The 57,671-nt window shown below is 74.0% G+C and carries 47 protein-coding genes and 1 riboswitch (2 of these 48 only partly in view); of the genes, 31 read left to right on the plus strand and 16 right to left on the minus strand.

Annotation, left to right across the window (positions count from 1 at the left end):
* Nucleotides 1–124, minus strand: partial view of a peptidoglycan DD-metalloendopeptidase family protein gene (locus BMW99_RS16755; protein WP_079176080.1) — the start only. 593 nt of this gene lie to the left of the window's left edge; the window shows 124 of its 717 coding nt (coding positions 1–124); its start codon is at nucleotides 122–124; the stop codon falls past the left edge of the window.
* A 266-nt stretch (nucleotides 125–390) separates the two neighbouring features.
* Between BMW99_RS16755 and rpsB the strand changes: the two genes are divergently transcribed.
* From rpsB to BMW99_RS16780, 5 genes are all read left to right on the plus strand, one after another.
* A complete protein-coding gene (gene rpsB / locus BMW99_RS16760; protein ID WP_069464945.1) occupies nucleotides 391–1,338 on the plus strand; it encodes a 30S ribosomal protein S2 in 948 nt (315 codons plus the stop codon).
* A gap of 95 nt (nucleotides 1,339–1,433) precedes the next feature.
* On the plus strand, nucleotides 1,434–2,270 hold the full coding sequence (tsf, locus tag BMW99_RS16765) for a translation elongation factor Ts (RefSeq protein WP_069464946.1): 837 nt from the start codon (nucleotides 1,434–1,436) through the stop codon (nucleotides 2,268–2,270).
* A gap of 159 nt (nucleotides 2,271–2,429) precedes the next feature.
* Nucleotides 2,430–3,212 carry a UMP kinase gene (gene pyrH, locus BMW99_RS16770; RefSeq protein WP_069464947.1) on the plus strand — a complete coding sequence of 261 codons (783 nt, stop codon included), beginning with the start codon at nucleotides 2,430–2,432 and terminating at the stop codon, nucleotides 3,210–3,212.
* Between the two features lie 103 nt (nucleotides 3,213–3,315).
* Nucleotides 3,316–3,873: a ribosome recycling factor gene (gene frr / locus BMW99_RS16775; protein ID WP_069464949.1), complete on the plus strand. Its 558-nt coding sequence runs from the start codon at nucleotides 3,316–3,318 to the stop codon at nucleotides 3,871–3,873.
* 180 nt (nucleotides 3,874–4,053) lie between these two features.
* On the plus strand, nucleotides 4,054–4,941 hold the full coding sequence (locus BMW99_RS16780; RefSeq protein WP_069464948.1) for a phosphatidate cytidylyltransferase: 888 nt from the start codon (nucleotides 4,054–4,056) through the stop codon (nucleotides 4,939–4,941).
* Between the two features lie 110 nt (nucleotides 4,942–5,051).
* On the opposite strand, the gene BMW99_RS16785 is transcribed toward BMW99_RS16780, so the two are convergent.
* A complete protein-coding gene (locus BMW99_RS16785) occupies nucleotides 5,052–6,197 on the minus strand; it encodes an RNA polymerase sigma factor (protein ID WP_075017048.1) in 1,146 nt (381 codons plus the stop codon).
* 8 nt (nucleotides 6,198–6,205) lie between these two features.
* A complete protein-coding gene (locus tag BMW99_RS16790) occupies nucleotides 6,206–6,613 on the minus strand; it encodes a YciI family protein (RefSeq protein WP_075017049.1) in 408 nt (135 codons plus the stop codon).
* 318 nt (nucleotides 6,614–6,931) lie between these two features.
* On the opposite strand from BMW99_RS16790, the gene rlmN reads away from it, so the two are divergent.
* The 5 genes from rlmN (at nucleotide 6,932) to BMW99_RS16815 (ending at nucleotide 12,715) form a co-directional block, all read left to right on the plus strand.
* Nucleotides 6,932–8,050: a 23S rRNA (adenine(2503)-C(2))-methyltransferase RlmN gene (gene rlmN, locus BMW99_RS16795; RefSeq protein ID WP_069466695.1), complete on the plus strand. Its 1,119-nt coding sequence runs from the start codon at nucleotides 6,932–6,934 to the stop codon at nucleotides 8,048–8,050.
* A gap of 102 nt (nucleotides 8,051–8,152) precedes the next feature.
* Nucleotides 8,153–8,275: riboswitch (TPP riboswitch) on the plus strand.
* Complete coding sequence (locus BMW99_RS16800; RefSeq protein ID WP_075017050.1) at nucleotides 8,265–9,374, plus strand: thiamine ABC transporter substrate-binding protein; 1,110 nt, start codon at nucleotides 8,265–8,267, stop codon at nucleotides 9,372–9,374. Its footprint overlaps the riboswitch before it by 11 nt.
* Nucleotides 9,353–11,146 (plus strand): ABC transporter permease, encoded by a 1,794-nt coding sequence (locus BMW99_RS16805; RefSeq protein WP_079176081.1) that lies wholly within the window; start codon nucleotides 9,353–9,355, stop codon nucleotides 11,144–11,146. The genes BMW99_RS16800 and BMW99_RS16805 overlap by 22 nt, the downstream gene beginning before the upstream one ends.
* The gene (locus tag BMW99_RS16810) at nucleotides 11,147–12,184 is read left to right on the plus strand and encodes an ABC transporter ATP-binding protein (RefSeq protein WP_176735728.1); all 1,038 of its coding nucleotides are present in this window, start codon (nucleotides 11,147–11,149) and stop codon (nucleotides 12,182–12,184) included. It begins immediately after the preceding gene.
* A 57-nt stretch (nucleotides 12,185–12,241) separates the two neighbouring features.
* Nucleotides 12,242–12,715 (plus strand): VOC family protein, encoded by a 474-nt coding sequence (locus BMW99_RS16815; RefSeq protein ID WP_069467205.1) that lies wholly within the window; start codon nucleotides 12,242–12,244, stop codon nucleotides 12,713–12,715.
* A gap of 55 nt (nucleotides 12,716–12,770) precedes the next feature.
* On the opposite strand, the gene BMW99_RS16820 is transcribed toward BMW99_RS16815, so the two are convergent.
* The 4 genes from BMW99_RS16820 to BMW99_RS16835 all read right to left on the minus strand — a co-directional run bounded on the left by BMW99_RS16820 (nucleotide 12,771) and on the right by BMW99_RS16835 (nucleotide 16,884).
* Entirely contained in the window at nucleotides 12,771–13,889 is a 1,119-nt protein-coding gene (locus BMW99_RS16820; protein WP_075017070.1) for an LOG family protein, read from the minus strand.
* Between the two features lie 294 nt (nucleotides 13,890–14,183).
* On the minus strand, nucleotides 14,184–15,299 hold the full coding sequence (locus tag BMW99_RS16825; protein WP_075017051.1) for a hypothetical protein: 1,116 nt from the start codon (nucleotides 15,297–15,299) through the stop codon (nucleotides 14,184–14,186).
* Nucleotides 15,300–15,471: 172 nt separating this feature from the next.
* Entirely contained in the window at nucleotides 15,472–16,200 is a 729-nt protein-coding gene (locus BMW99_RS16830; protein ID WP_069465996.1) for an ABC transporter ATP-binding protein, read from the minus strand.
* 243 nt (nucleotides 16,201–16,443) lie between these two features.
* Nucleotides 16,444–16,884 (minus strand): Lrp/AsnC family transcriptional regulator, encoded by a 441-nt coding sequence (locus BMW99_RS16835; RefSeq protein WP_107451688.1) that lies wholly within the window; start codon nucleotides 16,882–16,884, stop codon nucleotides 16,444–16,446.
* Between the two features lie 223 nt (nucleotides 16,885–17,107).
* Here BMW99_RS16835 and BMW99_RS16840 point away from each other — a divergent pair, with 223 nt between their 5' ends.
* The gene (locus BMW99_RS16840) at nucleotides 17,108–18,544 is read left to right on the plus strand and encodes a gamma-aminobutyraldehyde dehydrogenase (protein WP_069465994.1); all 1,437 of its coding nucleotides are present in this window, start codon (nucleotides 17,108–17,110) and stop codon (nucleotides 18,542–18,544) included.
* An 85-nt stretch (nucleotides 18,545–18,629) separates the two neighbouring features.
* Here BMW99_RS16840 and BMW99_RS16845 read toward each other — a convergent pair whose 3' ends face one another.
* The 4 genes from BMW99_RS16845 to BMW99_RS16860 all read right to left on the minus strand — a co-directional run bounded on the left by BMW99_RS16845 (nucleotide 18,630) and on the right by BMW99_RS16860 (nucleotide 24,358).
* Entirely contained in the window at nucleotides 18,630–19,319 is a 690-nt protein-coding gene (locus BMW99_RS16845; protein WP_069465993.1) for a glycerophosphodiester phosphodiesterase, read from the minus strand.
* A gap of 1 nt (nucleotide 19,320) precedes the next feature.
* On the minus strand, nucleotides 19,321–20,376 hold the full coding sequence (locus tag BMW99_RS16850) for an adenosine deaminase (RefSeq protein ID WP_069465992.1): 1,056 nt from the start codon (nucleotides 20,374–20,376) through the stop codon (nucleotides 19,321–19,323).
* Between the two features lie 251 nt (nucleotides 20,377–20,627).
* A complete protein-coding gene (locus BMW99_RS16855) occupies nucleotides 20,628–21,329 on the minus strand; it encodes a GNAT family N-acetyltransferase (protein WP_107451617.1) in 702 nt (233 codons plus the stop codon).
* Nucleotides 21,330–21,379: 50 nt separating this feature from the next.
* Nucleotides 21,380–24,358 carry an ATP-binding protein gene (locus BMW99_RS16860; protein WP_079176083.1) on the minus strand — a complete coding sequence of 993 codons (2,979 nt, stop codon included), beginning with the start codon at nucleotides 24,356–24,358 and terminating at the stop codon, nucleotides 21,380–21,382.
* A 259-nt stretch (nucleotides 24,359–24,617) separates the two neighbouring features.
* Here BMW99_RS16860 and BMW99_RS16865 point away from each other — a divergent pair, with 259 nt between their 5' ends.
* Nucleotides 24,618–25,067, plus strand: a complete 450-nt coding sequence (locus BMW99_RS16865) for a hypothetical protein (protein WP_069463249.1) — start codon at nucleotides 24,618–24,620, stop codon at nucleotides 25,065–25,067.
* A gap of 170 nt (nucleotides 25,068–25,237) precedes the next feature.
* Nucleotides 25,238–26,740, plus strand: coding sequence for a CoA-acylating methylmalonate-semialdehyde dehydrogenase (locus BMW99_RS16870; RefSeq protein WP_069463250.1), 1,503 nt, complete (start codon nucleotides 25,238–25,240; stop codon nucleotides 26,738–26,740).
* Between the two features lie 64 nt (nucleotides 26,741–26,804).
* Here the strand turns inward: BMW99_RS16870 and BMW99_RS42085 are convergent, their stop codons facing one another.
* Complete coding sequence (locus tag BMW99_RS42085; protein WP_107451543.1) at nucleotides 26,805–27,482, minus strand: phosphatase PAP2 family protein; 678 nt, start codon at nucleotides 27,480–27,482, stop codon at nucleotides 26,805–26,807.
* A 376-nt stretch (nucleotides 27,483–27,858) separates the two neighbouring features.
* Nucleotides 27,859–29,190, minus strand: a complete 1,332-nt coding sequence (gene gabT, locus BMW99_RS16880) for a 4-aminobutyrate--2-oxoglutarate transaminase (protein ID WP_075017053.1) — start codon at nucleotides 29,188–29,190, stop codon at nucleotides 27,859–27,861.
* 238 nt (nucleotides 29,191–29,428) lie between these two features.
* Here gabT and BMW99_RS16885 point away from each other — a divergent pair, with 238 nt between their 5' ends.
* The 10 genes from BMW99_RS16885 (at nucleotide 29,429) to BMW99_RS16930 (ending at nucleotide 44,477) form a co-directional block, all read left to right on the plus strand.
* Nucleotides 29,429–31,570 carry a type IV secretory system conjugative DNA transfer family protein gene (locus BMW99_RS16885; protein WP_075017054.1) on the plus strand — a complete coding sequence of 714 codons (2,142 nt, stop codon included), beginning with the start codon at nucleotides 29,429–29,431 and terminating at the stop codon, nucleotides 31,568–31,570.
* A gap of 80 nt (nucleotides 31,571–31,650) precedes the next feature.
* The gene (locus BMW99_RS16890; protein ID WP_075017055.1) at nucleotides 31,651–33,189 is read left to right on the plus strand and encodes a PucR family transcriptional regulator; all 1,539 of its coding nucleotides are present in this window, start codon (nucleotides 31,651–31,653) and stop codon (nucleotides 33,187–33,189) included.
* 132 nt (nucleotides 33,190–33,321) lie between these two features.
* On the plus strand, nucleotides 33,322–34,782 hold the full coding sequence (locus tag BMW99_RS16895; protein ID WP_069466810.1) for an aldehyde dehydrogenase family protein: 1,461 nt from the start codon (nucleotides 33,322–33,324) through the stop codon (nucleotides 34,780–34,782).
* A gap of 158 nt (nucleotides 34,783–34,940) precedes the next feature.
* Entirely contained in the window at nucleotides 34,941–36,863 is a 1,923-nt protein-coding gene (locus BMW99_RS16900) for an acyl-CoA dehydrogenase family protein (RefSeq protein WP_075017056.1), read from the plus strand.
* A gap of 253 nt (nucleotides 36,864–37,116) precedes the next feature.
* Nucleotides 37,117–38,361: a 1-deoxy-D-xylulose-5-phosphate reductoisomerase gene (gene dxr / locus BMW99_RS16905; RefSeq protein ID WP_069464325.1), complete on the plus strand. Its 1,245-nt coding sequence runs from the start codon at nucleotides 37,117–37,119 to the stop codon at nucleotides 38,359–38,361.
* Complete coding sequence (locus BMW99_RS16910; RefSeq protein WP_069464326.1) at nucleotides 38,358–39,674, plus strand: M50 family metallopeptidase; 1,317 nt, start codon at nucleotides 38,358–38,360, stop codon at nucleotides 39,672–39,674. The genes dxr and BMW99_RS16910 overlap by 4 nt, the downstream gene beginning before the upstream one ends.
* A 100-nt stretch (nucleotides 39,675–39,774) precedes the next feature.
* Entirely contained in the window at nucleotides 39,775–40,929 is a 1,155-nt protein-coding gene (ispG, locus tag BMW99_RS16915; RefSeq protein WP_069464327.1) for a flavodoxin-dependent (E)-4-hydroxy-3-methylbut-2-enyl-diphosphate synthase, read from the plus strand.
* 163 nt (nucleotides 40,930–41,092) lie between these two features.
* Nucleotides 41,093–41,938, plus strand: coding sequence for a GNAT family N-acetyltransferase (locus tag BMW99_RS16920; protein ID WP_069464328.1), 846 nt, complete (start codon nucleotides 41,093–41,095; stop codon nucleotides 41,936–41,938).
* Nucleotides 41,939–42,061: 123 nt separating this feature from the next.
* A complete protein-coding gene (locus BMW99_RS16925) occupies nucleotides 42,062–42,655 on the plus strand; it encodes a GNAT family N-acetyltransferase (protein WP_069462619.1) in 594 nt (197 codons plus the stop codon).
* A gap of 127 nt (nucleotides 42,656–42,782) precedes the next feature.
* Nucleotides 42,783–44,477, plus strand: coding sequence for a proline--tRNA ligase (locus BMW99_RS16930; protein ID WP_069462618.1), 1,695 nt, complete (start codon nucleotides 42,783–42,785; stop codon nucleotides 44,475–44,477).
* A gap of 66 nt (nucleotides 44,478–44,543) precedes the next feature.
* Here BMW99_RS16930 and BMW99_RS16935 read toward each other — a convergent pair whose 3' ends face one another.
* From BMW99_RS16935 to BMW99_RS16945, 3 genes are all read right to left on the minus strand, one after another.
* Nucleotides 44,544–45,488, minus strand: coding sequence for an aminoglycoside phosphotransferase family protein (locus BMW99_RS16935; RefSeq protein WP_075017057.1), 945 nt, complete (start codon nucleotides 45,486–45,488; stop codon nucleotides 44,544–44,546).
* A gap of 64 nt (nucleotides 45,489–45,552) precedes the next feature.
* The gene (locus tag BMW99_RS16940; protein ID WP_079176085.1) at nucleotides 45,553–46,062 is read right to left on the minus strand and encodes a ferritin-like domain-containing protein; all 510 of its coding nucleotides are present in this window, start codon (nucleotides 46,060–46,062) and stop codon (nucleotides 45,553–45,555) included.
* Nucleotides 46,063–46,070: 8 nt separating this feature from the next.
* The gene (locus BMW99_RS16945; protein ID WP_245791495.1) at nucleotides 46,071–46,646 is read right to left on the minus strand and encodes a hypothetical protein; all 576 of its coding nucleotides are present in this window, start codon (nucleotides 46,644–46,646) and stop codon (nucleotides 46,071–46,073) included.
* Nucleotides 46,647–46,780: 134 nt separating this feature from the next.
* Here BMW99_RS16945 and rimP point away from each other — a divergent pair, with 134 nt between their 5' ends.
* The 8 genes from rimP to BMW99_RS16985 form a co-directional block, all read left to right on the plus strand.
* Nucleotides 46,781–47,341, plus strand: coding sequence for a ribosome maturation factor RimP (rimP, locus tag BMW99_RS16950; RefSeq protein ID WP_069462725.1), 561 nt, complete (start codon nucleotides 46,781–46,783; stop codon nucleotides 47,339–47,341).
* A 2-nt stretch (nucleotides 47,342–47,343) separates the two neighbouring features.
* Complete coding sequence (nusA, locus tag BMW99_RS16955; protein WP_069462724.1) at nucleotides 47,344–48,330, plus strand: transcription termination factor NusA; 987 nt, start codon at nucleotides 47,344–47,346, stop codon at nucleotides 48,328–48,330.
* A gap of 91 nt (nucleotides 48,331–48,421) precedes the next feature.
* Nucleotides 48,422–48,700, plus strand: coding sequence for a YlxR family protein (locus BMW99_RS16960; protein ID WP_075017059.1), 279 nt, complete (start codon nucleotides 48,422–48,424; stop codon nucleotides 48,698–48,700).
* 160 nt (nucleotides 48,701–48,860) lie between these two features.
* Complete coding sequence (infB, locus tag BMW99_RS16965; protein ID WP_075017060.1) at nucleotides 48,861–51,959, plus strand: translation initiation factor IF-2; 3,099 nt, start codon at nucleotides 48,861–48,863, stop codon at nucleotides 51,957–51,959.
* A 95-nt stretch (nucleotides 51,960–52,054) separates the two neighbouring features.
* The gene (locus BMW99_RS16970) at nucleotides 52,055–52,348 is read left to right on the plus strand and encodes a DUF503 domain-containing protein (RefSeq protein ID WP_069464380.1); all 294 of its coding nucleotides are present in this window, start codon (nucleotides 52,055–52,057) and stop codon (nucleotides 52,346–52,348) included.
* A 130-nt stretch (nucleotides 52,349–52,478) separates the two neighbouring features.
* On the plus strand, nucleotides 52,479–53,024 hold the full coding sequence (rbfA, locus tag BMW99_RS16975; RefSeq protein WP_069464381.1) for a 30S ribosome-binding factor RbfA: 546 nt from the start codon (nucleotides 52,479–52,481) through the stop codon (nucleotides 53,022–53,024).
* Nucleotides 53,021–53,932 (plus strand): tRNA pseudouridine(55) synthase TruB, encoded by a 912-nt coding sequence (truB, locus tag BMW99_RS16980; RefSeq protein WP_069464382.1) that lies wholly within the window; start codon nucleotides 53,021–53,023, stop codon nucleotides 53,930–53,932. Before rbfA ends, truB begins: the two co-directional genes overlap by 4 nt.
* Before the next feature lie 467 nt (nucleotides 53,933–54,399).
* Nucleotides 54,400–57,671: the 5' portion of a trypsin-like peptidase domain-containing protein gene (locus BMW99_RS16985; RefSeq protein ID WP_245791496.1), read on the plus strand. Its footprint extends 805 nt past the window's final position; the window shows 3,272 of its 4,077 coding nt (coding positions 1–3,272); it begins with the start codon at nucleotides 54,400–54,402; its stop codon lies beyond the right edge, outside the window.

Genomic DNA, 57,671 nt, shown 5'->3' on the forward strand with positions numbered 1-57,671 from the left:
CGCCGAAGCCGCCCGCCGGGCCGGCTGCCAGCAGTACAGCCGCCAGCACCGTCGTCCACCACGTCGTCGACGTCGTCGTCCACGCCGCCGTCCCTGCCGTCGTCCCTGCCGTCGTCACGATCATGGCTCCACGATGGCCCACCGGACCCCGCCCGCGATGATCTTGGTCGGCGACCTGTGGAAAACCCGGTGGTCGCCTGTTGCTCCGCCGGTCCCGTACACTTTCTCTGGCGATCCGGGTCACCGGGTCGACTTCGCACGCCCCGCCACCTACCCCCGTACTGGGGCGGTGGCCGCGCTCCTCGGTCCCTTGCGGCACGGCGCGTCGGGGCGTCAGGCGCGGCCCCCGTCCGGAGGCCGCGGTAACCGAGCACCTCAAGGAGTACGGCCATGGCCGTCGTCACGATGCGGGAGCTGCTGGAGAGCGGCGTCCACTTCGGGCACCAGACCCGCCGCTGGAACCCGAAGATGAAGCGCTTCATCTTCACCGAGCGCAACGGCATCTACATCATCGACCTGCTCCAGTCGCTGTCGTACATCGACCGCGCCTACGAGTTCGTCAAGGAGACCGTCGCGCACGGCGGCTCCATCATGTTCGTCGGCACGAAGAAGCAGGCGCAGGAGGCCATCGCCGAGCAGGCGTCCCGCGTCGGCATGCCCTTCGTCAACCAGCGCTGGCTGGGCGGCATGCTCACCAACTTCTCGACCGTCTACAAGCGCCTGCAGCGCCTGAAGGAGCTCGAGGAGATCGACTTCGAGGACGTGGCCGCCTCCGGCCTCACCAAGAAGGAGCTCCTGGTCCTCTCCCGTGAGAAGGAGAAGCTGGAGAAGACCCTCGGCGGTATCCGCGAGATGCAGAAGGTGCCCAGCGCCGTCTGGATCGTGGACACCAAGAAGGAGCACATCGCCGTCGGTGAGGCGCGCAAGCTCCGCATCCCGGTCGTCGCGATCCTCGACACCAACTGCGACCCCGACGAGGTCGACTACAAGATCCCGGGCAACGACGACGCGATCCGTTCCGTCACCCTGCTCACCCGCGTGATCGCCGACGCCGTCGCCGAGGGCCTGATCGCCCGCTCCGGCGCCGCGCTCGGCGACAAGAAGGCCGAGGGTGCGGCCGAGCCGCTCGCCGAGTGGGAGCGTGACCTGCTCGAGGGCGAGAAGAAGGCGGACTCCACCGACGCGGCCGACGCCGCGACCCCGGCCGAGGCGCCCGCCGCCGACGCCCAGGAGACCGAGGCGCCCGCCGCCGAGGTCAAGGAGACCGAGGCGCCCGCCACCGAGGCCGCCGAGGGCGACGCCCCCGCCGCGGCCGAGGGCGACGCCCCGCAGGCCTGACGCCTTCAGCAGTTCCACGCGTGACGACGGCGGGGGCGCACGCCCCCGCCGTTCACCCGTAGATCCACCGACCATTCGGGAAGAGACTTAGACCCATGGCGAACTTCACCGCCGCCGACGTCAAGAAGCTCCGCGAGCTCACCGCCGCGGGCATGATGGACTGCAAGAACGCCCTCACCGAGGCCGAAGGCGACCTGGACAAGGCCGTCGAGATCCTCCGGGTCAAGGGCCAGAAGGGCGTCACCAAGCGCGAGGGCCGCTCGGCCTCCAACGGTGCCGTCGTCGCCCTCATCGCCGACGACAACGGCGAGGGCGTCCTGCTCGAGCTGAAGTGCGAGACGGACTTCGTCGCCAAGGGTGACAAGTTCGTGGCCGTCGCCGACACGATCGCCGCGCACGTCGCCGCGACCAAGCCGGCCGGCATCGAGGCGCTGCTCGCCTCCGAGATCAAGGACGGCCAGACCGTCCAGGCGTACGTCGACGAGGCGAACGCGACCCTCGGCGAGAAGATCGTCCTCGACCGCTTCGCCCAGTTCACCGACGGCTACGTGGCCGCCTACCTGCACCGCACCAGCCCGGACCTGCCCCCGCAGGTCGGCGTGCTGGTCGAGCTGGACAAGGCCGACGCGCAGACCGCCAAGGACGTCGCGCAGCACATCGCCGCGTTCGCCCCGACCTTCCTGACCCGCGACGAGATCCCCGCCGAGACGGTGGAGAACGAGCGCCGTGTCGCCGAGGCCACCGCCCGCGAGGAGGGCAAGCCCGAGGCCGCCCTGGCGCGGATCGTCGACGGCCGGGTCAACGGCTTCTACAAGGAGAACGTCGTCCTGGAGCAGGCGTTCGCCAAGGACGCGAAGAAGACCGTCCAGAAGGTGCTCGACGAGGCCGGCGTGACGCTCAAGCGCTTCGCGCGCTTCCGCGTCGGCGTCTGACGTCGTCGGAGCAGCGAAAGACCCGCGGCCCCGCTAGGGTCGTACGCGGCCGGCCGTCCGCCGGCCGGCCGCAGATGTGACGAGGAGGCCGTTGCCGTAGAGGGAACCCGAGAGGACCCGCGGCAATGGCCTCCTTTGTACGTGCACGAGGAGAACCCCATGGACGAAGGCGCCGACCACGTCGCCAAGGCTCAGGCGTCCGCTGCCCGCAGCGGCGTCGCCCCCCGCCGCTACCTGCTGAAGCTCTCCGGCGAGGCGTTCGCCGGGGGAGGAGGGCTCGGCGTCGACCCCGATGTCGTGCACGCGATCGCGCGCGAGATCGCCGCGGTCGTCAGGGACGGCTACGAGATCGCCCTCGTCATCGGCGGCGGCAACTTCTTCCGCGGCGCGGAACTGCAGCAGCGGGGCATGGACCGGGCCCGCTCCGACTACATGGGCATGCTCGGGACGGTCATGAACTGCCTGGCCCTCCAGGACTTCCTGGAGAAGGAGGGCATCGAGACCCGCGTGCAGACCGCCATCACGATGGGCCAGGTCGCCGAGCCCTACATCCCGCTGCGGGCCGTCCGGCACCTGGAGAAGGGCCGCGTGGTGATCTTCGGCGCCGGTATGGGCATGCCGTACTTCTCCACCGACACCACCGCCGCCCAGCGCGCCCTGGAGATCGACGCCGCGGCCATGCTCATGGGCAAGAACGGGGTCGACGGGGTCTACGACTCCGACCCCAAGCACAACCCGGACGCGGTCCGCTTCGACGCGCTGGAGTACAGCGAGGTCATCACCCGCGACCTGCGGGTCGCCGACCTCACCGCGATCACCCTGTGCCAGGACAACAAGCTGCCGATCCTGGTCTTCGAGCTGCTCGCCGAGGGGAACATCGCGCGGGCCGTGAAGGGTGAGAAGATCGGCACGCTGGTCAACGACCAGGGCACCCGGGCGTGATGACCCCCCGCCGTCATCCGCGCGGCAGGACCGCCGTCACAATGGCGTCTGCCGCACAAGCCGTCCACATCGACGTCCGCCTTCTGAAAACCAGGAGCACATGGTGATTGAAGAAACCCTCCTCGAGGCCGAGGAGAAGATGGAGAAGGCCGTGGCCGTCGCCAAGGACGACTTCGCGGCGATCCGAACCGGCCGTGCGCACCCGGCGATGTTCAACAAGATCGTGGCCGAGTACTACGGCGCGGTGACCCCGATCAACCAGCTCGCGTCGTTCGCGGTGCCCGAGCCCCGGATGGCGGTGATCACCCCCTTCGACTCCAGCGCCCTGCGCAACATCGAGGAGGCGATCCGCAACTCCGACCTCGGCGTCAACCCGAGCAACGACGGCCGTATCATCCGGGTGGTCTTCCCGCAGCTCACCGAGGAGCGCCGCCGCGAGTACATCAAGGTCGCCAAGGCCAAGGGCGAGGACGCGAAGATCTCCATCCGCGCCGTCCGCCGCAAGGCCAAGGAGACGCTCGACAAGCTCGTCAAGGACGGCGAGACCGGCGAGGACGAGGTGCGCCGCGCGGAGAAGGAGCTCGACGACACCACGACGAAGTACGTGGCGCAGATCGACGAGCTGCTCAAGCACAAGGAAGCGGAACTGCTGGAGGTCTGAGCCCCGGCAGTCCCGCGGCCCTGCCGCATCCGCACCCGCACGCACACTCCCCGGCCCGCACCACCTGACGACGACGCGAGGCGAAGCTCCGTGAACGACTCTTCCTGGGGCGCTTCGCCACGCGCCGCGCATGCGGCGGGTTCCGCCATGGAATCCGGGGCCAGCAGGAAGACTCCCACCATGCCGTCATCGCCGCCGCCGGCCGGGCCGCCGCCCGCCCAGGACCCGGCTCCGCAGCCCGCTCCGGTGAAGAAGTCCGCAGGGCGGAACCTGCGGGCGGCGATAGGGGTCGGCGTCGGGCTCGGCGCCGTCATCGTCGCGTCGCTGTTCATCGTCAAGGCGGTGTTCGTCGCCGTCGTGGTCGCCGCCGTGGTGACCGGGCTGTGGGAGCTGACCTCGCGCCTCGCCGAGCGCAAGGGCATCCGCGCGCCGCTGATCCCCCTCGCGGTGGGCGGCGCGGCGATGGTCGTCCTCGGCTACCTGCGCGGTGCGGACGGCGCGTGGATCGCCATGGCGCTGACCGCCCTCGCGGTGCTGGTCTGGCGGATGTCCGAGCCTCCGCAGAACTACCTGCGGGACGTCACCGCCGGGGTGTTCGCCGCGTTCTACGTGCCGTTCCTCGCCACCTTCGTGGTGATGATGCTGGCCGCGGACGACGGTCCCCGGCGCGTGCTGGTGTTCCTGCTGCTCACCGTCATCAGCGACACCGGCGCGTACGCGGTCGGCTGGCGGTTCGGCAGCCACAAGCTGGCCCCGCGGATCAGCCCCGGCAAGACCCGCGAGGGCCTGGCCGGCGCGATGTCCTTCGCGATGGTGGCCGGCGCGCTGCTCATGCAGTTCTTCATCGACGGCGGCCACTGGTGGCAGGGCCTGCTGCTGGGACTGGCCGCCGCCACGAGCGCGACCCTCGGCGACCTCGGCGAGTCCATGATCAAGCGGGATCTGGGCATCAAGGACATGGGCTCCCTGCTGCCGGGCCACGGCGGCATCATGGACCGCCTCGACAGCCTGCTGCCCACGGCGCCCGTCGTGTGGCTGCTGCTCGTCGCGTTCGTCGGCAAGGGCTGACGGCCGCAGCCGCGGGAACGGCCGCAGTTGCGGGGGCGGCCGGCACGGACGGGGCTGCCGGAGCCGCGGGAACAGCCGCAGTCGCCGGACCTCAGGGCCGCGGCGGTCCGTCAACCGCGGCGCAGGGTGTTGAGCCGCGCGGCCTGCCGGGTCAGGTGGTCGCGTTCGGCGAGGGTGGGCGCCTTCCGGGCCGCCTCGGCGTAGAGGCCGGCCGCCGTCGCCAGGTCGCCGTCCCGCTCGTGCAGATAGGCCGCCACGGCGGTGTGCCGGGGCAGCGAGTCGTGCAGCTCGGCGAGGGCAGCGAGGCCCGCCCGCGGCCCGTCGGCCTCGCCCACCGCGACCGCGCGGTTGAGCCGGACGACGGGGCTGTCGGTCAGGCGCGTCAGCTCGTCGTACCACTCCACGATCTGCACCCAGTCGGTCTCCGCGGCGGTGGGCGCGTCCGCGTGCAGCGCGGCCACGGCCGCCTGCGCCTGGAACTCGCCGAGCCGGTCGCGGGCCAGCGCCGCCTGCAGGACGGCGACGCCCTCGGCGATCGCCGCGGTGTCCCAGCGGGTGCGGTCCTGCTCGGCGAGCGGCACGAGACTGCCGTCCGGCGCGGTCCGCGACGCGCGGCGGGCGTGGTGCAGCAGCATCAGCGCGAGCAGCCCCGCCACCTCGGGGTGGTCGACGCCGGCCGCGAGCTGCCGGGTGAGACGGATGGCCTCCGCGGCCAGGTCGACGTCCCCCGAGTAGCCCTCGTTGAAGACCAGGTAGAGCACGCGCAGCACGGTCGCGACGTCGCCGGGCCGGTCCAGGCGCACGGCGGACACGGTGCGCTTGGCGCGGCTGATGCGCTGCGCCATCGTCGCCTCGGGCACGAGGTAGGCCCGGGCGATCTGGCGGGTGGTCAGGCCGCCGACCGCGCGCAGCGTCAGCGCCACCGCGGACGACGCGCTCAGCGACGGGTGCGCGCACAGGAAGTACAGCTGGAGCGTGTCGTCCACGCCGGCCGCGGGGCCCGGCGCCGGTTCCTCGTCGATCAGGTCCTCCCGGCGGCGCCGGGCGGCGTCCGCCCGGGTCGCGTCGAGGAACCGGCGCCACGCCACGGTGACCAGCCAGCCCTTCGGGTCGCGCGGCGGGTCGGCGGGCCACACGCGGACCGCCTCCACCAGCGCGTCCTGCACCGCGTCCTCGGCCGCCGCGAAGCCGGCTCCGCGGCGGACGAGGACGGCGATCACCTGGGGCGTGAGGCTCCGCAGCAGGGCCTCGTCCATGCCTGGGGTCACTCGGTGACGGTGGGGTGGTCGCCGAGGAACGGGCGCAGTTCCAGCCACTCGTGGATCGGCTTCCCGCCGGAGCCCGGCGCCGCCGACAGCTCTCCGGCCAGCTCGACCGCGCGCTCGTAGGTGTCGACGTCGATCACCATCCAGCCGGCGATCAGGTCCTTGGTCTCCGCGAACGGCCCGTCGGTGACCGGCGGTCGTCCCTCCCCGTCGTACCGGACGAACGTGCCCTCCGGCGAGAGCGCCTGGCCGTCGACGAACTCGCCGGTCTTCTCCAGCCGCTTCGCGAAGTCGTCCATGTACTGGATGTGGTCGGTGACCTCCTCCGGCGTCCACTGGTCCATCGGGACGTCGTTCACCGCGGCCGGCGCGCCACGGTAGTGCTTGAGCAGCAGGTACTTGGCCATCGTGGATCTCTCCTCGGTGTTCGCGCGGCCCCTTCCGGCCGCCTTCCTCCCAGGGACGGAGCCGTCCGCCGGTTCTCGACATCACCGCCCGGAATTCTTCCGCGAATCCCTCCCGGGAAGCAGCCCCGCCGCGCCCCCGGCCCGCCCCCGCCTCCCGCCACCCCCCGCCGACCGGCTCCCGGCGGCCCGCGCCACGCTGCCCCGACCGGCTCCCGGCGGCCCGCGCCACGCTGCCGATCGGCCCGCGTTCGGCCCCGGTTCGGCCGCGGATCGGGCCGGACGGGGTACGCGCGGCGATCTGAGACACTGGAAAACATCATGCCTGCACCCGGAGAACTGACCTTTGCCGTGCCGCGCGGAGCCAAGAAGCCGCCGCGGCACCTTGCCGACCTGTCGCCCGTGGAGCGCAGGGAGGCGGTGGCCGCGCTCGGGGAGAAGCCGTTCCGGGCGAAGCAGCTGTCGCAGCACTACTTCGCGCGGTACGCGGACGATCCCGCGGCGTGGACGGACATCCCGGCGGCGGCTCGCGGGCGGCTCGCGGAGGACCTGCTGCCCGAGCTGATGACGGTGGTGCGGCACGCGGCCTGCGACGGCGGGGACACCCGCAAGACGCTGTGGCGGCTGTTCGACGGCACGCTCGTGGAGTCGGTGCTGATGCGCTACCCGGACCGGGTGACGATGTGCATCTCGTCACAGGCCGGCTGCGGCATGAACTGCCCGTTCTGCGCGACCGGGCAGGCCGGCCTCGACCGCAACCTGTCGACCGCCGAGATCGTGCACCAGATCGTCGCCGGCATGCGCGCGCTGCGCGACGGCGAGATGCCGGGGGCCGCGGGGGAGGGGCCGGCCCGGCTGTCGAACATCGTGTTCATGGGCATGGGCGAGCCGCTCGCCAACTACAAGCGCGTCGTCGGCGCCATCCGCCGGCTCACCGATCCGGAGCCGGACGGCCTGGGCCTGTCCCAGCGCGGCATCACCGTCTCGACGGTGGGCCTGGTCCCGGCGATGTACCGGTTCGCCGACGAGGGCTTCAAGTGCCGCCTCGCGGTGTCCCTGCACGCCCCCGACGACGAGCTGCGGGACACCCTCGTCCCCGTCAACACCCGCTGGAAGGTCCGCGAGGTGCTCGACGCGGCCTGGTACTACGCGGAGAAGTCCGGCCGCCGCATCTCCGTCGAGTACGCGCTGATCCGCGACATCAACGACCAGGCATGGCGCGCCGACCGGCTGGGCAAGCTGCTGAAGAACCACCGGGTGCACGTCAACCTGATCCCGCTCAACCCCACGCCCGGCTCCAAGTGGACCGCGTCGCGGCCCGAGGACGAGCGGGCGTTCGTCGCGGCCCTGGAGGCGCACGGCGTCCCCGTGACCGTGCGGGACACCCGCGGCCAGGAGATCGACGGGGCCTGCGGGCAGCTCGCCGCGTCCGAGCGCTGAGCCGCCGGGCCGTCGGGCCGTCGGAGCACCTGACGGCACCGAGGCGAACACCGGGCAAAAGCGGCTGGTACGGTGCATGCGCACCGGACATCGGCACAAGTGAACATCCGACAGGGGAGCGCCTGAGACGGCGCTGAGAGTGCGGCTGGGAATCCGGTTCCCAGGCCGCAGACCCTCGAACCTGATCCGGGTCATACCGGCGTAGGGAGTCAGCATGAACAGCACCATCCACAGGCGTGCCCTGGGCGCGCTCGCCGTGGCCACGGCCTGCGCCGCCGCGCTCAGCGCGTGCGGCTCGTCGTCGGGCACCAAGGCCGCCGGCGGCGGTACGGCGTCCGGCGGCGGAAGCAGGACCGTCACGGTCGTCAGCCACGACTCCTTCGCCGCCTCCAAGAGCGTGCTCGCCGAGTTCACCAAGGAGACCGGCTACACCGTCAAGGTGCTGCGCGGCGGCGACGCAGGGGCGGCCGTCAACCAGGCGATCCTCACCAAGGACCACCCGCGCGGCGACGTCTTCTTCGGCGTCGACAACACCCTGCTCTCGCGCGCCCTCGACAACGGCCTGTTCGACCCCTACACCGCCAAGGGCCTCGACCAGGTGCCGTCCGACGTCCAGTTGGACGCCACCCAGCACCGGGCCACGCCCATCGACTCCGGCGACGTGTGCGTCAACTACGACCGGGCCTACTTCGCGGCGCACGGGATCGCGCCGCCGCAGACCTTCGCCGACCTGGTGAAGCCGCAGTACAAGAACTTGCTGGTGACCGAGAACGTCGCCACGTCCTCGCCGGGCCTGGCGTTCATGCTCGGCAGTGTCGCGACCTACGGCGACTCCGGCTGGCAGTCGTACTGGAAGCAGCTGAAGGCCAACGGCGTCGAGGTCGTCGACGGCTGGGAGCAGGCGTACAACGACCGCTTCTCCGGCTCCGCCGCGGGCAAGAAGGCCAAGGGCGACCGGCCGCTGGTGGTCTCCTACGCGTCCAGCCCGCCCGCCGAGGTGGTCGGCGTGACCCCGCCGCCCGCGCAGTCGCCCGTCGGCGTGGCCACCGGCACCTGCTTCCGCCAGATCGAGTTCGCCGGGCTGCTGCACGGCGCCAAGAACCCGGCGGGCGGCAAGGCGTTCATCGACTTCATGCTCAGCAAGGCGTTCCAGCAGGACATGCCGCTGCAGATGTACGTCGACCCGGTCGTCAAGGGCGCCGTCGAGCCCGCGGTGTTCGTGAAGTACGGCGCGAAGGTCGACCACCCGACGACGCTGCCGCCGGCCGAGATCGCGGCCAAGCGCGACGACTGGGTCAAGGCATGGACGTCGACCGTCCTGTAGTCCCGGCCGGCCCCGAAGGCCCCGAAGGCCCCGAAGGCCGCGACGGCTCCGACGGCTCCGCTCCCGCCCCCGCCTCCGTACGGGGACGGGGCGGGCGGGGCCGCGCCACGGGCGTGCGGCTCGCGCTGATGGCGCTGCCGCTCGCCTTCTTCGCGGTGTTCTTCGCCTACCCCGTCGGCGCGATCGTGGCCCGGGGGCTCCACCAGGGCGGCCGGTGGCGGTTCGGGGCGGTCGGCGACGTGCTCGGCGACCCGTCGATCCGCCACGTGCTGTGGTTCACCTGCTGGCAGGCGGCCGCGTCCACCGCGCTGACGCTGGCGGTGGGGCTGCCCGGGGCGTACGTCTTCGCCCGGCTGGAGTTCCCCGGCAAGCGGCTGCTGCGGGCGGTGGTCACCGTCCCGTTCGTGCTGCCCACCGTCGTCGCCGGTTCCGCGTTCCTCGCGCTGCTGGGCCGCGGCGGGTTCACCGACAGCCTGCTGGGCTTCCGCCTGGACACCAGCGTGTGGGCGATCCTCGTCGCGCACGTCTTCTTCAACTACGCGGTCGTGGTGCGCACCGTCGGCGGGCTGTGGGCCCAGCTCGACCCGCGGCAGGAGGAGGCGGCGCGCATGCTCGGCGCCGGCCGCCTCGCCGCGTGGCGCCGGGTCACGCTGCCCGCCCTGGCACCCTCGGTGGCGGCGGCCGCGCTGATGGTCTTCCTGTTCACGTTCACCTCCTTCGGCGTCATCCAGATCCTGGGCGGCCCCACCCGGTCGACCCTGGAGGTGGAGATCTACCGGCAGACCGCGGAGCTGCTGGACCTGCCGACGGCCGCGGTCCTGACGCTGCTGCAGTTCGTCGCGGTCGCCGTGATCCTCGGCGTGCACGCGTGGACGGTGCGGCGCCGCGAGTCCGCGCTGCGCCTGGTGGACGCCGCCCGCACCGCGCACCGCCCGCGCGGCGGCGAACGCGCCCTGCTGGCAGGAGTGCTGGCCGTCGTCGCCCTGCTGATCCTGCTGCCGCTCGGCGTGCTCGTCGCCCGCTCCTTCGACGGCCCGAACGGCTACGGTCTCGCGTTCTACCGGGCACTGGCCTCCACGGACGGCTCCGGCGACGGCGGCACCTTCCTCGTGTCGCCGCTGGAGACCGTCTGGAACTCGCTGCGCTACGCCGCCGTCGCCACCGTCATCGCGCTGGCGGTCGGCGCCCTCGCCGCCGCGGCCCTGGCGCGCCGGGCCGGACGCGTGATGCGCGGCTTCGACGCCCTGCTGATGCTGCCGCTGGGCACCTCGGCGGTGACCGTCGGCTTCGGCTTCCTCATCACCCTGGACAAGCCGCCGCTGGACCTGCGGGACTCGTGGCTGCTGGTGCCGCTCGCCCAGGCGCTGGTGGGCGTGCCGTTCGTGGTGCGGGTCATGCTGCCGGTGCTGCGGGCGGTCGACGCGCGGCTGCGGGAGGCCGCCGCGGTGCTGGGCGCGTCCCCGCTGCGGGCCTGGCGCGAGGTCGAACTGCCCATGGTGGCACGGGCGGTGGGCATCGCCGCGGGCTTCGCCTTCGCGGTGTCGCTCGGCGAGTTCGGCGCGACCGTGTTCATCGCCCGGCCCGACAGCCCCACCCTGCCGGTCGCCGTCGCCCGCCTGCTCGGCCGGGCCGGCGAGATGAACTACGGGCAGGCCATGGCGCTGAGCACCATCCTGATGGTGGTCTGCGCGGCCAGCCTGCTGATCCTGGAGACCGCCTGGCAGCGCCGCCCGGACGGCCGCCGCACCACCGTCCCGACCGGGGAGTTCTAGATGACGGCCCTGCTGCGGATCGAAGCCGCCACCGTACGGTTCGGGGACCGCGCCGCGCTCGACGGCGTCGACCTGGACGTCACCGCCCACGAGACCGTGTGCGTGCTCGGGCCCAGCGGCAGCGGCAAGTCCACGCTGCTGCGCGCGGTGGCCGGGCTCCAGCCGCTGGACGCCGGGCGGGTCCTGCTCGACGGCGCCGACCAGGCCGGCACCCCGCCGCACCGCCGCGGCGTCGGCCTGATGTTCCAGGACCACCAGCTCTTCCCGCAGCGCGATGTCGGCGGCAACGTCGCGTTCGGGCCGCGCATGCACAAGATGCCGCGCGAGCGCCGCGACCCGCGGGTGGCCGAACTCCTCGACCTGGTCGGCCTGCCCGGCGCCGCGCACCGCGCGGTGAGCACGCTGTCCGGCGGCGAACAGCAGCGCGTGGCGCTCGCCCGGGCGCTCGCGCCCGAGCCGCGGCTGCTGATGCTCGACGAGCCGCTCGGCCAGCTCGACCGCTCGCTGCGCGAACGCCTCGTCGTCGAACTCCGCCAGCTGTTCGGCCGGTTGGGCACGACGGTGCTGGCCGTCACCCACGACCAGGGCGAGGCGTTCGCGCTCGCCGACCGGGTCGTGGTGATGCGGGGCGGCACGATCGCGCAGAGCGGAACCCCGCTGGCCGTGTGGCAGCACCCCGCCTCGGAGTTCGTCGCGCGCTTCCTCGGCTTCGACACCATCGCCGACGGCGTGGTCAGCGGTGGTGTCGCCGTCACGGCCTGGGGGAAGCTGCCGGTGCCCGACGGCACGCCCGAGGGGCCCGCGCGGGTGCTGGTGCGCCCGCCCGGCGTCCTGCTCGGCCCGGCGGACGAGGGCCTGCCGTGCGAGGTCCGCGCCCGCACCTTCCGCGGCGGCCGGGTCGCACTCGTCCTCGGCGTCACCGGCGCGGAGCGCGCCCCCGCGCTGGAGGCGGAGAGCACCCTGCGTGACGCGCCCGCCGAGGGCGACCGGGTCGGCGTCACCTTCGACCCCGGGGAAGTCGTCGTCCTGGACCGATGACTTCCGGCGTGCCGCCTCGTCCTATGGGCAGGACTCACACAGACGAGGGAGAGCACCGTGCAGAAGATCACCACGTTCCTCTGGTTCGACACCCAGGCCGAGGAGGCCGCGGAGCTGTACACGTCGCTGTTCGACGACTCGCGGATCGTGAGCGTCCAGCGGAACGGCGAGGGCGGCCCGGGCATGCCGGGCTCGGTGCTGGTCGTCGAGTTCGAACTGGCCGGTCAGCGCTACCTGGCGCTCAACGGCGGGCCCGTCCACACCTTCACCGAGGCGGTGTCGCTCAGCGTGGACTGCGGCTCCCAGGAGGAGGTCGACACCCTGTGGGACCGGCTGACCGCGGACGGCGGCGAACCCGGCTCGTGCGGCTGGCTCAAGGACAAGTACGGCCTGTCCTGGCAGATCGTGCCGCGCAGGCTGCCCGAACTGCTCGCCGACCCCGACCAGGAGGCCGCGCAGCGCGTGATGGGTGCGATGCTCGGCATGCAGAAGATCCAGATCAAGGAGCTGGAGGCGGCCTACGCCGGCTGACGCCCCGCCCGCGACGCGGCCCGCCCGCGACGCCGGCCCGCCCCTCTCCGCCCGGTCAGCCCCAGGACAGGCGGGCCAGCGCGGCCGGCACGTCCCGGACGCTGTCGACCAGGGCGATGCGGTCGGCCATCGGGCGCTGCCCGGCCAGCGCGGTGAGCAGCGGCCACACGGGCAGCGTCGTCGTCCAGTGCGCCCGGTCCACCAGCACCATCGGCGCCGGCTCGCCGCGCGACCCGTAGTAGTTCGCGGTGGCCGCGTCGAAGACCTCCTGCACGGTCCCGGCCGCGCCCGGCAGGAACACGACGCCGGCATCGCAGCGGGACAGCAGGCCGTCCTCGCGCGTGGCATTGGCGAAGAACTTCGCGATGTGCGAGGCGAACGGGTTCGGCGGCTCGTGTCCGTAGAACCAGGTCGGCAGGCCGTAGGAAGGGCCGCCGTCCGGCCACCGGTCGCGCACCGCCATCGCGGCGGCCGCCCACTCGCCCACCGAGGGGGCGAACGCCGGGACCTTCGCCAGCACGTCCAGCGCCTTGACGAGCATCACGTCGTCGTAGGGCGCCCCGTACGCGCCGAGGTTGGCCGCCTCCATCGCGCCGGGACCGCCGCCGGTCGCCACCGTCAGCCCCGACCTGGCCAGGTCCCGGCCGAGGCGGGCGGCGCCCGCGTACGCCAGGCTGCCGCGCTCCATCGCGTGGCCGCCCATCACGCCCACCACCCGCGCGCCGCGCATCAGTTCGTCGAGCGCGTCGGACAGCGCGTCGTCGTGCACCGAGCGCAGCATCGAGGACAGCACGTCGCCGTCGGCTCCGGTCCGCCGGGACCAGGCGTACGTCAGGGCGTCCGGCGTGCCCGGGTAGCCGTCGCCGTCGCCCAGGCCCGCGTACAGCTCGTCGGGGGTGTAAGGGGCAGCGCGGTACGGGTCGAACGGCAGGCCGGGGATCGGCGGGAAGACCAGCGCGCCACCCGCCCTGATGTGCGCCAGCGCCTGCGGTTCCATCCGGCAGCCGAGGAAGACGGCCCGCGAGGAGTCCACCACCAGCAGCGCGAAGGTGCGCTCGGTCAGGTCCAGGGCCTGCAGCCGGCATCCGGCGAGGCTGCCGCCGAGCGCCGCCCGGTCGAACTCCTCCAGGCTCCGGATCTCGCGTATCGGGACGCTCCCGGCCGTCCCGGCCATCGCGAATCGGTCCAACTCGGCGTCATCCGACGGCATCTGTGCGGGCACCCCTGCACCCTAGCCCCCGCCGCCGCGGCCGGTCCGGGGAGGCCGGTGAAGGGCAGTTGAAGGGCAGGGGAGGAGCGGGCGGCGCCCGGGTGCGGCCGGGCGGTCGAAGCCGGCGCCCGTCCCGGGCCGGGACGGGCGTGCGCGGGGCACGGCCGGCCGTCGCGCGGGGCCGCGGGACGCGCGGGCGCCGGGCACGGTCGGGACGTCGCGCCGGAGGACGGTCCTGCCGCGGGAGTCCGCGGTGGGCTACGGGACGGTGCTGAGCGCGGCGACCAGGAAGGCCACCGGCACCAGGACCGCCGCGAGTGCGCCGGCGCGGGCCGCGAGGGCGGCGCGCAGCACCGAGGGGGCGGCGGCCACCTCCTGGAGCGCGCCCCGCGCCTCGGGCCGGTCGTCGCCGGTCTCCGCGAGGCCGACCGCGGCGGTGGCCAGCACGCACACCGCGATCAGGGTGAACGCGAAGACCGTCACGGGGCCCAGCGTGTGCCCGCCGCCGGACTGCAGGGCGTACGCGGACAGGGCCGCTGCGGCGGTCGCGCAGAGCAGGCCGAGCGGGCGGCCGATCCGCCGCGACTCGTGCTGCAGGATCCGCCCGGCGAGCAGGCGCACCGCGCCCGGCCGGAACGCGGCGAGCAGCCGCCCGCAGAGGTACACCAGTCCCGGTCCGGCGAGCACCAGGCCCGCGGCGGTGACGATCCACCCGCCGATCGCGGCCGGGGCGATCACGCCGAGCCCGCTGGGCAGCGGCACCCCGGAGTGCTTGGGCGCGGCCACCTCGACGGCCAGGCCCACCGCCACCAGCGCGACGCCCCACGGCAGGCTGCCGGGCGCGTCGTGGGTGTCCTCGGGCCGTCCGGGCCGCATGCCGGCCACCACCGCGCAGGCCGCGGCCGCCGGGACCAGCGCGAGCAGGACCGCCGCACCGGCGACCGGCAGCGCACGGCCCGCCGCGAGCACGCCGGGGCCGACGCCGTCCCACGGACCGCCCGTGACGTCGCCGCGCAGCAGCAGGAACAGCAGCAGGCCGAGCGCGCTGCCCACCGCGCAGACCAGGGCCGTCGTGGCCGCCGCCAGCACGGTGATCCCGTTCCTGCCCAGGCCCACCGAGGACATCCCCTCGCGCGGCCAGTCGGCGGACTGCCGGCGTCCGACCGCGGAGGCCAGCTGCACCGTGACCACGACCGGGACCACGCACCACACCAGCCGCACCACCGCGTGCGACGTGCTGCCGCCGGGGTGGGCGAGCGCCCACCCGAGCGCGGACAGCAGCAGCAGTCCCGTGCCGGCCGCGGCGGCGGCGACCAGCGCCCACCGGCCCAGCACCGCGGGTCGCGACCCGCGCAGCACCCGCAGGCTCAGCACGCCCCCGTCACCCCTCCCCGGCATCCCGCCGTCCACGGGGCCGCGGGACGGCGGACGTCCGGACGATCCGCCCGCCGTCCCGCCGCAGCCGCACCACCCGCCGTGTCCGCGGCACTCGCCGCACCGCGCGTAACCCTCGTACCGCTCGAACCGCTCGAACCCCTCGTACCTCTCATACCGACGCCGGCCACGGGCTGGCGGACTCGCGGTCCTGCGCCGGCATCGGGGCGCCGGGGCGGCCGTCGACCAGGCCCATGGCGCGGTCGGCGTGCCCGGCGACCTCGGGGTCACTGGTGGCCAGCACCACCGTGATGTCGTGCGAGCGTGCGGCGCTGGTCAGGGTGCGCAGGACGTGCGACCGGTCGGCGCGGTGCAGCGCGGCGGTCGGCTCGTCGGCGAACACCACGGCGGGGGCGGTGACCAGGGAGCGGGCGACCGCCACGCGCTGGCGCTGGGCCCGGCTGAGGTCGGCGGGCCGGCGGCGCGCGGTGTCGCCGATGTCCAGCCGGTCCAGCCACTCCTGCGCGGTGCCGCGGGACCTGCGGTGGCCGTCGCCGCGCAGCAGCAGCGGCAGCGCGGCGTTCTCCCACGCGGTCAGCTCGGGCAGCAGGCGCGCGTCGCCGCCGATCCAGCCGAAGCGGTCGCGGCGCAGGGCCTCCCGGGACGCCTCGGGCAGGGTGTGCACCGGGGCGCTGTTGAACCACACCTCGCCCTCGTCGGGGACGATCTGCCCCGCCAGGCACCGCAGCAGCGTGGTCTTGCCGGCGCCGCGCGGGCCGAGGACCGCCAGGATCTCGCCGGCCCGCACATTGACGGACACACCGGCCAGGGCGGGGTCGCCGCCATGGGAGTGCCGCAGGGCACGGGCCCAGAGCACGTCGTTGTCGGGCGGGGCCACCATGCCGTACCTCCGCAGGTTCGTTCCCTGGCACGTTCACACGGGAAACGAGCCGGGAAGTGGGCAGTCACTCCCCGGCACGGTAGGCGGGCGGGCGGCGGCCGGGTCCGAGGCGCGGCCGGTCACCGGCCGGGATCGTCCGTACGGGCGAGCGGTTCCCTCCGGGGGGCGCGGGCGGTCCCCGCCGGGCGGGCGCGGGCGGCGGGCCGGAGCGCGGCGCGGGGCCGCGGCTCCGGGACGGAACGGCTAGCGCGCGCCCCAGGCGGAGGTCTGCTTGCGGAGCTTGAGGTAGACGAAGGTCTCGGTGGAGCGCACCCCCGGAAGCGCGCGGACGCGCTTGCCGATCGTCTCCAGCAGATGGTCGTCGTCCTCGCACACGACCTCGGCGAGCAGGTCGAAGGAGCCGGCGGTGATCACCACGGACTCGACCTCGCCCAGGGCGGCGAGCGCGTCGGCCACCGGGTCGACGTCGCCCTCGACGGTGATGCCGACCATCGCCTGCCGCCGGAAGCCCACGGTGAGCGGGTCGGTGACCGCGACGATCTGTATGGCGCCTTGGTCGAGGAGCTTCTGCACGCGCTGGCGCACGGCCGCCTCGGACAGGCCGACGGCCTTGCCGATCGCCGCGTACGGACGGCGCCCGTCCTCCTGGAGCTGTTCGACGATCGCCTTCGACACCGCGTCCATCGGACCGGCGGCTTGGATCTCACGAGTGGCCACGTGCCCCACTGTGCAGGAGAGGTCGGCGGTCCGGCAAGCCTCGCACGACGGAATCCGTCGTCATCGCGTGTCGATGGAACCGAATCCGTCGCACCGGCGAGGTGGGTATGTCGATTACCGTAGTCCTGCGACTAAGCTGGGCTTCGTCTCAGTACATGGACACGATTCGTAGGACCAGGGAGCAAGCGCCGTGACCGAACTCCGTACTCTGCGCAACTACATCGACGGAGAATTCCGCGACGCCGCCGACGGACGCACCACCGACGTGGTCAGTCCCGTGACCGGCCAGGCGTACGCGAAGGCGCCGCTGTCCGGGCAGGCGGACGTGGACGCGGCGATGGCCGCGGCCGCCGCCGCCTTCCCCGGCTGGCGCGACACCACGCCCGCCGAGCGTCAGAAGGCGCTGCTGAAGGTCGCCGACGCCGTCGAGGCGCGGGCCGGCGAACTGGTCGCCGTGGAGAGCGAGAACACCGGCAAGCCGATCGGTCTGACCGCGAGCGAGGAGATCCCGCCGATGGTCGACCAGATCCGGTTCTTCGCCGGCGCCGCCCGGATGCTCGAGGGCCGCTCGGCCGGCGAGTACATGGAGGGCATGACCTCCATCGTGCGCCGCGAGCCGGTCGGCGTCTGCGCGCAGGTCGCCCCGTGGAACTACCCCATGATGATGGCCGTCTGGAAGTTCGCCCCGGCGATCGCCGCCGGCAACACCGTCGTGCTCAAGCCGTCCGACACCACCCCCGCCTCCACCGTGCTGCTCGCCGAGATCCTCGGCGAGGTGCTGCCCAAGGGCGTGTTCAACGTGGTGTGCGGCGACCGCGACACCGGCCGGATGATGGTCGAGCACGAGGTGCCGGCGATGGCGTCGATCACCGGCTCGGTGCGGGCCGGCATCGAGGTGGCCGGCGCGGCCGCCAAGGACGTCAAGCGGGTCCACCTGGAGCTGGGCGGCAAGGCCCCGGTCGTGGTCTTCGAGGACGTCGACATCGCCAAGGCCGTCGAGGACATCGCGGTCGCCGGCTTCTTCAACGCCGGGCAGGACTGCACGGCCGCCACCCGCGTGCTCGTCCACGAGTCGATCCACGACGAGTTCACCGCCGCCCTCACCAAGGCCGCCGCGGACACGAAGACCGGCCTGCCGGACGACGAGGACGTGCTCTACGGCCCGCTCAACAACGCCAACCAGCTCGCCCAGGTCACCGGGTTCATCGAGCGGCTGCCCGCGCACGCCAAGGTGCAGACCGGCGGCCGGCGGGTCGGCGAGAGCGGCTACTTCTTCGCGCCGACCGTCGTCTCCGGCCTGCTGCAGGACGACGAGATCATCCAGCGCGAGGTGTTCGGCCCGGTCATCACCGTCCAGTCCTTCAGCGACGAGGACCAGGCCGTCACGTGGGCCAACGGCGTCGAGTACGCGCTCGCGTCCTCGGTGTGGACCAAGGACCACAGCCGCGCGATGCGGATGTCCAAGCGGCTCGACTTCGGCTGCGTGTGGATCAACACCCACATCCCGCTCGTCGCCGAGATGCCGCACGGCGGGTTCAAGAAGTCCGGCTACGGCAAGGACCTGTCCGGCTACGGCTTCGAGGACTACACCCGGATCAAGCACGTCATGACGTCGCTGGACGGCTGAGCGGGGCTCCGGCGCGCTCCGGCGCGCTCCGGCGCGCCCCGGCACGTGGTGCGGGCGGTCTCCGAGAAGGCCGCCCGCGCCCGTCTCAGACGCGGGAACGCCGTGCCATCACGCGGCGCAGCGCGTCCAGCCGGTTGGTGGTGATCGCGTCCGCGCCGAGCGCCAGCAGCCGGCTCATCGACCGCTCCCAGTCCGCGGTCCACGCGGCGACCAGCAGCCCGTGGTCACGCGCGAACGCCACCGTCGCCGCGTCCACCAGCCCGAACCTCAGGTTCAGCCAGCGCGGCCGCAGCGCCGCCAGCAGCGGCTCCGCCGGCCGTACCGAGGTCTTCCAGGTCATCGCGATCTCGGCCTCGCCGTCCAGCGCCCGCACCTCGCGCATCGCGGGCAACTCGCCGCAGTAGTAGACCCGTTCGCCCGCACCCGCGGCGGCCACCGCGGCCAGTGAGGGCTCCGCCTGACCCGCCTCCGTCAGGTCGACCAGCATCCGCCCGCCGTCCGCGTCGCCCAGCAGCGCGAGCGCGTCGGCCAGTCTGGGCACCCCGCCGCCGGTGGCCCCCGCCACCTCGTCGAAGGTCATCGAGGCGACCCGCCGGTCCGGTCCCCACAGCCGTTCCAGGGTGGCGTCGTGCAGCAGCACCGGGACGCCGTCCCGGGTGATCCGCACGTCCACCTCCACCACGTCCGCGCCCTTGCCGAGCGCGGAGGCCAGCGAGGGCAGGGTGTTCTCGCGGTGCACGTACGGGTCACCGCGGTGGGCGACGGCGAGCGCCACCTCAGACCCAGGAGGCGGTGTAGGCGTCGATCTCGGCGGCCAGCCGCGCCTTGCCCGGTGCGTCCAGGAACGACCCCTCGACCGCGTTCCTGGCCAGCGCCGCCACCCCCGCCCGGTCCAGGCCCAGCAGCCGCGCGGCCACCGCGTACTCGGTGTTGAGGTCGGTGCCGAACATCGGCGGGTCGTCGCTGTTGACGGTGACGAGCACGCCCGCGTCGACCATCTGCCGGATCGGGTGCTCGTCGAGGACGGCCACCGCGCGGGTCGCGATGTTGGAGGTCGGGCAGACCTCCAGCGGGATGCGGTGCTCGGCCAGGTGGTCCAGCAAACGCGGGTCCTGCGCGGCGCTGGTGCCGTGGCCGATCCGCTCGGCGCCCAGGTCCCGCAGGGCGTCCCAGACCGTCTGCGGCCCGGTCGTCTCGCCGGCGTGCGGCACGCTGTGCAGCCCGGCCGCCCGCGCCTGGTCGAAGTAGGGCTTGAACTGCGGCCGCGGCACGCCGATCTCGGGCCCGCCCAGCCCGAACGACACCAGGCCCTCGGGCTGCAGGCCGAGCGCCAGGCGGGTGGTCTCCTCCGCGGACTCCAGCCCCGCCTCGCCGGGGATGTCGAAGCACCAGCGCAGCGTCACGCCCAGCTCCGACTCGGCCGCCTTGCGGGCGTCCTCGATGGCCTCCATGAAGGCCGGCCCGGGGATGCCGCGGCGGGTCGAGCTGTACGGCGTGACGGTCAGCTCCGCGTAGCGGATGTTCTGCCGGGCCATGTCGCGGGCCACCTCGAAGGTGAGCAGCCGGACGTCCTCGGCGTCCCTGATCAGGTCCACGACCGACAGGTACACGTCGATGAAGTGCGCGAAGTCCCGGAAGGTGAAGTACTCGGCGAGCGCCTGCGGCTCGGACGGGACCTTGGAATCCCGGTGCCGGGCCGCGAGTTCGGCGACGATCCGCGGCGAGGCGGACCCCACGTGGTGGACGTGCAGCTCGGCCTTCGGCAGCCCGGCGATGAAGGCGTCCAGGCCCTCGGCGGAGCCGGGCGTGGCGCCGGGTGCGAGCTCGCTCATGCGGTGATCCTCCTGAAAGTCGCGTCGAACGCCATCGTAGACGCCGGATGATCGCCGCCCGATGCCGCCGCGGACCGGAGCATCGCCGTGCGGACCGGGCCCCTACGGCACCGCGTCACCACGGCGCGCGGCCCGGCTCGACGGGCACGACGCGCACGCGGCCGGAGGCAGCCGCGCGCGGCCGGGAACAGCGGGGAACAGCGGGATGCGGCCGGACCGGCCTCCGGTCCGGCCGCCCCGGCGGCTGGAGGTCAGACGTCCGAGGTGCAGGGCAGCGCCGCGTGATCGTCCATCGGCAGCAGCTTGATGCCGTCCGGGGCCATCGCCGCGAACATCGCGGTCGTCGCCGGGTCGTCGGGCACCCGGCCCTCGGTCGTCTCGAAGTACTCCGCCATCCAGATCCGCACGGGCTCGGAGGGCACCAGCGCCGCGCCGGCCAGCTCCGGCGCCGTGGCGAGCAGGGTCAGCACGATCCCGGGCACCCGGGCCGCCCCCTGGTGCAGCGCGGGCTGGAAGTACGGCACGTCCAGGACGCGGCCGCCCTGGCGGGCGTAGAAGCGCAGCCGGGCGCCCGGGTCGCCGCGCTCGTCGTCCGGCGTGTGCGCGGCCGGGTGCTCGACCTCCGCGAGGGTGAGGAGCGGATGGACCCGCTCCTGCCAGCCGGTGCGGATCTCCTCCATCAGCGCGCCGCCGATCCCCGCGGACCGCACGCCGCGCCGGACCGCGATGTACGACAGCAGCAGCACCCCGCTCTTCGGGGACCACTCGGCGACCGCTGCCCCGTCGACCCTGCCGTCGTCGACGACGCCGGAGATCCACAGCAGCCCCGACTCCAGACCGTTGCGTACCTCGGCCCGGGACATCAGCTCGTGCGGGGTGAAGCTGGGCACGAGAAGGTCGTCGTACACCGAGTCCAGCAGGGGACTGTCCAGTCCGATGGCGCTGACCTGCACGTTGCTCGCCTCTTTTCGACGTTCGTCCGACGGTGGTCCGTACCGGGGCGTCAGGGAGCCGGCGGCGGGGTGCGCAGCGGCTCTTCGAGGGACTTCTCCAACTCGTCCCCCATGTTCCTGATCATCCACTTCGCCGTCCTGGCGAAGTCCGTGAGGTCGGTGCGGAGATCGGTCTCGGCCGGCGGGTGCGGCAGGCCGAAGCCGTCACCCGGATCCTGCCCTATGTGGAGCCAGTACGGAGCGAAAAGCGCCCGGCAGCGCGCCTTCGCCGCGGCGACCTCCGCCGCGAAACCGGCCTCCAGGGCCTCCTGTTCGCGCCGTGCGACCCGGGTGAGGATGTTGCGGTACAGCGAGTCGGAGTAGAGGTTGGGGTACTGCCCGAAGGTCTCCTGGCGCACGTGGTACACCGCGCCGTGCAGGGCGGCGCGCCCCAAGGCGTCGAAGGAACGCCGCGGGTCGCCCTCGGCCCAGGCGATGTCGGAGAACGTCGCGGCCAGCCACACGGGCAGTTCGTGGTCCTCCTCGTCCGCGACCCGCTCCTCGAGGCCGTCGAGGAGCGCGCGGGCGCGGGCCGGATCCTCGGTGACCCACAGCGAAGCCTCCTCGGAGGCCGCCCAGTTGCCCATCCACAGCTCGCTCTCGTCCGAGCACGCGGCGGCGCTCGCCTGGAACCACTCCGAGGCCCGGGCCCGGTCGGCGGGGGTCCCGTCGCTCCCGAACCAGACGACGGCGGCCTGCAGTTGGCAGAAGACGATGTAGACGCGCCGCAGGTCCGGGTCGGTGGGAACGCGTCCGCGCCGCAGGCGCAGGTAGTCCGCGATCTCGTCCAGGGCCTCCGCGGCCAGCTCCCACCGCTCCCGGTCCCGGCCGGGCACCTGGTGGATGCGCCCGGGGACGTACGCGGTGCGCAGCTGCTCCAGCCACGCCACCCACCGCAGGTCGCGGTCGGCGGGCAGCGCCCGGTAGGCGGCCACGAGCTGGTCGCAGTAGCTGAACGCCACCTCCACGTCCCACCAGTAGAACGCCTCGAAGAAGAGCCGGATCATGGCGCGCTTGGCGCCGTCGAACTCCTCGCGGGACAGGTGCGCGGCGTGGTGCAGCCACTCCTGGGAGTCGCGCTGCCACTCCGGGTCCTCGTAGCGCGCGCCGAGCGCGTAGGCGGACTGCTCGTCGCGCTCCTCGTCGAAGTTCATCCTGGCCCGGTAATGGCGCTCGACGACGGCGTGCAGCCGGGCGTGCTCCGTGGGGCGGGTGCGCCGGAAGCGGCGGTCGAGGTTCTCCCGCAGGTAGTCGTGCAGCCGCCAGCCCTCGTCGGCGTCGTCGTCGAAGGGGGAGACGAACGCGCAGTCCGACAGCCAGTCGTACAGCTGCGACGCGTGCCGCTCGGTGACGTCCTCCGCCTCGGCGAGGACCGCGCCGAAGACCTCCGGGGTGCAGCGGCGCAGGATCACGAGCAGATCGAAGAGCGCGACGGGACGGCCCGTGACGCGCGCCGCCCGTCCGTCGACGTAGGTGCGCACGGCCTCGAACGCGTCGCCGTCGTCCCAGTGCTCGCCGCCGCCGAGCAGCAGCGCGCGGACCGCGGCGACGGGGGAGTCGACGGGCATCGAGTCGCGGACGATGCCGCTGCACGTGGCCATGCCGATGGGGTGGCCGCGGGTGAGCACGGCCACCTCGCGGGCCGCGGCGGTGGCGGCGGCGTACTGCCAGCCGGCCTCGACCAGACGCTGCCGCACGAACGCGGTGGTCTCGTCGCGCGACAGCAGCCCGAGCCTGATCTGCCGCACGCCGGGCAGCGATCCGCCGCCGGCCGCCGGACGGCCCCCGTGCACCACCACGGCGGTGGACAGGCCGCGCAGCAGGGCCATCAGCCACTCCTCGACCTGCGTTCCGGCGACGGTGTGCACGTCGTCCACGAGCAGGGCGGTCGGCCGGGTCCTGGCCTCGCCGTCGAGGATGCGCGTCAACTGCCGTTGCATCTCGACGAGTCGGGACACCGGAGGGGTGAGTGCCCCGGACACGGCATCGCCGATGCCGCCGATGTCCCCGATGCGCACGTCGTGGGAGCGGCTGACGTCGATGGTGACGTGCGTGCCGGCGCCCGGCTCCGGCCGCCGCACCTCCCGCGTCGCGAGGATCGCGGTCTCCAGTTCGCGCCCGTGGCCGGCGGTCAGCAGCGGCTCCTCGCCGCCCTCGGGGACGTACGCGCGGTGCACGTCGGCGGCGATCGCGTCGACGATCTGGCGGCAGGCGGCGTAGTCGGCCATCTCCCGCTCGGCCGGTTCCACGGTGCGTCCCTCGCCGTACTGCGGGGCGCCGGCGGTGACGAACAGGACGAGCCGCCGGTCCGCCTTCAGCTCGTTCGCGATCTCCTCCAGGAGCAGCGTCTTGCCGCAGCCGCTGTCGGCGACCACGGCGAAACGCACCCCGTCCCCGCCGGCGCGGGCCGCGTCCACCACGGTGTCGCGGGCCCGCACCAGAGTCGCGGTGCAGGGCTTGCGCGGCGCGGACTCCACGTGCGGCTCGGCGGGTGCGGCCACGGGCTCCGGAACGACCGGGGCCGGAACGGCGGGGGCCGCCGCCTCCGCGTCACCGTCCCGGTGCCGGCCGATGACGACGTCCTCGCTGCGGCGCACCGCCACCCGCGAAGTGCCGCCGGACGTACCGGAGTCGGACACCCGCACCTGGCGGGACCGGCTGACGCTCACCCGCCGGTCGTCGGCCGGACGCTCCGCACCCGTCGTCCCCGCACCCCGCCGCGCATGTGAACCGCCCCAGCGCTGGAACGCGAACGAGGCCAGGAGCGCGACGACATACAGGGCGAGCAGCAGCAACCCCACGAAGAAGAACGTGCTGTTGATCAGCGCACCCGCCAGCACCAGGAGCCCGAAGCCGAAGCCGGCGAGCAGGGGCGGGTCCTTGAGGTTCTCGGCGACGCTCGCGAGCGCACCGCCCAGGGCGGAGAAGACACCGGTCGGATCGCTTCCGCCGGAATCCGGCGGAGTTAACGGGGCGTTGGGCTCGGACATGCACTCCTCCGGGACTCGAAAGTGAACCGAACATAACGGGCGACAGTGCGCGTTCACCCGCGTTTTGCGGAACCCGGGAAGAGGGTTCCGGGCGCGTTCCGCATGCGGCCGGGCGGACGTCGCCCCAACCGTCCCACGGGCTCTGGGCCGCCTCAGCTACCCGGCGGTAAGAAATTTCCCGAAGCCGCGTAATAGTTCGGCACCAACGCGGTCTTCTCCGTGACGCCGAGGACGTCACGACGCGGAAGGAAGGGCCGTCATGGGCAGCGCCGGAGCGAAGAGCGCGGTGGACTGGCTGGTCTCCGTGGTACCCGATCCCGAGGGGTGCCGGTGGGAGTGGGAGCGCAACCCGCTGGGAGTGACCCTGCTCCCGGCCGGGCGATTGTGGGACGTGCTGATCATCGGCGCGCGGCTGGGGTACCCCACGTTGGACGTCCTGCACCGGATGGTCGACCGGCCGGGCCCGGTCCTGGCCGACTTCGGCGACGCCCGGATGGGATTCCTCGTCCCCCCGGGCACCGCCGAGCGCTGGCTGGGCACGGGCGTGCGGGCGGCCGGGCGCGGCACCTGGATCGTCGTGCCCTATCCGGGACGGCCCACCGGAGGGGTGCGCTGGCTCGTCCCGCCGGACGGCACCGGCCACCTCACCGATCCGGTGGTGCTGGAACTGGCCATGCACGAGGCGGCCGCCAGGATCGCCGGCGACTGATCCCGCCGGGCACGGTCTCCGGCCCCCGGACCGGCCCCGGACCGGCCTCCCGGACCCCGCCCCACGCGGGTGCGGCGCGCGGTTCCGCCGCACGCGGGCCGTGGGGGTGCTTGTCGGGGCGTGCCCGCCGTGGCGACACTGGCGGAAACGACGGAAGGAAGGATCATCCCGTGACGAGCGAGCACCTCACCCACTGGATCGCCGGCCGCCCCTGGACCGGTACCTCCGAGCGCCGCGGCGACGTCTACGATCCGGCGACCGGCAAGGTCACCCACCAGGTGGACTACGCCGACCGCGCCGTCGTCGACCTAGCGGTCGGCGCGGCCCTGGAGGCGTTCCAGGACTGGCGGCACGCCTCGGTGGCCCGCCGCACCTCGGTGCTCTTCGCCTTCCGCGAGCTGCTCCACGCCCGCCGCGATGAGCTGGCCGCCGTCATCGTCGCCGAACACGGCAAGGTGCACTCCGACGCGCTCGGCGAGGTCGCCCGCGGCTTGGAGGTCGTGGAGTACGCGTGCGGCATCCCGCAGCTGAGCAAGGGCGGCTTCACCGAGCAGGCGTCCACGGGCATCGACGTCTACTCCCTCCGGCAGCCGCTGGGCCCGGTCGCGGTCATCTCCCCGTTCAACTTCCCGGCCATGGTGCCGATGTGGTTCTTCCCGATCGCCATCGCGCTCGGCAACACGGTGGTGCTCAAGCCCTCCGAGAAGGACCCGTCGGCGGCGAACTTCCTGGCCGCGCTGTGGAGCGAGGCGGGCCTGCCCGACGGGGTGTTCAACGTCGTGCACGGCGACAAGCCGGCCGTGGACCGGCTGCTGGAGCACCCGGACGTGAAGTCGGTGTCGTTCGTCGGCTCCACCCCGATCGCCCGCTACGTCTACGAGACCGGCACCCGCCACGGCAAGCGCGTGCAGGCGCTCGGCGGCGCCAAGAACCACATGCTGGTACTGCCCGACGCCGACCTGGACCTGGCCGCGGACGCGGCGGTCAACGCGGGCTTCGGCGCGGCGGGGGAGCGGTGCATGGCGGTCTCGGTGCTGGTCGCCGTCGACCCGGTCGGCGACGGCCTGGTCGAGCGGATCAGGGAGCGCATGGCCGGGCTGACCGTCGGCCCCGGCTGCGCGCCCGCCTCCGAGATGGGCCCGCTGGTCACCGGCGTCCACCGCGACAAGGTCGCCGCCTACCTCGACGCGGGCGTCGCCGACGGCGCCACCCTCGCCGTCGACGGCCGCACCCACCCGCTCACCGGCGCGGAGGCCGACGGCTTCTGGCTCGGGCCCACGCTCTTCGACCACGTCAAGCCGGGCATGTCCGTCTACGACGACGAGATCTTCGGCCCGGTGCTGTCCGTCGTCCGCGTCTCCTCGTACGACGAGGGGCTCGCCCTCATCAACGCCAACCCGTACGGCAACGGCACGGCCCTGTTCACCAACGACGGCGGTGCCGCCCGGCGCTTCCAGCACGAGGTGGAGGTCGGGATGGTCGGCATCAACGTACCCATCCCGGTGCCCGTCGCCTACTACTCGTTCGGCGGCTGGAAGTCCTCACTGTTCGGCGACGCGCACGCCTACGGCGAGGACGGCGTGCGGTTCTTCACCCGCGGCAAGGCCGTCACCCAGCGGTGGCTCGACCCTTCGCACGGCGGCATCAACCTGGGCTTCCCGACGAACAGCTGAGTTCCCCCGCTCGCGCCCCGTGCTCCCGCTCGCGCCCCCGCCCTTGCCGGCGCGCCCCGGAGGCTCAGCCGTCTCCGGGGCTCTCCGAGCCGCGATCGGGTGCCGCTGCCGCCCGGGCCGCCAGCACCTGGGCGGCGGCCACGCCCGACAGCAGCACGACCGTGAGGCACCAGCTGGCCAGCACGTCCGTCGGCCAGTGGTAGTCGCACCACACCAGCGCGAAGCCCACCGCGAGGAGCAGCAGCGGGGTCCCCGCCGCCAGCACCAGGCGGGCGGCCCTGCCGCGGGCCCACGGCAGCAGGAGCAGCGCGGCCGCGCCGAAGGCCACCGACGAGGTGGCCGTGTGCCCGGAGGGGAAGTAGCCGTAACCGCTGGGGTCCGGCACGGTCAGGCCCGGCGGCGGCCGGTGCACCGCGTCCTTGACCAGCGTCACGACCACCGGGACCAGGATCATCGCCACCGCGGCCGCGGCCGGCGGCAGCCACCAGCGGGGCAGCCCCGCGGTGCGGGCCGCCCACGCCGTGCCGGCCACCGCGGCCAGCAGTACCGGCACCGCCACCTGGATGTTGCCGAGCTTGCACAGGTAGTGCGCGGTCGTGCCGAATCCCGGGTGCGCGGCCGCCGTCCGCAGGAACCAGTGCAGCACCCGGCCGTCCGTCCGCACGGGCGCGCCGCCCGCCGTCACCAGCCAGGTGAGGACCGCGAACCCCGCCGCGCCGAGCACGCCCAGCGTGCCGAGCACCGCGAGGCGCTGGAAAAGAGTCAGCCGCCCCGGAACAGGGGGGAGAGTTCCGGGGCGGCCAGGACGATCGCCGGACCGCTCGTCCCGGGGGGTTTGGGGCGAACGGCCGACCGATCGGCGAGGATTGCCAGGGCCAGTGGTCCCGGCGGTGTCGTGCGCGAGGGCACTGCCGAGCCGGTGATGGGGATTCACCGGCGCGTTGTCGCGTGTGGCTTTCTGGGGAGTCCGCCACTCGCGGGGTGTTCCACGGAAACCGTACGTCACGCGGGTCCCGTAAACGTCGCCCCACACCCCCTCGCCATCAGGCCCGCACACGTTCTTCACGACCTCGGCCCCCCTGTCGGATCTCCTGCCGTCACCAGGGGGCCGGCACCTCTCAGACCCCCGCGAAGGCATTCTCGATGATGTCGAGGCCCTCGTTCAGCAGATCCTCGCCGATGACCAGCGGCGGCAGGAAACGCAACACGTTCCCGTAGGTGCCGCAGGTGAGAACGACCAGGCCGGCGGCGTGGCACGCCTTCGCGACCGCGGCGGTCACCGCCGGGTTCGGCTCCTTGCTCCCCGGCTCGACCAGCTCGACCGCGATCATGGCGCCGCGCCCGCGGACCTCGCCGATCACCGGGAACTTCTCCTGCATCGCCCGCAGCCGCGGCGTCATGATCTCGCCGATCCGCCGCGCCTTCGCGTTGAGGTCCAGCTCCTTCATCGTCTCGATCGCGCCCAGCGCGGCGGCGCAGGCCACCGGGTTGCCGCCGTAGGTGCCGCCGAGGCCGCCGGCGTGCGCCGCGTCCATGATCTCCGCGCGGCCGGTCACCGCGGCCAGCGGCAGGCCGCCGGCGATGCCCTTCGCCGTGGTGATCAGGTCGGGCACGATGCCCTCGTCCTCGCACGCGAACCACTGGCCGGTGCGGCAGAAGCCGGTCTGGATCTCGTCCGCGACGAACACGATCCCGTTGTTCTTCGCGAACTGGGCGATCCGGGGGAGGAAGCCCTTGGCCGGCTCGATGAAGCCGCCCTCGCCGGAGATCGGCTCGATCACGATCGCCGCGACGTGCTCCGCGCCGATCTGCTTGGTGATCATGTCGATGGCCTGGGCCGCGGCCTCCTCGGCCGCGTGCTCGGGACCGGTCAGCCAGCGGTAGCCGTAGGCCAGCGGCACCCGGTAGACCTCGGGCGCGAACGGCCCGAAGCCCTCCTTGTACGGCATGTTCTTCGCGGTCAGCGCCATCGTCAGGTTGGTGCGACCGTGGTAGCCGTGGTCGAACACGACGACCGCGGTGCGCTTGGTGTACGCCCGCGCGATCTTCACCGCGTTCTCCACCGCCTCGGCGCCGGAGTTGAACAGCGCGGACTTCTTCGGGTGGTCGCCCGGGGTCAGCTCCGCCAGCCGCTCGGCGACCTCCACGTACGCCTCGTACGGGGTGACCATGAAGCAGGTGTGCGTGAAGTCGGCGAGCTGCGCGGACGCGCGGCGGACGACGGCCTCGGCGCTGTTGCCGACGGACGTGACGGCGATGCCCGAGCCGAAGTCGATCAGCCGGTTGCCGTCCACGTCCTCGAGGACGCCGCCGCCGGCGCGGGTCACGAACACCGGCAGGGTGACGCCGACGCCGTTCGCGACCGCGGCGGACTTACGGGCCAGCAGCTCCTGGGACTTCGGTCCCGGCACGGCGGTGACGAGCTTGCGCTCCTGGGGCACTTCGGTCATGGCGGACGATCTCCTCGGATCCCTCGTACGCAAACAGCATCTCCCGGCAGGCTAGGCCGCCCCCCTGCGACCCCGCATACGCCGATAGGTAACACTCCCCGCCCCCGTTTCGCCGGAACGGCCAGTGCGCGCGCCGCCCCTCCCCATTCCCCCAAGATCCTTTTACCGCGGTAGCCGCTCGACTACATTGAGCGCATCGTCGGCGACGAGGGGCGAGGGGCAACGCGCCATGGATGCCATGGATCACGAGGGCGGGCAGCGCTACGGGCAGGGTCCCGGCGTGCCCCGCACCCCGCCTGCCGCGGGGCTGCCGCCCCGCCCGGACGTCGCGCCCGCGCCCGTCCCGCGGCCGGCGCCACCGCCGCCTCCGGTCAAGGCGCCGCCCGCCTCGGAGCTGGAGGTCTGGCTGCGCACGCCGCGGGAGGTGGACGCGCCGGGGGTGTACGGGTTCGGGCATGTGCCACGCGCCGCGCCCGACCCGGACCGGGCCACGCCCCGACGGTTGCTCGGCGGGGCGGTACTCGCGCTGCTGGTCGGTCTCTTCGTGTGGTCGTTGTTCCGCAACTACTTCCACTTCTGGATCTGGCCGGTCATCTGGTTCACCCCGGCCCACTGGCGCAGCGGCGCGGGCGACGACACGAACGCCTTCAACCTGGCCAGCCGCCTTTGGGCAGCGGCGTGCACCCTGGTGCTTCTCTGGGTGACAGCGCGGTTCGGCAACTGGGCCGAGGTCTGGCGGCGCTTTGCCGCGCCTTCGCTGCGACGCCTGTGGGACGACCCCGAGCCCGGCACGGCCCCGGAGGACCGGCCCGACCCGGTGCAGTGGCCCGAGTTGCGGGAGGCGCGGCAGTTCGCGCTGGCCGACCGGCTGGCCGCGGAGGTGCGGACCGGCCGGATGAACGACGTGGACTACGCCAGGATCCGGCGGGCGTGGGACGGCGTCCGGCAGGACCCGAGCCTGCTCGACGGGTTCAGCGACGCCGTGCTCAGGCAGGGGGCCGAGGCGTTCCTGCACCCGTCGGGCAAGCGCGAGCTGCCCTACCGGGGATTCCCCCACGACCTGATGAACGGCCAGGTGCGGGTCGGCCTGGGCGTCGACACCGACCGCAATCCGTACCAGCACCGGGGGTCCGGGATCGCCCTGGACCCGACGCTCCTGGGCACGGGCCTGCTCGCCGTCGGGCCGCCGGGATCCGGCAAGACCCGGCAGATCGCGCGGCCCGTCGTGGAGACCCTGTGCCTGCAGGCGCTCGCCGGGCAGGCCGCAGTCGTCGCGGTCGGCCACGCCGGCGCGGACCTGGGTGCGGCCTCGGGCTTCGACGTCGTCATCTCGCTGGGTGATCCGTCGTCGCGGTACGACCTCGACCTGTACGGCGGCAGCACCGATCCGGACACCGCGGCCGGCGCCCTCGCCGAGGCGCTACTGGACGTCCACTCGGCGGACGAGGGCGACCAGCGGCGTGCCGCCACGGTGCTCGGCCAGCTCATCGGCCCGTTCCACACCGCCCGCGGCCGTTTCCCGTCGGTGGGCGAGCTGCGGGAACTGCTCGACGGCACACCCCACGCGTACGCCGCGCTGCGCGACGCGCTCGACGCGGTCGGGGCCCCGGCGATGACCCGCGAACTCGACGCCCGGCAGCGGCAGGCCGCGCAGCCCGGCGACCTCGGCCCGCGGCTCGCCGACCGGGTGGCACTGCTCGACCGCCCCGCCTTCGCCGGGTTCTTCGACGTCACCGGCCGCTCGCGGCCGTTCTCCATGTACGCGCTGGAGCACCCGCTGCGCGTGCGGATCGACCTCCCCGAGCACGGCCACACCGAGGCGTCCCGCATCCTCGCCCGCCTGGTGCTGGCCCAGTTCACCGCGGCCGTCACCGCCCGCCGCGACCGCTCCCTTTTCGCCTGCCTGGTGCTGGACGACGCGGCGCACAGCATCACGGCCGACGCCATACGCGGCATGGCGCGGTTGCGGTCCGCGAACGCGGGCGTGGTGCTGACCCTGCGGACCCTGGACGACGTGCCGGAGGCGCTGCGGAGCCCGCTGCTCGGCGCGGTCGGGTGCCGGATGGCACTGTCCGGCGTGACGACCTGGGACGGCAGGCGTTTCGCCGAGGCCTGGGGCACCACGTGGGTGCAGACGCGCGACGTCACCAGGACCCCCGATCAGTCGGGTGGGCTTCCGCGGCGGGTCGGGCGGGGGGTGCGGCGGCTGTTCACGGGGGAGGTCGTCACCACGGAATCCGTCACCGTCCGCGAGGTCGAGCGGGAGCGGTGGTCGGCTTCGGATCTGGCGCACGGGGTGCCGGCGGGGCACGCGGTGGTGTCGATGACGACGACGGGCGGGGAACACGCGCCGCCGGTGCTGGTGGACCTGCGGGGGTGAGACGGGGGCTGGACGGTGCGGCACAATTGAAGGGCCGTCCGGGACCGGGCGGCGCAAAGCCACGGGGTCACCAGGTCGGTATGCCGCTCACTCTCGCGTCTCTCGCGCACCATTCGACGCTCAAGCTGGAGGTCCTCGCCGGCGCCGGCCGCCTCGACGCCGACGTCCGCTGGGTGCACACCAGCGAGCTGGACGATCCGGGACCGTACCTGGAGGGCGGCGAGCTGCTGCTCACCACGGGGATGAAGCTCGGCGTCACGGACCCCGACGCGATGGGCGCGTACGTGCGGCGGCTGGCCGCAGCCGGCGTCGTGGGCCTCGGCTTCGGCGTGGGCGTCGGCCACGACACCGTGCCGCCGGCCCTGGTGGCCGCGGCCGAGGAGGCCGGGCTGCCGCTGCTCGAGGTACCGCGCCGCACCCCGTTCATCGCGATCAGCAAGGCCGTGTCCGCGGCCGTCGCCGCCGACCAGTACAAGGCCGTCACCGCCGGGTTCGAGGCGCAGCGCGAGCTGACCCGCGCCGCGCTGGCCGCCGACGGCACCACGGCCCTGCTCGGCCGCCTCGCCGCCCACCTCCACGGCTGGGCCGCGCTGTACGACGCCTCGGGCGCGGTGCTGGCCGCCGCCCCGGACTGGGCCGGCCGCCGGGCCGCCCGGCTGGCCGGGGAGATCGACCGGCTGCGCGACACCCCCGCGCCCGCCAGCGCCGCCGTCGCGGGCCCGGCCGGCACCGAGGACCGGGTCGAGCTCCAGTCGCTGGGCACCGGACGCCGCCCGCGCGGCTTCCTCGCGGTGGGCACCGAGGAGCGCCTGGACACCTCGGCGCGCTACGTGGTGCACGCCGCCGTCGCCCTGCTCACGCTGTCCCTGGAGCAGTCCCGCACCCTCCAGGACGCGCAGGCCCGGCTGGCGGCCGCGCTGCTGCGGATGCTGTTGGCCGGCGAGCCCGGGCACGCCCGCGCGGTGGCCGGCGGCCTCTACGGCCGGCTGCTGGAGCGGCCCGTGCGGGTGCTGATCGCCGAGCCCGCCGACCCGCGCACCGGCCCCGACGCGGTGGCGCTGCTGGGGGAGCGGGCGGAGGCCGCGGCCGTGCGGGCCGCCGAGCCCCTGCTGGCGGTCCGCGAGGGCCCGCGGCTGGTCGTGCTGGCCGCCGCGGACGCCGGCTCGCTGGCGGCCACCGCCGACCTCGCCGACGCCGAGGACGCGCTGGCCGCGGGCCTGTCCGCGCTGGCCGACCCGGCGGCGGTGCCGGCCGCGCACCAGCAGGCCGAACGGGCGCTCGCGGTGGCGTTGCGGCGCGGCCGCAACCTCGTCGAGCACGACGAGGTCGGCGCCGGCTCGGTGATGCCGCTGCTGGCCGACGGCGCGGTGCAGGCGTTCGCCGAGGGCCTGCTGCGCCCGCTGCGCGAGCACGACGCGACCGCCCGCGGCGATCTGGTGGCCTCGCTGGCCGCCTGGCTGTCGCACCACGGCCAGTGGGACGCCGCCGCGGCCGACCTCGGCGTGCACCGGCACACCCTGCGCTACCGGATGCGCCGGGTCGAGGAGATCCTCGGCCGCTCGCTGGACGATCCGGACGTGCGGATGGAGCTGTGGCTCGCGCTCAAGGCGCAGGGCTGACGCCCGCGCGCGGCGCCCTGGCCATTCCGTAGCGCGCGGGCGCGCGCGCACTCCGCCGTGGACAACGGGGACCGGCCGCGGCGGCCCCTACCGTGGAGGGGACCTGCGATCACCAGAAAGGGCGGAACCACCGTGACAAGCACAGGCGCAGCCCCGTACCCGTTCTGGGTGGCCGGCCGGCCGGCCACCGGCACGGACACCTTCGACGTGACCAACTCGTGGGACGGCTCGCTGGTGGCCCGGGTCGGCGTGCCGACCGAGGAGCAGGTGGAGCAGGCCGTCGCGGCGGCCGCCGCCGCCCAGCACGCGTTCGGCGCGACACCCGCCCACGTGCGGGCCGCCGCCCTCGACCACGTGGCCAAGCGGCTCGCGGAGCGGACCGAGGAGATAGCCCGGCTGATCACCGCCGAGAACGGCAAGCCGGTGAAGTGGGCGCGCGGCGAGGTCGGCCGCGCGGTGTCGGTCTTCCGCTGGGCCGCCGAGGAGGCCCGCCGCTTCAACAGCGGCGAGGCGCAGCGGCTGGACACCGACCCGGGCGGCGTCGGCCGGCTCGCGCTGACCCGTCGCTTCAGCCACGGCCCGGTGCTGGGCATCGCGCCGTTCAACTTCCCGCTCAACCTGGTGGCGCACAAGGTCGCCCCGGCCATCGCGGTCGGCGCGCCGATCATCCTGAAGCCGGCGCCGGCCACCCCGCTGTCCGCGCTGCTCCTCGGCGAGCTGCTGGCCGAGACCACCGGGCTGCCCGAGGGCGCGTGGAGCGTGCTGACCGTGCCCAACGAGCGGATGCCCGCCCTGGTGCAGGACCCGCGGCTGCCGGTCATCTCGTTCACCGGCTCCGACACCGTCGGCCACCAGATCATGGACTCGGTGCCGCGCAAGCACGTCACCCTCGAACTGGGCGGCAACGCCGCCGCGGTGGTGCTCGCGGACTGGTCCTCCGAGGAGGACCTGGAGTGGGCGGCCACGCGGATCGCCACCTTCGCCAACTACCAGGGCGGCCAGTCCTGCATCTCGGTGCAGCGCGTGATCGCGGACGCGTCGGTGTACGACGCGCTGGCCGAGAAGGTGCTGGCGAAGGTCGCCGCGCAGGTCACCGGCGACCCGTCGGACGACGCGACCGACGTCGGCCCGCTGGTCAGCGAGGCGGCCGCCGAGCGCGTCGCCGCCTGGGTGGAGGACGCGGCGGCCAAGGGCGCCAAGGTGCTCACCGGCGGGGAGCGCGACGGCGCCAGCTACGCGCCGACGGTGCTGGCCGACCTGCCGGACGACGCGATCCTGGCGACGGCCGAGGCGTTCGGCCCCGTGCTGTCACTACACCGGGTGAACGGCGCCGACGAGGCGTTCGCCGCGGTCAACGACTCCCGGTTCGGCCTGCAGGCGGGCGTGTTCACCCACGACCTGCAGCTGGCGTTCCGGGCGCACCGCGAGCTGGAGGTGGGCGGGGTGATCATCGGCGACGCGCCGTCGTACCGCGCCGACCAGATGCCGTACGGCGGGGTGAAGGACTCCGGCAACGGCCGCGAGGGCGTGAAGTTCGCGATGGCGGACTACACGTACGAGCGGGTGCTCGTGCTCACCGGCCTCGACCTGTAGGTCGTCGCCGGCGCGAACCCCGGGGCTCGGGCCCCGGCTTGACGCACGGTCAGCGGCGGCGGGTTCCGGCCTGCCGCTGCTCTGGCTGGATTGCGTGAATTCGGGTAGTACGGACCAGTAGACCGGTCGGTAACCGGCTACCCGGAGGTGACGCAACCGTGTCCGCACCCGTCACAGCGCGCAAGGTCACCGAGCGCGAAGCACGCGAAGTGGCCGAGGCCGCCCGCGAGCAGTCCTGGCGCAAGCCCAGCTTCGCCAAGGAGCTGTTCCTGGGCCGCTTCCGCCTCGACCTGATCCACCCCTACCCGCAGCCCGCACCGGAGGCCTCCGAGAAGGGCGAGGCCTTCCTCGCCCGGCTGCGGGAGTTCTGCGAGACGAAGATCGACGCGGCGCGGATCGAGCGCGAGGCCCGCATCCCCGACGAGACGATCCTCGGGCTGAAGGAGCTGGGCGCCTTCGGCATGAAGATCGACGAGGAGTACGGCGGCCTCGGCCTCACCCAGGTGTACTACAACAAGGCGCTCGCCCTCGTCGGCTCGGCGAACCCAGCGGTGGGCGCCCTGCTGTCGGCCCATCAGTCGATCGGCGTACCGCAGCCGCTGAAGATCTTCGGCACCAAGGAGCAGAAGGAGCGGTTCCTGCCGCGCTGCGCCACGACCGACGTGAGCGCCTTCCTGCTCACCGAGCCGGACGTCGGCTCCGACCCGGCGCGGCTGGCCACCACCGCCGTGCCCGACGGCGACGACTACGTGCTGGACGGCGTGAAGCTGTGGACGACCAACGGCGTCATCGCCGACCTGCTGGTCGTCATGGCCCGCGTGCCGGCCGCCGAGGGCCGCAAGGGCGGCATCACCGCCTTCGTCGTCGAGGCCGCGTCCGAGGGCATCACCGTGGAGAACCGCAACGCCTTCATGGGGCTGCGCGGCCTCGAGAACGGCGTGACGCGCTTCCACCGGGTGCGGGTCCCCGCCGCCAACCGCATCGGCCCCGAGGGCGCCGGCCTGAAGATCGCGCTGACCACCCTCAACACCGGGCGCCTGTCGCTCCCCGCGGCGTGCAGCGGCGCCGGGAAGTGGTGCCTGAAGATCGCCCGCGAGTGGTCGGCCGCCCGCGAGCAGTGGGGCAAGCCGATCGCCGAGCACGAGGCCGTCGGCGCCAAGATCGCCTACATCGCGGCCACCACCTTCGCGCTGGAGGCGGTGCTCGACCTGTCGTCGCAGATGGCCGACGAGGACCGCAACGACATCCGCATCGAGGCCGCGCTCGCCAAGCTCTACGGCTCCGAGGCGGCCTGCCGGATGGCCGACGAACTGGTGCAGATCCGCGGCGGCCGCGGCTTCGAGACCGCCGACTCGCTCGCCGCCCGCGGCGAGCGCGCGGTGCCCGCCGAGCAGCTGGTGCGCGACCTGCGGATCAACCGGATCTTCGAGGGCGCCACCGAGATCATGCACCTGCTGATCGCGCGGGAGGCGGTCGACGCCCACCTGTCGGTGGCCGGCGACCTCATCGACCCCGACGCGACCCTCGCCGACAAGGCCAGGGCCGGCGCCAGGGCCGGCGGCTTCTACGCCCGCTGGCTGCCCAAGCTGGTCGCGGGACCGGGCCAGCTGCCCACCTCCTACGCGGAGTTCGGCGAGCTCGCCGGGCACCTGCGGTACGTCGAGCGGACCGCCCGCAAGCTGGCCCGCAGCACCTTCTACGCCATGTCGCGCTGGCAGGGCCGGATGGAGCTGAAGCAGAACTTCCTGGCCCGGATCGTCGACATCGGCGCCGAGCTGTTCGCGATGAGCGCGGCCTGCGTCCGCGCCCAGCACCTGGCGGCCAGCAGCGACAACGGTCCGGCGGCCCGGCAGCTGGCCGACACCTTCTGCCGGCAGGCCAGGATCCGCGTCGACGAGCTGTTCGACCGGCTGTGGACCAACACCGACGGCCCCGACCGGGCACTGGCCAAGGCGGTCCTCAGGGGCGACGTGACGTGGCTGGAGGCCGGCGTCGTCGACGTCAGCCGCGAGGGCCCGTGGATCGCCGACGCCACGCCGGGGCCGACGCAGAAGGAGAACGTCCACCGGCCCGTCCACTGACCGCGTCCACTGCTCGCGTCCACTGACCGCGCGTACGCACCGCGCGTGCTGACCGCGGCCAGTGACCGCGGCCAGTGACCCCGCCCACGCGCCCGTCCCCCGATCGGCCGATCCGCTCCTCGGCCGGTCCCCACGGAACCCGCGGCCCGCCCGGGCCGCGGGTTCCCCCAGGCCCTCACCGCCCGCACCCCTCCCGTCCCGCGTCCTGCCGCCCGCGGCCACGGCCGGCCGGCGGGCACGACACAATGACCTCATGACCGACGCACTCGCAGACCCGCACCACCGCCCGCACGCCCCCGCGCAGGACGGTCCCCGGGACATCGTGATCCTCGGCTCCACCGGATCGATCGGGACGCAGGCCATCGACGTGGTGCTGCGCAACCCGGACCGGTTCCGGGTCGTCGCGGTCGGCGCCGCCGGCGGTCGCGCCGACCTGCTCGCGGAGCAGGCGCACCGGCTGGGCGTGCACACCGTCGCGGTCGCCGACGCGTCCGCCGTACCGGCCGTGCGCGAGGCCCTGGCGGCCCGCTACGGCGCCGCCGCGCTGCCGGAGATCCTCGCCGGCCCGGACGCCGCCACGCACGCGGCACAGCTGCCGTGCCACTCGGTCCTGAACGGCATCACCGGCTCCATCGGCCTGCGCCCCACGCTCGCGGCGCTGGAGGCCGGGCGGGTGCTGATCCTGGCGAACAAGGAGTCGCTGATCGTCGGCGGCCCGCTGGTGCGGGCGCTCGCCCGGCCGGGCCAGGTCATCCCGGTCGACTCCGAGCACTCCGCGCTGTTCCAGGCGCTGCTCGGCGGCGCCCGCTCCGAGGTCCGCAAGCTGATCGTCACCGCGTCCGGCGGCCCGTTCCGCGGCCGCACGCGCGCCCAGCTGGCGGCGGTCACGCCCGCCGAGGCCATGGCGCACCCCACCTGGGACATGGGCCCGGTGATCACCATCAACTCGGCGACGCTCGTCAACAAGGGCCTGGAGGTCATCGAGGCCCACCTGCTCTACGACATCCCCTTCGAGCGGATCGAGGTCGTGGTCCATCCGCAGTCCTACGTTCACTCGATGGTGGAATTCACCGACGGCTCCACGCTCGCCCAGGCCAGCCCGCCCGACATGCGGATGCCGATCGCGCTGGGCCTGGGCTGGCCGGAGCGGGTGCCGGACGCCGCACCCGCCTTCGACTGGTCGAAGGCCTCCACGTGGGAGTTCTTCCCGCTCGACGAGGAGGCGTTCCCGGCCGTCTCCCTGGCCCGCCACGTCGGCGCGCTGGGCAGCACCGCCCCGGCGGTGTTCAATGCGGCGAACGAGGAGTGCGTCGAGGCCTTCCGCACCGGCAGGCTCTCGTTCACGGGCATCATGGACACCGTCGCCCGTGTCGTCGAGGAGCACGGCACTCCCGCGCCGGGAACTCGGCTCACCGTCGAGAACGTCCTCGAAGCGGAGGAATGGGCCCGGGCTCGGGCCCGCGAACTGGCACAGGCATCGGAGGAAGCGCGCGTATGACGGCTCTCATGACGGTCCTCGGCATAGTCGTCTTCGCCGTGGGCCTGATGGTCTCCATCGCCTGGCACGAGCTCGGTCACCTGTCCACGGCGAAACTCTTCAAGATCCGCGTGCCGCAGTACATGGTGGGCTTCGGGCCCACCATCTGGTCGCGGAAGAAGGGCGAGACCGAGTACGGGTTCAAGGCCGTCCCGCTCGGCGGCTACATCCGCATGATCGGCATGTTCCCGCCCGGCGAGGACGGCCGGGTCACCGCCCGCTCCACCTCGCCGTGGCGCAGCATGATCGAGGACGCCCGCTCGGCCGCGTTCGAGGAGCTGCAGCCCGGCGACGAGGACCGGCTGTTTTACACGCGCAAGCCGTGGAAGCGCGTGATCGTGATGTTCGCCGGGCCGTTCATGAACCTCATCCTGGCCGTCGCGCTGTTCCTCGGCGTGTTCATGGGCTTCGGCGTGAACACCCGCACCACGGTGATCGGGCAGGTCAGCGACTGCGTGATCTCCCAGTCCGACACCTCCAAGCGGGACCCGAACAACCCCTGCACCGCACACGACCCGGTCGCCCCGGCCAAGACGGCGGGCTTCAGGGCCGGCGACACGTTCGTGAGCTTCAACGGCAAGCCGGTCAAGGACTGGGCCCAGCTGTCCGAGGACATCCGCACCGGCGCGGGCAAGGCCGACATCGTGGTGCTGCGCGACGGCAAGCAGGTCACCCTGCACCCGACGCTCACCACCAACACCGTCGCCAGGACCGACAAGGACGGCAACTACGTCGACGGCACGGTGAAGGCCGGATTCCTCGGCTTCTCACCCGCCACCCACATAGAGCAACTCGGCTTCGGCGCCTCGGTCAGCCACATGGGCGACATGGCCCGCCAGGGCGTGAGCTCCCTGGTCAGCCTGCCGCAGCGGATCCCCGACCTGTGGAACTCGGCGTTCAACGGCGCCCCGCGCAAGGCCGACTCGCCGATGGGCGTGGTCGGGGCGGCCCGCGTCGGCGGCGAGGTGTTCGCGCTCAAGGAGCCGGCCGTCGACCGGATCATGACGATGGTCATGCTGGTCGCGGGCTTCAACCTGTCGCTGTTCCTGTTCAACATGCTGCCGCTGCTGCCGCTGGACGGCGGGCACATCGCCGGCGCCCTGTGGGAGTCGATCCGCCGCCACACCGCGCGGGTCTTCCGCAGGCCCGACCCGGGCCCGTTCGACGTGGCCAAGCTGATGCCGGTCGCTTATGTCGTGGCCGGAATCTTCGTGTCCTTCACGTTGCTGGTCCTGATCGCAGATGTGGTCAACCCGGTCAAACTCAGCTCGTAACCGTTTGAGCCGGGTGAGAGTCGCGGGCCGGGTGCCGTAATCTCGATGCCGGAGCCCGCCCGCGACGGGACCTCGATCCACAGCAGGGGATGCCACGCAGATGACCGCGATTTCGCTCGGTATGCCGGAAGTTCCGACCCGTCTCGCCGACCGCCGCAAAAGCCGTCAGATCCAGGTCGGAAGCGTCGCTGTGGGCGGCGACGCACCCGTCTCCGTCCAGTCGATGACCACCACCAGGACATCCGACATCGGTGCCACGCTCCAGCAGATCGCTGAGCTGACCGCCTCCGGCTGCCAGATCGTCCGCGTCGCCTGCCCGACGCAGGACGACGCCGACGCCCTGTCCACGATCGCCCGCAAGTCGCAGATCCCGGTCATCGCCGACATCCACTTCCAGCCCAAGTACGTCTTCGCGGCCATCGACGCGGGCTGCGCCGCGGTGCGCGTCAACCCCGGCAACATCAAGCAGTTCGACGACAAGGTCAAGGAGATCGCCAAGGCCGCGTCCGCCGCGGGCGTGCCGATCCGGATCGGCGTGAACGCCGGTTCGCTGGACCGCCGCCTGCTGGAGAAGTACGGCAAGGCCACTCCGGAGGCGCTGGTCGAGTCCGCCCTGTGGGAGGCGTCACTCTTCGAGGAGCACGACTTCCGCGACATCAAGATCTCGGTCAAGCACAACGACCCGGTCGTGATGGTCAACGCCTACCGGCTGCTCGCCCAGAAGTGCGACTACCCGCTGCACCTCGGGGTCACCGAGGCCGGCCCCGCCTTCCAGGGCACCATCAAGTCCGCGGTCGCCTTCGGCGCGCTGCTCGCCGAGGGCATCGGCGACACCATCCGCGTCTCGCTGTCCGCGCCGCCGGCCGAGGAGGTCAAGGTCGGCATCCAGATCCTGGAGTCGCTGAACCTCCGCCAGCGCCGCCTGGAGATCGTCTCCTGCCCGTCCTGCGGCCGGGCCCAGGTCGACGTCTACAAGCTCGCCGACCAGGTCTCCGCGGGCCTGGAGGGCATGGAGGTGCCGCTGCGCGTGGCCGTCATGGGCTGCGTCGTCAACGGCCCCGGCGAGGCCCGCGAGGCCGACCTGGGCGTCGCCTCCGGCAACGGCAAGGGCCAGATCTTCGTGAAGGGCGAGGTGATCAAGACCGTGCCCGAGTCGAAGATCGTCGAGACCCTGATCGAGGAGGCCATGAAGCTCGCGGAGCAGATGGAGGCCGACGGCGTGATGTCCGGCGAGCCCGAGGTGAGCATCTCCTGACGCGGTACCCGACGGGCCGTGCCGCCGCGGCGGGACGGCCCGGACCGCGCTTCCGGCCCGTTGCCGCGGGGTTCACCCGCAGGCCACCCGGGTCGCCCGCGAGAGGTAAAGTGCGGGGACCATCTTTTGCCGTCGCCCGCGGCCCGCACGGTGAGGCGCCCGCATGCTGACCCATTCCACAGCCCGCGTCCTGGACCCCGGAGACCTCGACGCCGCGCTCGCCGTCCTCGACCGCGACCCGGTGGCCAACGCCTTCGTGACCTCACGGGTCACCATCGCCGGCCTCGACCCGTGGCGGCTCGGCGGCGAGATGTGGGGCTGGTACTCGGGCGGCCGGCTCACCTCGCTCTGCTACGCCGGCGCCAACCTCGTGCCCATCTGCGCCACCCCCGAAGCCGTCCAGGCGTTCGCCGACCGGGCCCGCCGGGCCGGCCGCCGCTGCTCGTCCGTCGTCGGCCCCGCCGAGGCCACCGCCGACCTGTGGACGCAGCTCGAACCGCACTGGGGCCCGGCCCGCGAGGTCCGCGCCCACCAGCCGCTGATGACCACCCGCGCGCTGCCCGCCGACGTGGCGCCCGACCCGCTCGTGCGCCGGGTGCGGCGCGACGAGATGGACGTGATCATGCCGGCCTGCGTGGCGATGTTCACCGAGGAGGTCGGGGTGTCCCCGCTCGCCGGCGACGGCGGCCTGCTCTACCAGGCACGAGTCGCCGAACTCGTCTCCACCGGCCGCGCCTTCGCCCGTGTCGAGGACGGCCAGGTCGTCTTCAAGGCCGAGATCGGCGCCGTCACCCGGCACAGCTGCCAGATCCAGGGCGTGTGGGTGGCGCCCTCGCACCGCGGCCGCGGCCTGTCCGAGACCGGCATGTCGGCGGTGCTGCACTACGCGCTGCGCGACGTCGCGCCGCTGGCCAGCCTGTACGTCAACGACTTCAACACGGCCGCTCGCGCCGCCTACCGGCGCGTCGGGTTCACCGAGGTCGGCGCGTTCATGAGCGTGCTGTTCTAGGGCCTGTCCGACACATCCCGCCTGCCCCGCGGGGCCCGGGCGCGGGCGAACGGATCGGCGATACCCGGCGGTGCCCGGCCGTCCGCACCGGACGGGCGCCCGGCACCGGTAAGGTCGCCGGACATGGAGAACGTGGTGGTCGGCCCGCTCGACCTCGCCGCTCACGTCGACGAGGCGCTGGCCGTGCAGGCGGTCGCCTTCGGGCTCGGCCCCGAGGAAGTCGCCATCCGCCGGCAGATCGTGCTGCGGCACCTGGCCCTGCCGGGCGCCCGCGCGCTGGGCGCGCACGGCGACGACGGACGGCTCGTCGGTTTCGTCTACGGCCTGCCCAACGACCGCGCCCACTGGTGGTCCAGCGTCGTCCAGCCCTATCTGCGGCGGGGCGGCAACGACCACTGGCTCGACGAGTCGTTCGTCATCACCGAACTGCACGTGCTGCCCGAGGCCCAGGGCCGCGGCATCGGCCGCCGGCTGATCACCGCCATCACCGACACCGCGAGCGAGCCGCGCAGCATCCTGTCGGCGATCGACGGCGAGACCCCGGCCCGCCACCTCTACCGCCACCTCGGCTACCGCGACCTGGCCCGCCCGGTGCACTTCCCGAGCGCCACCCGGCCGTACGCGGTCATGGGCGCGCCGCTGCCGCTGCTGCGCCCCGGCGGCCTGCCGCACCCCGCGGCCGCCGACCGCCCCGGGAACGCCGAACGCCCTGAATAACCGCTGGGGGAGCGCCCGCGAGGGCCGGTATCCTCGCCGGACTTCCCGCCCGCAACTTCTCGCACCCTCGCACCCTCGCACCCTCGCACCCTCGCACCCTCGCACCCTCGCACCACCGGAGGCCGCCATGATCCAGCGCATGTCCCGCATCCTGCTCAAGACGCTGCGCGACGCCCCGGCCGACGCCGAGACCACCAGCCACCAGCTGCTGGTGCGTGCCGGATACGTGCGCCGCTCGTCGGCCGGCGTGTGGAGCTGGCTGCCGCTGGGCAAGCGGGTGCTGGACAACGTGGCGCGGATCGTCCGCGAGGAGATGGACGCCATCGGCGGCCAGGAAGTGCTGCTGCCCGCGCTGCTGCCCCGGGAGGCGTACGAGGCGACCGGCCGCGCGGAGGAGTACGGCGACCTGCTGTTCCGCCTCACCGACCGCAAGGGCACCGCCTACGTGCTCGGGCCCACCCACGAGGAGATCTTCACCCAGCTGGTGAAGGACCAGGTCAGCTCGTACAAGGACCTGCCGGTGATCCTCTATCAGATCCAGACCAAGTACCGCGACGAGGCCAGGCCCCGCTCCGGGGTGCTGCGCGGGCGCGAGTTCCAGATGAAGGACTCCTACTCGTTCGACACCGGCGAGGAGGGCCTCGCGGCGGCCTACCGGCTGCACCGCGAGGCGTACCAGCGGATCTTCACGCGGCTCGGCCTGGACTTCCGGGTCGTCTCCGCGGTGTCCGGGGCGATGGGCGGCTCGGCGTCCGAGGAGTTCCTGGCCCCCGCGGCCGCGGGCGAGGACACGTTCGTGGACTGCCCCGCGTGCGACTACGCCGCCAACGCCGAGGCGGTCGTCTTCACCGCGGCCGTGCCCGCCGCCGCCGACCCCGGGCCCGTCGAGGAACTGGACACCCCCGACACGCCCACCATCGAGACCCTGGCCGCGCACCTCGGCGTGCCCGCCTCCGCGACTCTGAAGAACCTGCTGGTCACGGTCGACGGCGAGATCACCGCGGTCGGCGTGCCCGGCGACCGCGAGGTCGACCTCGGCAAGCTCGCCGAGCACCTGGCCCCGGCGGTCGTCGCACTGGTCACCGCCGAGGACTTCGCCGCGCGGCCCGACCTGGTGCGCGGCTACGTCGGTCCCCAGGGGCTGGACATCCCCTACCTCGCCGACCCGCGGATCGCGCCCGGCACCTCCTGGATCACCGGTGCCAACAAGCCCGGGCGGCACGCCGCGAACGTGGTGTGCGGCCGCGACTTCCAGGTCGACCGCCACCTCGACGTGGTGACCGTGCGCGAGGGCGACCCCTGCCCCCGCTGCGGCACCGGCCTCACGCTGGGCCGGGCCATCGAGATCGGCCACATCTTCCAGCTCGGCCGCAAGTACACCGACGCCTTCCAGGTCGACGTCCTCGGCCGGGACGGCAAGCCCGTCCGGGTCACCATGGGCTCCTACGGCATCGGCGTCTCCCGGGCGGTGGCGGCGCTCGCCGAGCAGACCGCGGACGCGCACGGGCTGTGCTGGCCCCGCGAGGTGGCGCCCGCCGACGTCCACGTGGTCGCCGCGGGCAAGGCGGCGCAGACGGAGCTCGCGGCCCTCGCCGCCGACGCGCTGCACGCGGCCGGTCTGCGGGTGCTGCTCGACGACCGGGCCGGGGTGTCGCCGGGCGCCAAGTTCGCCGACGCGGACCTGCTGGGCGTCCCCGTCATCCTCGTCGCGGGGCGCCGCGCGGGCGAGGGCTACGTCGAGCTGAAGGACCGGCGCACCGGGGAGCGCGAGGAGCTCCAGCTCGCCGAGGCCCTCCGGCGCCTGAGCCGGCCCGACCTCTGACGTCACGTCACCGACGCGCCCCGGCCGGGGAGTCCGGCCGGGGCGCGTCGCCGAGCGGTGTGCGGTTCACAGCCAGCTGGCGAACTCCAGCAGCAGCTCGCCCTCGTCGCGGCCGCCGACCGACAGGTACCAGACCCCCGCCTCCACCGACCGGAACAGCGCCCAGCCGCGCAGCCGTTCGGGATCCACGTCCAGCGCGGAGGCCAGCGAGGAGACCCGCCGGCGGGCCGCGGCCCGCGAGCCCGGCTGCGCGGCGAGCGTGGACAGCCGGTCCCGGGCCAGCGACGCCAGGTCGTAGGCCCGCTCGCCGGCCAGCGGTTTGGGGTCGATGGCCAGCCACGCGGCCCGCTCGCCCGCCAGCACGTTGCCGTGGTGGTAGTCGCCGTGCAGCAGCACCTCCTCGGTGCCGCTCGCGAGCAGCTGGTCGCGCAGCGCCAGCGCCTCGTCGATCAGCGGCCGGGCGTCCGCCGCCCAGTCCTGCTCCCGGCGCTCGCGCAGCGTGCCGGTCAGCAAGGCGGTGTAGTCCGCGACCGTCGTGAAGGGGTGCCCGTCGGCCGGCGGCACCCACAGCCGCTGCAGCACCGTCTCGGCCTCCAGCATGGCCCGCGGCTCGGCCAGCGAGCGCAGCGAGATGTCGGCCTGCAGCCGCTCCAGCAGCAGCACGCCCTCCGGAGCGTCGGCGGCGAGCAGGCGCACCGCGCCCCGCCCGTCCCAGTGCGCCAGCGCCGCGTGCTCCTGGGCGGTCTCCTGGGTGACCATGCCGAGCTTGAGCACCGCGGGCGTGCCGTCCGCGTCCCTGACGAGGATGATCATGCTGATCTGGCCGCCCGCCGCGAACACCCGCTCCGGCGTCAGCCGCCAGCTCTCCAGGTAGCCGGCGACCCGTCCGGGCAGCCGGTCGAGCCAGGCGCGGCCCGCCTCGCCCTCCCAGGCCGCGACGGTTCGGACGAGCCTTTCCGGCGGTGCCAGATCCACGTGTCCCGGCCGGCCGTCGTCCGCCACTTCACCCATCGCGCTGCGTTCCCTCCGTGTCCGTGCCGCCGGCGGTGCGGGGACCCCGCCGGGCACGGCCGACTCAGCCGCGCTCCGCCAACCCCGGGAAGGCTACGCCGTCGCCGCTCCAGCGCACCGCGCGCACCGCCGCCTCCCGGAGCGCGGCCGCCGCGTCCTTGCGCACGCCGCCCGTCGCGGCCCGCACCAGGTCCCCGTAGGCGCCGGCGAGGTGGTCCTCCAGGTAGGCGGCCAGCCGCACCGCGGCGGCGGAGTCCGGCACCGGGAAGGGCAGCCGGTACCCGGCCGCCGCCACGACCGGCGTCCCGCCCAGGTCGCCGACCGTGCGGGCCAGGGCGTCGCGGGCCGCGCGGTGCGCCTCGTACGCCTGGCGGGCCTCGGCCTGCCGGCCGGCGGCCACCCGCCCCCCGACCACGCCGTAGCCGTACACCGCCGCGTGCTCCGCGGCGAGCGCCGCCTGGGCTGCCGCGAGGGCCGGCCCCGCGGCGGGGGCGGAGGTGCGCGCGGGGGTGGGCCCGCCGGCCGGGTGGGGGCCGCCGGTGCCGCTCCCGCTCGGGCCCGTCGTGCCGCTCATGGTTCCGCTCATACGGTCTTCGCTCCCGGGGTCAGCAGCACGACATGGGCGGCGCCGGCCGCGGCCACCGACGCCATCAGCCGGGCCAGCTCGCCCGGAACGGTCAGCAGCGCCGCGGCCCGGCGGTCGGCGAGCGTCCGTTCCGCGGCGGCGAGCGCGGCCAGCGCGGCGGCCGGCGTCGACGGCACGGCGGGCGCGGGCGAGGCGGTGCCCGCGCCCTTCCGCGGGGTGGGCGGTGCCGCGGACGGCGTTCCGGCGGACGCGAGGGCCGTCGGCGAGGCCGGGGTGGCGGCGGGCGCCGGCGGCCTACCGCCGAACGCCGAGGCGTGCAGGGCGACATGGGCCCGCAGCGGGGACAGCCGGCCGGCCAGCGCGGGATACGCGGCGAGCGTCGCGTCGTACCGGGCCAGCAGCGCCAGGCTGTCGCGCGCGGCCTGCGCCCGCTGGAGCGTCCCCGGCGCGGGCGCTTTCCCCCTGCCGTCCGCGGATCGCGGGGAGCCGCCGCCCGAACACCCGCCCACGGTTCCGACGACCGCCGCACCCACCACACTTCGCCTGCTCAGGCGCGCCATCCGGGGGATCATGACGGGATTCTACGGGTGCGGAGCACCCTGCGTTTCCATGGCCTGCGGGCGAAACGGAGCAGCGAACTCAGGTAGCCTTGTCCGTACACGCGACCTTCCATGACAACAGCAGACGCGGCCGAGGAGTCACCCGGATGAGCACCACCCAGAGCGAGAGGCTGCGCGCGTTGCTCGAGCCGCTCGTCGTCGAGGCGGGCCTGGACCTGGAGGAGATCACGGTCTCCGCCGCCGGACGGCGGCGCCAGCTGCTGGTCGTGGTGGACGCCGACGAAGGCGTGGACCTGGACGCGATGGCCGAGGTGAGCCGGCTGATCTCCGCCACCCTCGACGACTCCGACGCGATGGGCGACCAGGAGTACCTGCTGGAGGTCAGCTCACCCGGCACCGACCGCCCGCTCACCGAGCCGCGACACTTCCGGCGCAACGCGGGACGGCTGGTCAGACTGCAGCTCAAGGAGCGCGGAGAGCTGATCGCGCGGATCATGACGGTGGACGACACCGGTCTGGACCTGGAGGTGCCCGGCGTCAAGGGCCGCAAGCCCAAGCCGGCCCGCGCGGACTTCGCGGACATCGCCAAGGCCCGGATCGAGGTCGAGTTCAGCCGTAAGGCGGACGGCGAGGCGGCGGACGACGGCGACGCCGAGGCGCACGCCGACGAGAGCGACCCGAACGACGAGAGCACTGAGGAGGCGTAGCCGTGGACATCGACATGAAGGCCCTGCGGGGCTTGGTGACGGAACGGCAGATCTCGTTCGACCTGCTCGTCGAGGCGATCGAGTCGGCTCTCCTCATCGCCTACCACCGTGAGCCCGGCAGCTTCCGCAAGGCTCGCGTGGAACTGGACCGGCACACCGGCCACGTCACCGTGTGGGCCACCGAGGAGCCCGAGGACGCGGGCGAGGGCGCCGAGCCGCGCGAGTTCGACGACACCCCGTCCGGCTTCGGCCGGATCGCCGCGTCGACCGCCAAGCAGGTGATCCTGCAGCGGCTGCGCGACGCCGAGGACGACGTGACGTTCGGGGAGTACGCCGGCCGCGAGGGCGACATCGTCACCGGAGTGGTCCAGCAGGGCAAGGACCCCAAGAACGTGCTGGTCGACATCGGCAAGCTGGAGGCCATCCTGCCGGTGCAGGAGCAGGTGCCCGGTGAGGACTACGCGCACGGCACCCGGCTGCGCTCCTACGTGGTCCGGGTCGCCAAGGGCGTCCGCGGTCCGTCCGTGACGCTCTCGCGCACCCACCCGAACCTGGTGAAGAAGCTCTTCGCCCTGGAGGTGCCGGAGATCGCCGACGGCTCGGTGGTCATCGAGGCCATCGCGCGCGAGGCCGGTCACCGCACCAAGATCGCGGTCCGATCGACCCGCTCCGGACTCAACCCCAAGGGCGCCTGCATCGGTCCGATGGGCGCCCGGGTGCGGGCCGTGATGGCCGAGCTGAACGGCGAGAAGATCGACATCGTCGACTGGTCCGACGACCCGGCGGAGATGGTCGCCAACGCGCTGTCGCCCGCCCGGGTGTCCAAGGTCGAGGTGGTGGACTTCGCGGCCCGTTCCGCCCGCGTCACCGTGCCGGACTACCAGCTGTCGCTGGCGATCGGCAAGGAGGGGCAGAACGCCCGGCTGGCGGCTCGCCTCACCGGGTGGCGGATCGACATCCGGCCGGACACGGAGCAGCCGGAGAGCTGATTCCGGCCAACCGCCGGGCGGATGGCAGACGAACAACCGTGCGCTCGTGCACTCGAAGGAGTGACGACGGTGCGGGGAGGTAGACTAAAGGATGTCTGGTCGGACGCTGAACCCAGCATGCCCGGAGCGCACGTGCATCGGCTGCCGGGAGCGAGCGGCCAAGAGCGGTCTGCTGCGTGTGGCGGCGGTCGGGGACGCGTGCGTACCCGATCATCGCGGTACGCTGCCCGGTCGGGGTGCATATCTGCATCCCGCCCTTGCCTGTCTTGACCTGGCGGTCCGCCGCCGGGCGTTCACCCGGGCCTTCAGAGCACCGGTGACGCCCGACACGGCGGATCTGCGCCGGTACGTCGAGCGGGCAGCCCCGTAGGAAGAAAAGAAGTACGGCACGGGCAACACCGTGCGGTCAGGTACCTCGCGAGTCGGAAGTAGGTCGAGATTGCGATGAGCACTCGATGAGTACGCGATGAGTACGCCCATGAAGTAGCGACGGTCCGGCGGACGACCACCCCGGACCTAGAAGGAGCGAAGTGGCTAAGGTCCGGGTATACGAACTCGCCAAGGAGATGGGAGTCGAGAGCAAGGTCGTCATGGCCAAGCTCCAGGAACTCGGCGAATTCGTCCGTTCGGCGTCCTCGACCATCGAGGCACCGGTTGTCCGCAAACTGACTGACGCTTTCCAGGGACCCGGCGGCGGAGCCGCCGGCAAGTCCGCTGCCAAGCCGTCCGCGCCCCGCAAGGCGGCGCCCTCGAAGCCGGCCCCGACCCCGGGTGCGCCGGCCCGTCCTGCTGCCCAGGCACCGAAGCCGGGCGGCCCCACCACCCCCGCGGCCCCGGCCGCGCCGAGCACCGGCTCCGCGCCGGCGTCCGGCCCGCGCCCCGGCCCGAAGCCGGCGCCCAAGCCCGCGCCGTCGGCCCCCGTGCCGGCCGCGGAGTTCCAGGCCCCGGCGGCCGGTCCGGCGAACCCGGCCGCGCCCTCGGCGCCGTCCGCGCCCTCCGGGTCCCCGCGACCCAGTGGTGCCGCTCCCGGCCCGCGCCCGGCCCGTCCGGCCTCGTCCGGCCAGGGCGAGCGTCGTGGCGAGGGCGGTGCGCCGCGTCCCGGCGGCGGCCGTCCGGCCCAGGGCGGCGCACGCCCCGGCGCCCCGCGCCCCGCGGGTCCGCGCCCCGGCAACAACCCGTTCACCTCGTCCGGCTCCACCGGCATGCCGCGCCCCGGTGGCGCGGCGCGTCCCGGCGGCGGCCAGGGCGGTGCCCCGCGTCCCGGCGGTCCCGGCGCCGGCGCCCCGCGTCCCGGCGGCGCGCCGCGTCCCGGTGCTCCCGGCGGTGCGGGCGGTCCGGGCGGATCGCGTCCGAGCCCGGGCGGGATGCCTCGTCCGCAGGCCTCCGGCCCGCGTCCCAACCCCGGCATGATGCCGCAGCGCCCGTCCGCCCCCAGCGGTCGTCCCGGCGGCGGTCCTGGTGGCCGTCCCGGCGGCGGTCCTGGTGGTCGTCCCGGCGGTGGCGGCGGCGGTCGTCCCGGCGGTGGCGGCGGCTTCGCCGGCCGTCCGGCCGGTCCCGGCGGCGGTGGCCGTCCGGGTGGCGGTGGCGGCTTCGGCGGTCCCCGTCCCGGTGGCGGCGGCGCTCCCGGCGGTGGCGGCGGCTTCGGCCCCCGTCCCGGCGGCTTCGGCGGCCGTCCCGGCGGCCCGGGTGGCCGTGGTGGCACGCAGGGCGCGTTCGGTCGCGGCCCCGGCGGCCGTCCGGCGCGCGGGCGCAAGAGCAAGCGGCAGAGGCGCCAGGAGTACGAGGCCATGCAGGCCCCGTCCGTGGGCGGCGTGCTGCTGCCCCGCGGCAACGGCCAGACCGTGCGCCTGTCGCGCGGTGCCTCGCTCACCGACTTCGCCGAGAAGATCAACGCCAACCCGGCGTCGCTCGTCCAGGTGATGCTCAACCTCGGTGAGATGGTCACGGCCACCCAGTCGGTGTCCGACTCCACGCTGGAGCTGCTCGCCGGCGAGATGAACTACGTGCTGGAGATCGTCAGCCCGGAGGAGGAGGACCGCGAGCTGCTCGAGTCGTTCTCCATCGAGTTCGGTGAGGACGAGGGCGGCGAAGAGGCCCTGGTCTCCCGGCCCCCGGTGGTCACCGTCATGGGTCACGTCGACCACGGCAAGACCCGCCTGCTCGACGCGATCCGCAAGACCAACGTGGTCGCGGGCGAGGCCGGCGGCATCACCCAGCACATCGGTGCCTACCAGGTCGCCACCGAGGTCAACGGCGAAGAGCGGGCCATCACCTTCATCGACACCCCGGGTCACGAGGCGTTCACCGCCATGCGTGCCCGTGGTGCGAAGTCCACCGACATCGCCATCCTGGTGGTGGCGGCGAACGACGGTGTGATGCCGCAGACGATCGAGGCGCTGAACCACGCCAAGGCGGCCGACGTGCCGATCGTGGTCGCGGTCAACAAGATCGACGTCGAGGGCGCCGACCCGACCAAGGTGCGCGGTCAGCTCACCGAGTTCGGTCTGGTGGCCGAGGAGTACGGCGGCGACACCATGTTCGTCGACATCTCCGCCAAGCAGGGTCTGCACATCGACAGCCTGCTGGAGGCCGTGATCCTCACCGCCGACGCCTCGCTCGACCTGCGGGCCAACCCGGAGCAGGACGCGCAGGGCATCGCGATCGAGGCGCACCTGGACAAGGGCCGCGGCGCGACCGCGACCGTCCTGGTGCAGCGCGGCACGCTGCGGGTCGGCGAGACCATGGTCGTCGGCGACGCCTACGGCCGCGTCCGCGCCATGCTCGACGACGCGGGCAACACCGTCGAAGAGGCGGGTCCCTCGACGCCGGTCCAGGTCCTGGGCCTGACCAACGTCCCGGGCGCCGGCGACAGCTTCATCGTCGTCGACGAGGACCGCACGGCACGCCAGATCGCCGAGAAGCGGGCCGCCCGCGAGCGCAACGCCGCGTTCGCCCGCAAGGGCCGCAGGTTCTCGCTGGAGAACCTGGACGAGGCGCTCAAGGCCGGTGAGGTGCAGGAACTCAACCTCATCATCAAGGGCGACGCGTCCGGTTCGGTCGAGGCCCTGGAGTCCTCGCTGCTGCAGCTCGACGTCGGCGAGGAGGTCGACATCCGCGTGCTGCACCGCGGCGTGGGTGCGGTCACCGAGTCGGACATCGACCTGGCGACCGGCTCCGACGCCATCGTGATCGGCTTCAACGTGCGCGCCGCCGGGCGTGCCACGCAGATGGCCGAGCGCGAGGGTGTGGACGTCCGCTACTACTCGGTGATCTACCAGGCCATCGAGGAGATCGAAGCGGCGCTCAAGGGCATGCTGAAGCCCGAGTACGAGGAGGTGGAGCTCGGCACCGCCGAGATCCGCGAGGTGTTCCGCTCCTCCAAGCTCGGCAACATCGCCGGTGTGCTGGTCCGCTCCGGCGAGGTCCGCCGCAACACCAAGGCCCGCCTCGTGCGCGACGGCAAGGTCATCGCGGAGAACCTCAACATCGAGGGTCTGCGCCGCTTCAAGGACGACGTCACCGAGATTCGTGAGGGTTACGAGGGCGGTATCAACCTCGGCAACTACAACGACATCAAGATCGACGACGTCATCGCGACGTACGAGATGCGGGAGAAGCCGCGCGGCTGATCCGGCACGTCGCACAGGCGTGACACCGGTCCGGGGCCGGTCGGCGGGAGAAATCCTGTCGATCGGCCCCGGCCGTCGCCTGTACCTTCGATGGCATGTACGTAGGCGCTCAGAGCTTCGACCTGCTGCTCGGTGACGTACGGTCGCTGAAGGAGAAGAGGTCCGTCGTCCGCCCGATCGTCGCCGAACTGCAGCGCAGATTCGGGGTGAGCGTGGCGGAGACCGGCGGGCAGGACCTGCACCGCAGGGCCGAGATAGGAATCGCGGTGGTGTCCGGCGATCCGGGGCACATCAAGGACGTCCTCGACCGGTGCGAGCGCTGGATGGCCGCCCGGCCCGAGGTGGAACTGCTGTCGGCACGGCAGCGGATCCACGGCGACGACGACTGACGGCGGCCTACGGCGGCCGACGACGGCTGTCGACGACCGGGGACGGCTGACGGCGTCGGGCGCCGGCCCGGCACGGAGTGGACTGCGCGTCCGTACGCGCACCTGAACGCGAAGAAGAGAGAAGAAGACGATGACCGACACCGCGCGGGCGCGAAAGCTGGCGGACCGCATCCGGGTCGTGGTCGCGGAGACCCTGCAGCGCCGGATCAAGGACCCCCGGCTGGGCTACGTGACGATCACCGACACCCGGGTCACCGGTGACCTGCGGGAGGCGACGGTCTTCTACACGGTCTACGGGGACGACGAGGAGCGTGCCGCGTCCGCGGCCGCGCTGGAGAGCGCCAAGGGCGTGCTGCGCTCGGAGGTCGGCCGGCAGACGGGCGTGCGCTTCACCCCGTCCCTGGCCTTCGTGGCCGACGCCCTGCCGGACAACGCCCGCACCATCGACGACCTGCTCGCCAAGGCCCGCGCCTCCGACGAGCAGGTGCGCAAGACCGCCACCGACGCGCAGTACGCCGGCGACGCCGATCCGTACCGCAAGCCGGCGGACGACGAGGACGCCTCCGACCTGGACGACGCCCCGGACGCCGCGGCTGGTCCGGACGCCGCGGCTGGTCCGGACGACGCGGCCGGCAAGGCCGCCGGCTCCGACGAGGACGGTTCCACGCAGGCATGACACGTCCACAGGGACCCTCCGGGCTGGTGATCGTCGACAAGCCCGGGGGGCTCACCTCGCACGGCGTGGTGTCCCGGATGCGGCGGCTGGCCGGCACACGCCGGGTCGGGCACGCCGGAACCCTCGACCCCATGGCCACCGGCGTCCTGATCATCGGCGTCGAGAAGGCCACCCGCCTGCTCGGTCACCTCGCGCTGACCGAGAAGGAGTACACGGGCACCATCCGGCTCGGCCAGACCACGGTGACCGACGACGCGGAGGGCGAGGTCACCGCCTCCGTCGCCGCGACCGGCGTCACCCGTGAGGCCGTCGACGCCGGTATCGCCGTCCTCACCGGGCCCATCCAGCAGGTGCCGTCCAAGGTCAGCGCGATCAAGGTCAACGGCGTGCGGTCCTACACCCGGGTGCGGGAGGGCGAGGACTTCGAGCTGCCCGCCCGCCCGGTGACCGTCTCGTCGTTCACCGTGCAGGACATGCGGGCCGCGCGGGCGGTCGGGCCGGACGGGGCCGCGACGGACGTCGTCGACCTCGACGTGACGGTCGTCTGCTCCTCCGGCACCTACATCCGTGCGCTGGCCCGCGATCTGGGCGCCGGGCTCGGCGTCGGCGGCCACCTGACGGCGCTGCGCCGCACCCGCGTCGGCCCCTACGGCCTCGACGGGGCCCGGACCCTGGAGCAGCTCGAGGTGTCCTTCGGCGTGCTGCCCATCGAGGAGGCGGCCGCGGCCGCGTTCCCGCGCTGGGACGCCGACGCCGAACAGGCCAAGCTGCTCGCCAACGGCGTCCGCATCACGGTGCCCGCGCTGGCCGCGGGGCCGAACGCCGTGTTCGGGCCGGACGGCCGCTTCCTCGCTCTGGTCGAGGAGGACAAGGGCAAGGCGAAGATCGTGGCGGGCTTCGCGCAGTAGCAGGAGCAGGAGCAGCGGTAGCCGTCGCGGGCACGCGCGTGGACGGCGGCGGCTCGGGAGTGCTCCACCGGGCCGCCGGCCGGAGCCGGGTGCCGCGGCTACCTGGTCCGCGGCTCCGCGCCCGAGGCTCCGGGACGACTCGCCGGGCGGGTCCCCCGGAGCGGCTTCGGCGGCGGGGGAGAGGTGCCGGGGGACGGCCTTCTCCTGACCGCACCGGGCGGCGGAACCGTCTGTCCCCTGAGCGGTCCCGCCGCACGGGCCCCCCGGCACACCCCCCTGACCTGTACCTATCCACCTGGCATCCGGATATCACCCCATCGGGCGGGCGCTCGGAGTGAAGCCGTGGTGCGCGGGGGGCGCTTTTCGTCCGCGGTCTAGGCGGGAGATCATCCGGCGCCTACCGTCGAAGGGGGACGAAACGGGGCGCTTTCGCGCAAGCGGGGGCAAGTGGACGGGGAGGTGCCGTGATGGCGGCACACGGGGGCGCGCGGCGCCGCGAGGCGTCCGGCGGCGCGCCGGGCGACGCCCCTGACGGGCTGCCGGAAGGGGCTGAACGGCGCGCGGGCGGGGGCGCCGGACACGGTGCGACCGGAGGCGCGTGGGCGTCCGGCGGCGGCGCATCCGACGACCCGCTGATCCGGATCTGCGACCTGGCGGGCCGCCCGCGCGGCACGGGCTTCCTCGCGGACGCCGACGGCACGATGATCACCAGTCACGAGGCGGTCGACGGCCTCGCGCGCCTCGTGCTCCACGCTCCCGGCGGCCAGGTATGCCTGGTCGAGGCCGAGGCCGTCACCGCCCTTCCCGAGTCCGGGCTCGCGCTGGTCGCCACCGAGGGACTGGCCGTCCCGCCGCTGCCCGTCGCCCCGCACGGCCCCGTCCACCCCGAGCGGCGCGCGCGGCTGCACCTGCCGCGGCGGGTCGACGCCACCGTCCTGGGCACCACGGTCGTCACCTATACCGCGACCGACCGCTTCCACCTGCTTGGCGAGGTCTACGAACTCACTCTGGAAGACGGGGACTTGGCGCGCGCGGCACCGCAGGTGTCCGGCGCCCCCCTGCTCGACGCGGCGACCGGCGCGGTGCTCGGCGTGGTGGCGACCGCCCTGCACGCCGGGCACCGGGCCGCCGGCTTCGCCGTACCGCTCACCGCCGGGTCGGCCGCCGCTCCGCTGGCCGCGCTGCTGGAGCGCAACGCGGCCACGGTCCCCGCCTACGGCGGGCATCTCAACCTCGCGGGCGCGCTCCAGCTCACCGGCACGTCGGTGGGGAGCGCGGCGGGCCCGGGGGAGTGGCGCGAGCCGGTCGCCCGCGAGGACGTCGCCGCCGCGTTCCGCGCGTTCCTGGCGGCGGCCGACGGTGACGACACCCCGGCCTCGGGGCCCGTGGCCGGGGTCGCCTCCGCCGCGACGAACGCGACGGCCGCGACGAACGCCGCGGCGACGGGTGTGCCCGCGGCCGGCGACCCGCCGGCCCCGCTGGTGCTCGGCGTGGTGGGCGAACCCGGCACCGGCCGCACCACCGAACTCGCCCGGCTCGCCGCGCTCCGCGCCCGCGGGCCGCACCCGGCGCCGACCCTGTGGCTGCGCGGGGCGGAACTGCGGCCGGGCGACGGCGGTCTCAGGGACGCCGTCGAGCGGTCGCTGCGCACCGCCGCCCGGATCGTCGGCGCGGGCCGCCACCCGTACTCCGCGGGTACCGCCTCCTGGCCGGCCGCCGGCGTCGAGGACCCCTCGCCCGACGCCGTCGCCGGCCTCGCCCACCGCGCGGGCCGCCCGCTGCTGGTGGTGCTCGACGCCCCCGAGGAGATGCCGCCCGTCCTGGCCCACGCCCTCGCCGACTGGACCGCGGGCACCGCGACGTGGCTGCGGGCCGGCCGGGTCCGGCTGGTGGTGGCGTGCCGCCCGGAGTTCTGGGAGCAGGCCGGCGCGCTGCTGCCGCCCGGCCTGCTGTCCGGTGCGCCCACGGCGCCCCGGGGCCTCCTGCCGCGGGATCTCCCGCGGGATCTCCGGCGGGACCTGCCGCCGTGCCTGCCGCTCGGCGACCTGACCGACGAGCAGGCGGCCCGCGCCCGCTCCCGGCACGGGGTCCGGCCCGGTGAACTCGCGGCGGCCGACGCCGCGCACCCGCTGGCCCTGCGGCTGCTGTCCGAGGTGAAGGCCGCGCTGCCCGAGGAGCTGGACCCCGGCGAGGGCGAGCGGCGGGCGCCCCCGAGCCGGGTGGAGGTGTTCGCCGCCCACCTGGACCTGGTGTGCCTGCGGATCGCGGTACGGCTCGCCGCCGCGTCCGAGCCGCCCCTGCGGGGTACGGCGGTGCGGCGGCTGGCCGCCCGGGTGGCGGGCCAGGTCCACGAGGCCGCGCGGCGCTGCCTGGGCCCGGGCCAGGGCGAGTTGGACCGTGAGGCGTTCGAGGAGCTGTTCCCGTGGCGCACGGGCTGGGCCTCGGCGGTCCTCACCGAGGGCCTGCTCGTCCCGTCCGGGGCGGGCTACCGCTTCGCGCACGAGGAGGCGGCGGACTGGCTGCAGGCCCTGCACCTCGACGTCCCGGCCGCGCTCTACGCGTTGGTCCACCGCTGGTTCGCGCCCGCGGGCGCACCCGCGGAGGCCCCCGTCCGCCTGCCGTCCCGTCCCCCCGTGCCCACGACCCCGGCCACGCGTGCCGGACAGGCGCCCCCCGTCCCGCCCGCGCCCGCGCTGGCCCCGGCGTTCCCCCGCAGCCTGCCCGTCCCGCACCACCGCGCGGCACCCGTCGTCCAGGCCCTCCTGCTGGCCCCGCCGGAGATCCTCACCACCCACCTCCACGGCCTGGTCGACGCCCTCGACCACCCGTCGCTCCTGCCTCCCCGCGCACCGGCCCCGCCCCGCGCCGGGAGCGAGCCCGTCGACCTGGACGCCGACACGGTGCCGAACCAGCGCACCCGCCGGTCCGCCGCCGCGACGCCCAAGGCCGCCGCTGGACGACCGCGTCCGGAGCCGCGTCCGGAACCCGTGCCCGGCCCAGCACCTGCCGCCGGGCCGGCCGCCGGGGAGCACGCCGGGGAGGACGGCGGTGCGTACGGGCCGGCCGCACGCCGGCGGGACGCCGCCTGGTGGGCGGCGCACCTGCTGCGCGAGGTGCTGCTGCGGGTCCCCGACGCGCGGCCGTACCGGGAGGTGCTGCGCGGGCTCGCCGGGCGCATCGTGGTCCGCTCGGTGGCGCGCGGCGGTTTCGCGGCGCTCGGTCCCGGCGGCCTCGCCGCGTTCGGCCCCCGGTTCTGGCAGCAGCTGCCGCTCCCCGCCGCCGACCGGCTCGACCTGCTGCGGCTGCTGCTGCCCGCCGACGGCCCGCCGCACGCCACCCGCCAGGCGGCCGGCGACCGCTTCCTCGGCGCCGTCTCCCCCCTGCTGCGCGCCGAGCCCGGCCCGGCGATGGCCGCCGTCTGCGGCTGGTTCGACGACGACCGGCCGCTGCAGGGCGAGCCGCGGCTCACCGTGGCGTCGGCCGCCCAGGCGCTGCTGCACACGCACCGCCGCTTGGCCGTCGACGACCTCGCCGACGCCCTCGTCGGGGCGGGACAGCCGGCCGCCGACGACGTCCTCACCGCGCTGGCCGAGGACGAGCCGTCCGCCGTGTGCCGCGCGGTCGACCGCTGGGCGCACGACGCCCGCCCCGACCGCCACGTCGCCGCGGCGACGTACGGCGCCAGGACCGCGCCGCACGTCCGCTCCGACGCCGACCGCGAGCTGCTGCGCTATGCCGC

It is taken from the genome of Actinacidiphila rubida (assembly GCF_900110255.1).
Classification (GTDB): Bacteria; Actinomycetota; Actinomycetes; order Streptomycetales; family Streptomycetaceae; genus Actinacidiphila; species Actinacidiphila rubida.

Coding starts and splice junctions, on each gene's coding strand:
- BMW99_RS16920 (WP_069464328.1), top strand. CDS start 41,093: ATGCTGACCCATTCCACAGCCCGCGTCCTGGACCCCGGAGACCTCGAC.
- gabT (WP_075017053.1), bottom strand. CDS start 29,190: ATGACCGAAGTGCCCCAGGAGCGCAAGCTCGTCACCGCCGTGCCGGGA.
- rpsB (WP_069464945.1), top strand. CDS start 391: ATGGCCGTCGTCACGATGCGGGAGCTGCTGGAGAGCGGCGTCCACTTC.
- BMW99_RS16930 (WP_069462618.1), top strand. CDS start 42,783: ATGATCCAGCGCATGTCCCGCATCCTGCTCAAGACGCTGCGCGACGCC.
- BMW99_RS16890 (WP_075017055.1), top strand. CDS start 31,651: ATGCCGCTCACTCTCGCGTCTCTCGCGCACCATTCGACGCTCAAGCTG.
- tsf (WP_069464946.1), top strand. CDS start 1,434: ATGGCGAACTTCACCGCCGCCGACGTCAAGAAGCTCCGCGAGCTCACC.
- BMW99_RS16835 (WP_107451688.1), bottom strand. CDS start 16,884: ATGGACGCGGTGTCGAAGGCGATCGTCGAACAGCTCCAGGAGGACGGG.
- rlmN (WP_069466695.1), top strand. CDS start 6,932: ATGCCTGCACCCGGAGAACTGACCTTTGCCGTGCCGCGCGGAGCCAAG.
- BMW99_RS16970 (WP_069464380.1), top strand. CDS start 52,055: ATGTACGTAGGCGCTCAGAGCTTCGACCTGCTGCTCGGTGACGTACGG.
- BMW99_RS16830 (WP_069465996.1), bottom strand. CDS start 16,200: ATGGTGGCCCCGCCCGACAACGACGTGCTCTGGGCCCGTGCCCTGCGG.
- BMW99_RS16850 (WP_069465992.1), bottom strand. CDS start 20,376: ATGAGCGAGCTCGCACCCGGCGCCACGCCCGGCTCCGCCGAGGGCCTG.
- BMW99_RS16790 (WP_075017049.1), bottom strand. CDS start 6,613: ATGGCCAAGTACCTGCTGCTCAAGCACTACCGTGGCGCGCCGGCCGCG.
- BMW99_RS16885 (WP_075017054.1), top strand. CDS start 29,429: ATGGATCACGAGGGCGGGCAGCGCTACGGGCAGGGTCCCGGCGTGCCC.
- BMW99_RS16910 (WP_069464326.1), top strand. CDS start 38,358: ATGACGGCTCTCATGACGGTCCTCGGCATAGTCGTCTTCGCCGTGGGC.
- BMW99_RS16960 (WP_075017059.1), top strand. CDS start 48,422: ATGTCTGGTCGGACGCTGAACCCAGCATGCCCGGAGCGCACGTGCATC.
- BMW99_RS16810 (WP_176735728.1), top strand. CDS start 11,147: ATGACGGCCCTGCTGCGGATCGAAGCCGCCACCGTACGGTTCGGGGAC.
- BMW99_RS16935 (WP_075017057.1), bottom strand. CDS start 45,488: ATGGGTGAAGTGGCGGACGACGGCCGGCCGGGACACGTGGATCTGGCA.
- BMW99_RS16945 (WP_245791495.1), bottom strand. CDS start 46,646: ATGATCCCCCGGATGGCGCGCCTGAGCAGGCGAAGTGTGGTGGGTGCG.
- dxr (WP_069464325.1), top strand. CDS start 37,117: ATGACCGACGCACTCGCAGACCCGCACCACCGCCCGCACGCCCCCGCG.
- BMW99_RS16780 (WP_069464948.1), top strand. CDS start 4,054: ATGCCGTCATCGCCGCCGCCGGCCGGGCCGCCGCCCGCCCAGGACCCG.
- rimP (WP_069462725.1), top strand. CDS start 46,781: ATGAGCACCACCCAGAGCGAGAGGCTGCGCGCGTTGCTCGAGCCGCTC.
- BMW99_RS16800 (WP_075017050.1), top strand. CDS start 8,265: ATGAACAGCACCATCCACAGGCGTGCCCTGGGCGCGCTCGCCGTGGCC.
- BMW99_RS16805 (WP_079176081.1), top strand. CDS start 9,353: ATGGACGTCGACCGTCCTGTAGTCCCGGCCGGCCCCGAAGGCCCCGAA.
- BMW99_RS16785 (WP_075017048.1), bottom strand. CDS start 6,197: ATGGACGAGGCCCTGCTGCGGAGCCTCACGCCCCAGGTGATCGCCGTC.
- BMW99_RS16820 (WP_075017070.1), bottom strand. CDS start 13,889: ATGGCCGGGACGGCCGGGAGCGTCCCGATACGCGAGATCCGGAGCCTG.
- ispG (WP_069464327.1), top strand. CDS start 39,775: ATGACCGCGATTTCGCTCGGTATGCCGGAAGTTCCGACCCGTCTCGCC.
- BMW99_RS16860 (WP_079176083.1), bottom strand. CDS start 24,358: ATGTCCGAGCCCAACGCCCCGTTAACTCCGCCGGATTCCGGCGGAAGC.
- truB (WP_069464382.1), top strand. CDS start 53,021: ATGACACGTCCACAGGGACCCTCCGGGCTGGTGATCGTCGACAAGCCC.
- BMW99_RS16865 (WP_069463249.1), top strand. CDS start 24,618: ATGGGCAGCGCCGGAGCGAAGAGCGCGGTGGACTGGCTGGTCTCCGTG.
- BMW99_RS16940 (WP_079176085.1), bottom strand. CDS start 46,062: ATGAGCGGCACGACGGGCCCGAGCGGGAGCGGCACCGGCGGCCCCCAC.
- rbfA (WP_069464381.1), top strand. CDS start 52,479: ATGACCGACACCGCGCGGGCGCGAAAGCTGGCGGACCGCATCCGGGTC.
- pyrH (WP_069464947.1), top strand. CDS start 2,430: ATGGACGAAGGCGCCGACCACGTCGCCAAGGCTCAGGCGTCCGCTGCC.
- BMW99_RS16925 (WP_069462619.1), top strand. CDS start 42,062: ATGGAGAACGTGGTGGTCGGCCCGCTCGACCTCGCCGCTCACGTCGAC.